This window comes from Shinella sp. GW821-FHT11G07 (assembly GCF_058808115.1).
The window spans coordinates 1-57671 of record NZ_JBXARJ010000025.1; the positions used below are offsets into that span (position 1 = coordinate 1).

The window sequence follows — 57671 nt, forward strand, 5'->3', positions numbered from 1 at the left end:
AACTCTCCTTTCAAACAAGAGGAAAATCCGCCGAAAACTAACATCAAAACCGGACCACTTTCGCCGTGTCACCTCAGTCGTCGGTGATTACCTGTTTGCGGACGGCAGCATCATTCTCGGCGCCGGCGCCATCGACCGGCTTTTCACGTGGCGGCCGCTATTTCGGGGACATTCAGCCCAAACAGGCCGAACGGCTGCTTTGGCGAAATTTGCGGTCCGCGTGAACGGCCGGAATTGAGGCGCAAAGCAGCCTCGGCCCCACGTGAGCATCGCTAATCGCCGCCGGATGAAAGTTCAGTGGCAGGTCAATTTCAACAGTTCATTTTTTCTGGCGTAAATGTCGCGTGCGAGGATGAACTCCCGGCTCCAGACATCAATGGCATGATAGCCGCGCTCCAGCATTTCCTGGATAGAAGTGTCTGAGTCTATCTTAGCGACTCGAACCCACTGATTGCGAGGGTATTCCGGCCCAAAAGCCTTGATAAGTTCCGCCATGATGGTCGCGTAATGGAGCACTTCCATTGCCTGCAACGCATCCCGAACGATAGGAGCCAAAGCGCCGGATGAGTTTTCGAAGAATTGAGGAAGGCCACCATTGGCGACTTCCCCGTCGAAAATAACCGTAGCGTAAAGATAGGCATAAGGCAGTCCCAATCGCTCGACCGTCCCCGGAATAAGCTCGTCTTCAATCGAAATTCCGCGCTCTGCCTGCTCAATCCCTTGTTTAAGGAGCCAGTCATCGAGCGAGCCAAGATCATCGTATGGCGCTGTCATGACGGCTCCCAACTATCCAACCCAGCTACGTGAGGTTGTTGATAGGTTCAAATCGCGAAGCCTGCAAACGGCTATAGTTACTGTGCCCATTAAGAGCGGCGACCGGATGTGAGGTTGTATAGGCCCGAGAACCGGGCCGGTAATTACTATGGGCTCAGACCGCGGATCCGCTACAAAGGAGAAATTCGATGCCATTCGGATGAACGATTGACAAAAAACCTGATGTGAAAGGATACGAGCCGCCGAGCCACGTTTCCTTATGACAAACCGCAGCAATCATTTCCAATTTCGGGCGCAAGCACCTTTTAAGCAGTCAGGTCGCAAGTTGCAGTTGGGATCGTCGGTGCGGCTGGTGCCTCTCGCCAGAATTAGTCGGGGTATGCGCTAGGCGAGGAGATGCAAATCAGCCGAGCCTCCCGTTGATCACAGCTTGAAATTTGAATCTGATGACCGGTGAAACATTCGAACGTATCACCCTCACCAAGGGGCAGACACTGGCGATCAGAGCAAATTTTAATTCGACCATTCGTAACAATTAGGTATCTTATGGCGTGCGAGGCGTGATCCCCACCGAGCAGAGTCCTCACTCCAGGGCGCAAAGCGATTGTGTCCACTTGCAGACTGCCGCGGGGAAACCTATCGAGAGAAACGCTGTAATTATCGCCAGCCACATGAACACCGTGAATTATGTCGTTCCGTATGATACTGTGCTGAAGCCTCCGCCCGGTGCTTACATTCGAGTAGCACAGACCCAGCCCGTCACAGATGCGAGCGATCGTCATTTCGTTTGCGCCGCACTTTCCGCGCTCAAACTGGCTGAGAAAACTTGGCGTTAATCCTGTGATCGCAGCGAGCGTTCTCAGCGACATGCGTCGGGCAGTCCGTGCGGCGCGGATCAAATGATGGATTTCGAGATCCCCGCTCATCAAGCATCTCCGGCCACACTACTCAGGTCACTGAGATGAACTTCGTCACGAGATAAGCGTCGATTGCCTCGGAACCACCTTCGTTGCCGTAGCCGGAATCCTTTATGCCACCGAAAGGCACTTCAGGCAGCGCGAGGCCGTTGTGATTGATCGTGGTCATCCCGGCTTCGACGCCTGTCGCAAGCGCCTGTGCACTTTCGATCGACGTGGTGAAGGCGTAGGAAGCCAAGCCGAACGTTAGGCGGTTGGCTTCTTCGATCGCCGCGTCGAGGTTCTTGACCGGATTGATGATCGCGAGCGGCCCGAAGGGCTCTTCGTTCATCACGCGGGCTTCCGTCGGCACGTTCGCCAGCACTGTCGCCTCGAAGAAGTTGCCCTTGTTGCCGACCCGACGCCCGCCAGTAACCAGCCTGCCGCCCCGTTCCACGGCATCGCTGATGAGTGACTCGAGAGCCGGGATTCGCCGTTCGTTGGCGAGCGGGCCCATCGTGACGTCCTTTTCCAATCCGTTGCCGATCTTGATGGCGCGTGCGGCTTCGACAAAGCCATCGAGGAACTGGTCGAACACCTTTTCCTGGACCAGAAAGCGCGTGGGCGAAACACAGACCTGGCCCGCATTGCGAAACTTCGAGACGGAAAGAACCTGCACTGCCTTGGCGACATCCGCATCGTCGAGGACGATTGCCGGGGCATGACCGCCGAGCTCCATCGTCGCCCGCTTCATGTGGAGGCCTGCAAGCGAGGCGAGTTGCTTGCCAACCGGCGTTGACCCCGTGAAGGAGATCTTGCGGATAACCGGATGCGCGATGAGATATTCGGATATCTCCGCCGGCACGCCGAAGACCAGACCAACGACACCAGCCGGCACACCGGCATCGACGAAGGCCCGGAGCAGTTCCGCGGGCGCAGCCGGCGTTTCCTCCGGCGCTTTGATGATGATCGAGCAACCGGCGGCAAGCGCCGCCGAAAGCTTGCGCACGATCTGGTTTATTGGGAAATTCCACGGCGTGAAGGCAGCGGCCGGGCCGACGGGAAGCTTGATCGTGCTCTGGGAAACGTTGGAACTGCGGCCCGGGATCACCTGGCCATAGGCGCGCCGGCCCTCCTCCGCAAACCATTCGATGAGATCGCTGGCCGCGCCGATTTCGCCAAGCGCTTCGTTCAGCGGCTTGCCCTGTTCACGGGTCATCAGAACGGCGATCCGCTCCTTGCGCTCCCTCAGAATATCGGCGGCCTTACGCATGATCTTCGATCGCTTGTAGGCAGATACGGAGCGCCATGCCTCGAAACCGGCAGAAGCGGCAGAAACGGCGGCCTCGAGATCGGCCCGGGTCGCCTTCGATACCTTGCCGATCGCTTCGCCGGTCGCCGGATCGAATACCGGCAACGTCGCGCCGTCCGTTGCATTTCGCCATTCACCGTTGATCAAAAGCTTGGTGTCGCAATAGGCCTGGTTTTCGATCGTCATTGAAATCTCCGTCTTCAAAGTTTCACGGGGTGCCGCCCTGGCGCGCAATCAGCGCGTCCAGCCAGCCACCATGCATCTGGGGAACGGACGCGATGAGGCATTCCGTGTAGTCGCTACTCGGATTTTGCAGCACCGCGTCCCGTTCGTTCTGCTCGACCACCTCGCCATCTTTCATGACGACCACCGTGTCGGCGATCGCGGCGACGATCTTCAGGTCATGCGTAATGAACAGATAGGTCTTTCCACTCTGCTTTTGCAGGGTGGAAAGCAAATCCAGTATTCCCTCCGCCACCAGCGGATCGAGTCCCGACGTCACCTCGTCGCAAATAATCAGGTCGGGATCGGCCGCAATCGCGCGGGCGATGCAGATGCGTTGTTTCTGTCCGCCGGAAAGCTCGCCGGGAAACCGCTCGGCAAGCGTCGGCGAGAGCTCGACCTGCTCCAGCAGCCGTGCCACCTGCCCCGCAACGGCTTCACTTTTCAGACCGCCGTAGAACCCCAGCGGACGCCCCAATATCTCGGAAATCTTCTGACGCGGGTTGAGCGCCGTGTCCGGAATCTGGTGGATCAGCTGAATGCGGCGCAGCGTTTCGCGGTCGCGCTGGTTGATCCCGCCCGAAAGCGTCGCGCCATCAAAGCGCAGGGTGCCGGTATCGGGCACAAGCAGGCCGGTGATGACCCGCGCCAGCGTCGACTTTCCGGATCCGGATTCTCCGACGATCGCCATCGTGCGGCCCTTCGGCACACGGATGGAAATGCTGTCAAGCACGCGCCGTGCGCCATAGGAGGCCGACAGACCGGCGATTTCGAGCAGAAGCGCATCTGCGGTGCGCTGAGGGCGAATGGCCGGATCGGCAGCCAGAAGACGGCGCGTATAGTCCTGGCCGGGTGTGTCGAGGAGCGCCCGTGTCCCGGCTTCCTCGACGGTCTCGCCGTGCCGAAGCACCATGATCCGGTCCGCGACCTGCGCCACCACCGCAAGATCATGCGTGATATAGAGCGCAGCCGTCTTCGACCATCGCACGGCACTGCGCACAGCCATGAGCACGCCGACCTGGGTGGTGACGTCAAGTGCTGTCGTCGGTTCGTCAAAGACGATGAGATCCGGATCGCCGGCCATCGCCATCGCAATCATCGCCCGTTGCAACTGTCCGCCCGAAACCTGGTGCGGATAGCGTTGCCCAAATTGCTCCGCATCGGGCAGGCCGAGGCGCCGATAGAGTTCGCGCGCCTTGGTCGCCGCGGCGGCACGATCGGAGAAACCATGCACCGCCAGCACTTCGATGAACTGGTCGATCAAGCGATGCGCCGGATTGAAATAGGCCGCAGCCGACTGTGCGACATAGGCGATCCGCATGCCCCGCAGCCGCCTCAGCTCCTTTTCGGACATGCGAAGGAGATCGCGCCCTTCGAACAGGACCTGCCCGCCGGAAAAGCGGCAGCCCGGTCGCGCATAGCCGAGCGCGGCCAGGCCTATGGTGGATTTCCCCGCGCCGGATTCGCCGATCAGGCCGAGCACCTCACCACGATCGAGCCGGAAGGAAACCCCTTTGACGATCTCCTGCCACCGGCCGCCGCTTTCGCCTTCGATCCTGAGATCGCGCACATCGAGAAGAATACCGGGCTTCGCCATATGAGCCTCACTGTCCATCGCGTAGGCCGCTGGATTTATCTAGGAACCAGTCGACGACATAGTTGATGCCGATCGTTAACACGGCGATCGCGGCGGCCGGCAGCAGCGGCGTGACGTCGCCATAGGTGATGAGGGTCGCATTGTCGCGCACCATCGAGCCCCAGTCCGCCGTGGGCGGCTGAATGCCGAGGCCGAGAAAACTCAAGGCGCTGATCATCAGGAAGACGAAGCAGAAGCGCAGGCCGAACTCGGCGACGAGCGGCGACAGGATATTCGGCAAGATCTCGCGGCGCATGATCCAGAGCCGGCTTTCGCCGCGCAGCCGCGCCACGTCGATGTAATCCATCACCGTCACGTTCATGGCGAGCGCGCGCGCCAGACGAAAGACACGGGTGGAGTCGACCAGCGCGATGACGACGATCAACACCGGAATGGACATGCCGAAGATCGTCAGAAGAAACATGGAAAAGATCAGCTGCGGTATCGCCATCAACACATCGACGGTGCGTGACAGCAAATGATCCGGCCACCCACCCGCCACCGCTGAAAAAATGCCCAGCGTTCCGCCGACTGCGAAAGCCAGCAGCGTCGCTGCAAAGGCGATCCCGACGGTGTTTCGTGCGCCAAAAATCAGCCGGCTCAGCATGTCGCGGCCGAGATTGTCGGTGCCGAGCAGAAATTCGCTGCTCCATGCCGAAAATTGCGGCCCGACGATTTCTGCCTCGCCATAGGGGCTGATCCAGGGCGCCAGAAGGGCGAGCCCGACATAGAAAATGACGATGAAGAGGCCCAGCTTTGCGCTCAGCGGGGCTGCCGCAAGTGCTTTCAGCCAGTTGGGGGAAAGCCGTCCGCCTGTTGCGGACGACACGGCGCTGCCGCGCGCAAGTGCAGTCATGGAAGGTTCCTTGGGAAGAAGCATGGTCTCTCGGCGTTTCATCGGCGATGCAACAGGCGTGGATTTGTCGCCGTTGCGAGAATATCGGCCGTCAGGTTGAGGAGGATGTAGGTTGCGGCGAAGATCAGGCTGCACGCCTGCACCACCGGAATGTCGCGCTTCTGGACGCTGTCGACCATCAGCTGGCCGAGACCGGGATAGACGAACACCACCTCGACGACGACCACGCCGACAATCAGATAGGCGAGGTTCAGCACCACGACGTTGATGATCGGGGCAAGCGCATTCGGCAGGGCATGGCGCGTGATGATGCCGAGGGGCGAAACGCCCTTCAGCTTCGCCATCTCGATATAGGGGCTGGCGAGCACTCCAATCAAAGCGGCGCGCGTCATGCGCATCATATGGGCCACGACCACCAGCGTCAGCGTCAAGGCCGGCAGGACCATGCCTTCGATGCGCCCGAGACCCGTGCCGTCGCTGGAACCGGCAAGGCTGGGCAGCAGACCGGCCTTCACCGAGAGGAACAGGATCAGCACATAGGCGACGAAGAATTCGGGAAAGGAGATCGATGTCAGCGTCAGCATGTTGATTGCGCGATCGAAGACACCGTTGCGGTAGAGCGCGGCAAGGATGCCGAGTGCGAGCGCAAGGGGCACAGCCATGACGGCGGCCAGAAGCGCCAGCTCCAGCGTGCTCGACAGGCGGCCGAAGACGAGATCGCCGATCGGTCGGTGGTTGGCGAGCGATGTGCCGAAATCGCCGTGCAGGATGCCGGAAAGCCAGGCGACATAGCGCTCATGCAGCGGCAGGTCGAGGCCAAGCTGGATGCGGAAGGCGGCGACCGTCTCGGGCGATGCCCCCTGGCCCAGTACTTCGGTCGCGATGTCGCCGGGCAAGGCGGACACGCCGAGAAAAATGATAACCGATACGATCCAGAGCGTGAGCACGCCGGTCGCCAACCGATTGGCGATGAGAACAAGAATGTTGCGCATGACCGATCCCGTTCACACTTGCCGCTGTTTGAAATAACTGCGCACGGCGATGCGCGCCGTGCGCAGTCCACGCCGATCAGGCGTGTTGTTGCAGGAAGGCCTTCATCGGTCGGCCAACCCGGTCAGAAGCTTCGATCAGGATGGCGTGCTTGAGGCCATCGAGGATGATCAGTTCGGAATTCGGCAGCGCTTCGGCGATCTGTTTGTTGAGCCGCGGATTGCAGCCGCCGTCGAGTTCGCCCGTAAGCACCAGCGTGGGCGCGCTCACCTCGTGCAGCCACGGGCTCATTTCCGTCTCGGCGTAGATGTCGAAGACGTTCAGGAACACGTCCCCGTCGGTATCGACAACCTGCTTCTTACGCCATTCGATGACATCCGGCCGAGCGGCTGCGAAATCGTCTGTGAACCAGCGCGCCGTCAGCGTATCGAGAACCTGGGGAATACCCTTCTCGCGCATCGCGGTGACGACGGCCTTCACCTTGGAACTGTCGTCTTCGGTGCGAAATGCTGCCGTCGACAGCAGGCCGAGCGACAGCACCCGCTCGGGATAACGGCGCGCATAGGCCGGGCCGATCATGCCGCCCAGCGAGTGTCCGGCGAAATGCGCCGTCTCGATGCCAAGCTTGGCGCGCAGCGCCTCCAGGTCGTCGACCAGATCGTCGAGACCGAAGCGGCCCTCGGGAAGCGGCGAACCACCATGGCCGCGCAGGTCATAGGAAATGCAGGTGAACTGATCTTTCAGCTGCTCGACGATCTTCGTCCAGCCTGTCTTGCGTGCACCGATACCATGGATCAGGAACAGCGCAGGCCCCTGCCCCTCGATCGCATAGGCGCAATCAATTGCCTTGCTCATCGTGGAAGGCCTCACTTCTTTTCGGCTAACGCGGCGGCAGCTGCAGCCCGATCCGAGCAAAGCTCTCCGGCAACAGCCCAATCGTCCTGCGCGATCTCGCTGAAGATGATGTGGACCGACTGCGGCGTTGCCTTGGCGGATTCAACGAAGCTGTCGGTGACTGCCTTCGCGATGGCGCGCTTCTGTTCGAGCGTACGGCCGGGAAACATTTCGATCTTGATTACGGGCATGGTCATTCCTCGATTGTTGGGTTGAGGTGTCGCATTCACGCGACGGATTTCTGGCGAATTCCGGAAAGCTGCGGCATGACCTCGGATGAAAACCGGGCCATCATGTCCAGCGTTTCGGATTGCTCCTGGCCGAAGTTCGAAGTGACGATCACCTCGTCGATACCGGCCTCCGAATAGGCCGCGAGACGGTCGATCATCTCGTTCGTCTCGCAAATGATCAGGCTGCGGCCGAGCTCCTCAATCGTCTGCTTGCGCGGCAACGGTCGGATGCAGCCGTTGTCCACGATGCCTGGACCGCTATAGACGTTGTCGAAACGCTGGTAGTAGGTGGAGGCGAGTTCGAGCTTGGCGCGCGCATCCGCCGCGTCACGCGCGAGATAGATGCCGCGCTGAAGTGCGAGGCGGTTGTCTTTGCCACTTTCGATCTGGCCGCGGCGGAAGGCGTTGACCTGCTCCAGCAGAACCGTATGAGAGGCCTGCAACGGTGTCGTCTGCACATGATAGCCCTTGCGCGCCGTATGGTAGATGCCTTCCGGCGCCATCACGGCCAGCATCAGCGGGATCACCCGCTCGGGGCGCGGCATTACGGTGATCGGATCGAACGTGTAGTAATCGCCATCCCAGGAAACCTCCTCCTGCGTCAGCAGCGCTTCCAACACCGCAAGCGATTCCTCGAATTTCTTCTTGGTCTCCTCGATCGGCGTGCCGAGGCGGCCGACCTCATACGCGAAGGCGCCACGGCCGACGCCGAGAACCAGGCGCCCATCACAGAGCATGTCGGCCTGCACCACCTCACCGGCGAAAACCCGCATGTCGCGGATCGGCAATACCGCAATCGAGGTGACGAGTTCGATGCGCGAGGTCGCCGAGGCAATCTTGACCGCAAGCTGCAACGGCGACGGCACGAGCAGGATGTTGATCAAGTGATGCTCCGGGATCGACACGCCGCGGTAGCCGCATTTTTCGGCCTGCACGGCCTGTTCGACCATGTCGCGATAGAGCCGGGTGCCCCCGTAACTGGGATCGGGCAGGTAGCTGGATAGGAAGTGGTTGAAATCCATCGTGATATGTCCTCGTTTCTTGCTGTCCTAGCGGGCAGTCGCCGGCATTGCGGACAGGTCGGGCCGCCATTCGGCCCAGGGGCGCGGCTTGCCATCGAGGGCCACAACGCGGCCTCCGTCAGCGGTGTCGTAATAGATGCCGAAGCAGCCGGCCTCGCGTTCCCGGAAGAAGCGCAGCAACATGCCCTGTTTCATCTCGCCGTCGATCAGCTCCCAAGGGCGTTCCTGAACGCCAAACAGGCGGGCCTCGATGCCGTTCGCGCTTTCCGGCTCGGCCTCGCCATTGCTTTCGACGGAAAACATCATCGTCGTACGCCGCTCGCCCACCTCCTGGAACAGGGAGTAGAGAAGCGAGGCTTCCGCCGGAATGCCGAAGCGGGCAAACAGCGAACGCAACACGCCGGTGTGCTGCTCGCCGGCTGAAAGTGCCGCACCCGGCAATTCCCAGCGATCGCTGCCCTGCCGCCGGCAGAGCAGAACTTTACCGTCGCGTTCAAGAAGGCCTCCGACGAAGAGAGGCGCGCCAAGCTGTTCCAGCTCGCGCACGGCAAGCCCGAAGCCGACATAACCGCCACGGAAGTAGCCTAGCGGCTGGCCGTTCTTCGACTGGAAACGATTCACTGCGCCGAGCAGGATGATGTGATCGCCTGCATCGATGACCCGGTCGCGCCGGCAGATCATGGTTGCCAGGCTTTCGTCCACGAAGGGCACATCCGCGCCGGCGAGCCTTGCCAGTGCCTCCGCCTTCATCGACGGATCGCGCGAGGCGAACGCATTCGACATCTGGCGCTGCCAATCGCCCAGCACGCTGATGCTGAAATTCTCGGCAGCGACGAAAGTCTCGTAGCTGCCGGAGGTTTTTGCGAGACACACCAGCACCAGCGGTGGATCGAGCGATACCGAGGTGAAGGAGTTGGCCGTAAAAGCGCGAACAGTCCTATCCTCACTGCGTGTCGACACCACGGTCACGCCGGTCATGAAGGAGCCGAGCATGTCGCGGAAGAGACGGCGATCGCAGTCGTTCGCATCCACCCAGGTGTGCGTCATCCCAAGTCCTCGATTTCAAGTTTGGCCGTGGCCGATTTCGCCGGCTGATAGCGCCCGCCCCGCTTCCGCCGTTTAGACGGCGGCGGGCGAAGCAGGAGATTGTGTCAGGCCGTAACCCACCAGCGTTCAATCGCCTTCATGCCATCCAGCGGCAAATCGGCGTTCTGGCGCTCGGGGGTCTGTACCGCCTCGCCCAGTCCATTGACGTAGTTCATGAACATCGGAACGATGGTGCCGCCGTCGCCGCTTACGATGGCCTGCATCTCGCCATACATGTCCTTGCGCTTCACCTCATCGAGTTCTGCACGCGCCTCGAGGAGAAGGCTATTGAAGCGCTCGTTGTCCCAATGCGTATCGCCGAAGGACGCGCCCTTGGCGTAGATCAGCGAGAAGATGGCGTCAGGGGTCGGGCGACCGGTCCAGTAGCAGGTGCAGAACGGCTTCTTCGCCCACACATTGCTCCAGTAGCCGTCGCTTGGCTCGCGCTTCACGTTGATGTCTATCCCAGCGGCGGAAGCGGATTCCTTGAACACGACGGCAGCATCGACAGCGGTCGCAAACGCTGCGTCGGAAGCACTGAGCTCGACCGACAGGCTATCGAGGCCCGACTGCTTCAGATAGTGCTTCGCCTTGTCCGGATCGTAGGCACGCTGCGGCAGTTCAGCATTGAAATAGCGTTGGTTGGCCGGGATCGGGTGGTCGTTTCCAACGACACCATGCCCTTGCAAAAGCGTCGCAACCCACTGTTCACGGTCGATTGCATGTTTCAGCGCCATGCGAACGTTCTTGTCGTCATAGGGCTTGATATCGACCAGCATCGGCATGGTGGCATGGCAATAGCCCTGCACCTCATCGACACGCACCTTGCCGGCGCGCTGCAGCAGGGCGATGGTCTTCAGATCAACGCGGTTCATCACGTTGATCTGGCCGGTGACCAGCGCGCTCTGGCGCGCGGTGACGTCGTTGATCGCGATCAACTCGACCGCATCGACGTGGGCGCGCCCCTGTTTCCAGTAATTGGCAAACCGTGTTGCGGTGGCCCGCACGCCCGCCTCGAAGCTTTCCAGCTTGTAGCCACCGCTACCCATGCCCGACTGCCAGTCGACGCTGCCGTCGGCATTCGCCGGCATGACGCCGAGATGATAGTCGGAAAGGAGAATGGCGAGGTCGGCATTGCCGGCAGCAAGCTCGATTCGGACGCTTGTGGCACCCTCTGCCTTTACGTCAGCAATCTGGGAAAAGATGCTCTTTGCAAGCGATGTGGTCTTCTCGCCACGATGATGGTTGATCGACGCGATCACGTCGTTGACGTCCAGCGACTTGCCGTTGTGGAACTCGACGCCCTTGCGCAGGCGGAAGATCCAGGTCTTGGCGTCCGCGCTCGATTCCCAGCTTTCTGCCAGCTCCCCGACCGCGTTGCCATCCGCATCGAGTTCGATGAGATTGTTGCGCAGGCCGCCATAGCTCAGCGCCATCATGAAATCGTCCCAGGCGAGAGCCGGATCGAGCGTGTCCGTGGTGTTGGCGCCGCCGAGACCCATGGTCAGCGTGCCACCGCGCACGGGCTCAGCCCGCGCCGTCCCCGGCAGGGAGAGCCCGCCGAGCATTGCCGCGCCACCAATGGCGGCCGCACCCTTCAGAACCCCTCGGCGGGAGAGGTTGCCATTGGAAAGACGTTCCCAGTTGAAATCGCTCATTTCTTTCTCCCCCAATGACGCCGCTTCAGTGCAGGGCCGCAACGTCGAATGTTTGTACATCCGTACGATTTCTATTTCGTACATCTGTACCATTCGTCTTGTCAATACGGAAAGTGTGGCTTAGGAGACGGTTGATTGAACGGGCCGCGAATGCGCGACGCCAAGCTCTTGCCTGGAGCGCGATGTGCGATGAATATGGCGAGACAGATGAAGAGGATGCAGCGTGACTGAAGCCAAGAAGAAGCAACGCACCTTTCGCTCCTCGGAGGATCGGCGGGCGGAAATCATCGAGGCGGCCTTTCAGTGCATCCAGGACGTCGGATATGCGAAGCTGACCGCGCGGAAAATCGCCGAGCACTCGAATATCTCGCTGGGCCACATCACCTACCACTTCAAGGATATGAACGAGGTGTTGGTCGAGACCTACCGCTATGCATCTCGAACCCTGCTGGACGCGACGTTTCAGGACGTCGACCGTTCCTCGAAAACGCCGATCGAGCAGCTGAAGGCCTTTCTTGGCACAGGCTTCAGTCCGGCTTTCCTGAAACACGAATATCTGCGTGTGCGTGTCGATCTCTGGTCGGCGGCACTTTCCCATGCGCAAATCGCAGAAACCGAGCGTGAACTTTACGACCGCTACCGACTGAATCTCTTGGACGTGCTTCAGAAGGTGCGAGAGGAAAGGCAGGGCAGCGAGGGCGACGTAACCCTTCTCGCCGACAGCATAATGGCAATGCTCGACGGCCTCTGGCTCGACTGGGAACGTCATCATAACGATGCATCCATTCGCAACGGGCTGGAAGGCTGTATACGACTGGTCAACGCAGTCCTCCCAGCTGCGGAACGCTCCGTTACTCAGCCGACGAACTGAACGGCACGGTGCTTTCCGGCTTCGGCCTGGACCCAGTCGCAGTCCTGTCAAAAGCGAGCGCGGCCGTATCGCAATCTCCGATCGGCAAAGGCACGAAAAGCGGCGACCAGCGACCACGACGAGACCTTGCCTCCGCAAGCGGGCGCGCTACCAATATCCGTTGCCACCAAGATAATTTCAGGCTCGACACGTTCATGGGATTCTCCGATCACGCGACTGCGTTCAGGTTGCTCTTGCTAAAATGCGGTGCGACCTCGGATGCGAAGCGGTGCATCATCTCAAGCATGTCCGCCTGGCTCTGGCCGAAGCCGCCACTGAGGATGACCTCGTCAATGCCGGCCTCTTCATACGCTCCCAGGCGATCGACCATCTCGGCCGGCGGACACACGAGAACGTTGCGTTCCAGCTCCTCCACCGTCTGCTTGCGGGGAAGCGGCTCAATCAGCCCCTTGTTGACGATGCCTGGGCCGGAAAAGACGTTGTCGAACCGCTTGTAGTACTCATGGATCAACGCGACGCAGCGTTTTGCATCGGCGTCATCCCGCGCGGCATAGGCAACACGCTGCAAGGACAGCCGGCTGTTCTTGCCTTTTTTCCCGGCCGCCGCCTTGCCTCGCTTGAACGCATCCACCTGTTCCAGCAGAACGGAATTCGATTCCTGGAGCGGCGTCGTCTGGACGCTCAGGCCGCGGCTTGCGGCGGCGTAGATCGCCTCCGGCGCCATGGCCGCGACCATCATCGGGATCGGCCGCGCCGGCCTTGGCATGATGGTAATCGGCTCGAAGCGATAGTATTCGCCGTCCCAGGAAACCTCTTCTCGCGACAGGAGGGCGCAGAGCACATCGAAGGATTCGTCGAATTTCTTCCGCGTTTCGCCGATCGGCGTGCCCAGTCGTTCAACCTCGTAGGCAAAGGCACCACGACCGACGCCAAGCACGAGGCGGCCATTGCACAGGATATCCGCCTGCACCACTTCGCCCGCAAATATGCGCATGTCACGGACCGGCAACACGACGATCGCCGTCGTGATCTCGATGCGGTTCGTCATGCTCGCGATCTTGACGGCCATTTGCAGCGGGGAAGGCACCAGGAGGACATTGACCAAGTGATGTTCGGGGATGGAAACGGAGCGGAACCCGAGGCGCTCCGCAAGAAGCGCTTGATCGATCATGTCGCTGTAGAGCCGTTCGCCGCCGAACTCCTTCGTCGGGAGATAGCTGGTCAGGAAATAATTGAAATCCACGGAGAAGTGCTCCCTTGCTGTTACTCGTTGGAACGCCTCACATGAACGACCTTGGCGTGCCGGGGAATCACCACCCGGCTTTCAAGCCGGGCGGCGCATGAAAAGGTCGTTGTGATAGCGCCTACTTGCCAGTCCAGGATTTGACGCGCTCCGGATTTGCCGAAACCCACTCCTTCCCTACGGTGGCAGGGTCTTTCTTGTCGATCGTCATGGCGTAGATCCACGCACCGACTTCGCTCGGCTCGATCGCAACTTTGTTCAGGAAGGCTGCAATTTCCGGCGCACGTTCCTCAAGAGAGGAGGAGTAGGCGATATAGATCGGCTGCGGCGGCGTCGCACAGGTAATGCGGCTCTGCTTCAACCAATCCGGCGACTCTTTCGGGTCGACATAGTTGTAGCAACCATCGGCCTTGAACTCCGGTGTGGCCTTCTTGCTTTCCATTGCAAAGCCATCGAAGGCCGGCTCTTCAAGCTGTGTCAGTTCATAGGCCTGATGCAGGGCTTCCGGTTTCCAATAATAGAACAGCAGGCCGTTCGTCTTCTTTGCCTCGACGCTGGCAAGCTGCGTCTTCATCAGGGCATCAGAGGCAACGATCGGGTCGTAGAACTCTTCCAATCCATAGCTCGCACCCTTGACCCGATAGATGTTCGTAACGCCCCAGCCCGGGGCACCCGGCCAATAGTCGCCGCGGCCGTCGCCATTGATATCGAATAGCGCGGCGATTTCCGGCTTCTTCAAATCCTCAATCGACTTGATGCCGTGCTGTTCGGCGAAGAATTTCGGGACATAGAATCCGTCAGTGGCATCGTAGGGCTTGGCATTCAACCTCACCTTACCCTCGCTGGTGACGAAACGGTCGATGTTGCTCTGCTGCGCGCCAGACCAGACCGCCGGATGCACATCCACCGAACCGTCGCCCTTTCCCATCGCAGCGAAGATCGCTGTCTGATCGGCCGCGATAAGACTGACCTCGGCCCCGTAGGTGTTGGTAAGGATTTCGGCGAGAACCGCGTTCACCGCTCTCGGCTCGTCCCAGGTGAGATCGGCCAGCACGATCTTTTCTCCGGCAACTGCCGCAAGCGGCTGAATGAGCGCAAGGACGCCGGTAAGAGCAAGCGCACGGATCCGGTTCTTCAACTGCATGTCATTGTTCCCCTTGTTGATTGGAATGGATTCAAAGATCTGTCTTGCGGCCGCTGCCCGCCAGGCGATCAAACAGCACGGCACAGAAGACGATTGCGAGGCCCGCGAGGATGCCTTCGCCGTATTGGACGTTCTGCAGTGCGAAGAGGACGTTATAGCCGAGCCCGCCACCGCCGATCAGCGCGGCAACGACCACCATCGACAAGCACATCATGATCGTCTGGTTGATGCCTGTGCGGATGGAGGGCAGCGCAAGGGGGAGTTCCGCCTTGAGCAGCATCTGCAAGGGCGTGGCCCCATGCGCCTGCATCGCTTCACGAACATGCAACGGAACCTGCTCGATGCCGAGGCAGGTGAGCCGGACGAGAGGGGGCAGCGCGAAGATCACCGTCGCGATCAGCGCCGGCGGCTTGCCAATGGAGAAAAATGCGACTGCCGGCAACAGATAGACAAAGCTCGGCATGGTCTGCATCAGGTCAAGGACCGGTGATGCTATGGCGCGGCTGGTCGGACTTTTCGCAAGAAGAATCCCGGCGGGGATACCGATGACGACACACACACAGAGCGACGCCAACACCAGTGCCGAAGTCTGCAGTGCCTCCGCCCAATATCCGAACAGCCCCAGATAACCGAGCGCCATCCAGACCAAGACGAGCAGCCCTGCCCCGCCCCGCTTCCAGGCGGCAAATCCGACGACGGCAAAAAGGACAGGCCAAGGCGCTAATGTCAGGACATTCTCCAATCCCTTCAGAAGCGCCAGAAGCCAGCGTGTCACGATGCGAAAGAAGACATCGCTTTGCACGGTGAGATACGTGACCGCCGCATCGATCGAGGCTGCGGCTGTGCCGCGCACAACCTGCGACGATGGAAATGTAGAAAGCTGCGCTGCGATCGGCCCGGTCATGTTGGCAATAGCGATAGTGGCTAGGCTGAAAACATAGAGCGACAGTTCGATCCACGGCTGCCACGCCGAGACCTCACGACGGAAGTTCGTCTCCGGCCCGGCAAACCGTGCCAACGCGATCGCCGCCGCGCGCGACAGGCCAAAGACGAGAAACATGTTGCCCAAAAGGCCCTGCATCGCGAACCACATCGCAGTGCCATCTGCGAGCAGATATAGCAGCAGGAAACGTCTTGGCCGCGCTGAAACGCAGAGAGGTCCGACCAGAAGATCGGCAAAATGGAGGATGACCGGTTTTCGGTTGCTTTGGCGTGCCGGCACTGCTGCGGTCAACGTTGCGGGATCGGCGGGCTGAAAGGCCATGGTCACATCTCCTTCTATCTCTTGCCGTGCCCGCCGACGGCGACCAGAATTTCACGCGGCCCGACAACACCGATCACCAAACCGCCATCGGTCACGGCGATCGGGCGATCAGTCTCGGTTTGCAGGGCGATGAGCCTGGCAAGCAGTGTGCTGCGTTCGCAGACCGGCCAACCTTCCGGAACGGCGGAGGCCAAAAGAGCTGCGGCATGCCCTGGATATCGCGTTGGAGGCACCATGATGCGCTCGGCGTCAACGAAATGGACCGGCGATATTCCCTCGACGAATTGCGCGACGTACTCATTGACGGGCGACAGCACGATCTCGGCGGGCGTTCCTGTTTGCACGATCTGCCCGTCACGCATGATCGCAATCCGGTCACCAATGCGGATCGCTTCCTCGAGGTCGTGGGTAATGAAAAGCGCCGTCTTGCCGAGTGTTTTGACAAGCCGTCGGAACTCGGTCTGCAACTGCTTGCGGATCAAAGGATCGAGCGCGCTGAACGGTTCGTCCATCAGCAGGATGTCGGCGTCCGCTGCAAGCGCCCGCGCCAATCCCACGCGCTGCTGCATACCGCCCGACAGTTCACTCGGGTAACGATCTCCCCACGCCGAAAGCCCAACGACGGACAAGGCCCGTTGGACCGCAGCATGTGCCGCGAGACCGGTTTCTCCGCGCAATTCAAGCGGAAGATAGGTATTCTCCTCCACAGTGCGGTGCGGGAGGAGAGCGACATTCTGGAAGACCATTCCAATCCTTCTCGCCCGCAGTTCCCGCAAGCCTCTGTTATCGAGAGCTGAAATTGAGCGCTCATTGACGAGGATATCCCCTGCCGTCGGCTCAATCAGGCGATTGACGTGCCGGATCAGGGTCGACTTTCCGGAACCTGAAAGCCCCATGATGCAGAAAACCTCGGACGGACGGACGTCGAAGCTGACGCCTTTCACCGCGACGACGCAGCCATGCTCCCGTCGCGCGCGCTCCACGTCCATCCTCTCGGCAAGAAGGTCGCCGAGAATCCCGTCAACGACCGGCTTGTGTCCAAAGACCTTCCAAACGTTCCGGCAGGAAACAACCGGCGCTCGAGCTTCGCCGGCATGCGACGTGTCGAACTGCATCTTAGGTACAGCGTTCATTTGACCTCATCGACGGATCGAAGCTGCAGAAGCCGGGTGATCGGCTTGCAAAGACATGATCGGAGCCTCGTCCAGCACATCAATGCCAGCCCGAGATGAAGACCGTCCTGAAGAATTTCCCCTCGCGGCCGGTGGATGAAGAAAAGTTGACAGAAAGCCATAATCCTGTAAATCAAATTATTATGGTAATTATATTCGTATTTCTCGAACTTTCTCATTCATTCCAAATGGGACGGGACACATGAATCTTTCTCACGTGCACACGTTTCTCGTGGTGATGGAAACGGGCAATCTCAATAAGGCTGCCGCCAAGCTGAACGTCACGCAGTCGACAGTGACGGCGCGCATCAACGCGCTCGAAGATGTGCTTGGTCAGAAGTTGCTGCGGCGGGTCAAGTCCGGCGCCGAGCTGACAGCCACTGGTTCCAAATTCGTCAAGCACGCCCAGATCCTCATGCAGGTCTGGAACCAGGCTCGTCACGATACCTCGCTGCCGAGCGGATTTGACGACGTGTGCAATCTTGGCTGTACCGACGCGCTGTGGAGCGGAGCGGGAGAACTGTGGCTCAATATCACCCGCTCGCGCTGCCCGACGGTCGCGGTGAACGTCGAGAGCGGGAGCGAGGCGGAGGTGCGTCCGTGGATCATCAACTCCATTGTCGACGTCGCTATCGCCTATGAGGCGCCACCGTCGACCGGCTTTTCCATTAGTCCGCTTTTCGAAGATATCGTCATCGAGGTGGCGACGGTCGAGCGCGGCCTGATGCGGTGGGACCCGATGTACGTCTATGTCGATCACGGCGAAGAGTTCCGCCGCTGGCACGCCGAGACGTTTCCGGTTGATGACACAGCTGTGGTGACGTTCACTAACGGCGTCTTCGCCTTGAACCATATTCTTAAATGGGGCGGATCGGCCTATTTGCCGTATCGGATCGCCAAGGACCGAATGGACGCCGGCCAGATTTTCGAAGTGAAGGATGCTCCTCGCTTTCGCCGCACCGCCTATCTCGCCCGTAACACGGCTCGAACCGAGAACTGGTCGTGGTTCGATGAAGTGCATTCGGGGTTCAGACAGGCTGCGGAAGAACTTGAGCTTTCCGCTCTGCGCTGATTTTGGCCTCGCGGGAAAGCTTGGGCCGGATAGGTACCTATCTGGGGGAAACAACAGCACCTCGTTTGGTACATACGTACAAAATACTTTCGTACATACGTACCAATTAGTCAAGTGCTCTTGGCTGGCGCCCTTCGGGCCGGAGTGCCCGCGACACAGAGGTTATGACGCCAACGATCGAATTGAGCAGCTAGCCAAACCTAAGTGCCGACCCATTGACAAGAACGTCATCAGACCCGTCAAGACAATGCTGATACGTATAGGCAGGACAGAATTTTTTGCGCTCTTGAAGGGAATCGAACCGCCGGCCTCGATCTAAGGATCTACAGGGCATTGAAATCATTGCATTTCACGGTAAGGCGAAAGGTAAGGTTGATCCTCTCTCCTGTCACCTGCTTTGTGCGAGCCACAGCATGTTGCCAATTACGTTGGGTCTCCGCAGAAGGCTGCCGCGTATACGCCGTCAACAGTGTGTCGGCCTAGGCGTCGCGTTCGCGATATTTTGGCATAACGACCGGTTAGGCACGGGTGCTCAATCTGGAAGTTCCGCTCCGGTTCTTTTTATGCTGGACATCCACACGATGATTTATTTATAACCATCTGGTTGGAAATAAATTGAGGTCACCATGGGCAGGAAACGTGTTATCGACCAGCAGTCGGTGCTTGATGCCGCTGAACGGGTTGTCGGGCGGGATGGCGCGGCCAGCTTGACCATTGATGCCGTAGCCAAGGAAGCAGGGATCAACAAGGCCAGCGTGCTCTATGATCACAAGTCGAAGCAGGCGCTGGTGGAAGCCGTCGTTGACCGAGCCTTTGAGCGAGACAATGCCCATCATGTCGGGATCGAGGAACAGCTCGCCGGCGCTGACGACAGGGCAATCCGTGGTCGTATCCTTGCCGCCGCGGCGCCACCCCCGGAAGAATTCAGGTCGGTTGCACTCAACCTCAGTGCCGCCCTTGCCCTCGATGCCACTCTGCGCACCAAGATGCAGGTTAACCAGGCCCGCACCATGGCGCGCATCGTGGAGAACTCCCCATCTCCGCGCGGCGCTCTTCTCGCATATCTGGCGCTTGAGGGACTGAAATTCCTCGAACATCTCGATTTCCATTACTTTCCCCGTGGGGAGCGCGACAGGCTTCTTCGCGAAATCAACTGGCTCGTGACAGTTCAACCGGGAGAGAGCGATCTTCCCGATGTTGCGGCGGGCTGGTCCTCAGAAAAATACATCAGGTGAAGGACATGATTGAAAGCAATGCCGCACAGGCCGTGGCCACGGATAAACTCGTCCCGTTTCAACGGATCTTTCTGACCGGAGGCAGCGGCTATCTGGGCCGTAATCTCGTCCGGCATTTCGTCGCCCGCGAGATCAACGTTACGGCTCTTGCGCGCAGTGATAAATCTGCGGAACTGGTGGGTTCCCTAGGTGCTACGGTCGTGGGTGGCGACTTGTTGGACGCTTCGCTTTCCGCGGCCATGGCAGGATGCGATGCGCTGATCCATGCCGCGGCAGACACCGGCCACGGACCCGCCACGGAAAGGCAGCGACGCGTTAATGAAGACGGCACCCGCGCCGTGATCGAGGCGGCGCGCCGGGCCGGCATTCGCAAGGTCATCCATCTGAGCACGGAATCCGTTCTTGCCACCGGCAGGCCTCTGGTCAATGTCGATGAGACCATGCCATTGCCGCAGAAGCCGGTTGGCGGATACTCGCGCACGAAGGCGGCAGCCGAGCGCATCGCGCTTGCCGCCAATGCAGACGATTTTGCGGTCGTCGTTCTGCGTCCGCGTTTCGTCTGGGGCCGGGATGACACGACGGCCCTTCCGGCACTCACTGAGGCGGTAATATCCGGCAAGTTCGCCTGGATCAGCGGCGGCACCTATCTCACCTCGACCACCCATATCGGCAATCTTTGCAACGCCGTCGAACTCGCTCTTGGCCGTGGTCGTGGCGGGGAAGTCTATTTCGTTTCGGATGGCGCGCCCGTTGCTTTCCGCACGATCGTGTCGGCGCTTCTCGAGACACAAGGGCTTCAAATTCCACAAAAGATCGTGCCGCGTGCCCTGGTCCGTACTGTCGCTGCCCTCGGTGACACTCTGGTAGCACTCTCCGGCGGCAGGATCGTTCCACCGCTGACAAGGCAGGGATATGCCACTTCTGCGGTGGAAGTCTCGTTCGATATCGGCAAGGCCAGGCGCGAGCTTGGATACGAACCGGTGATATCGAGGGATGAAGGGCTGGCCGAACTACGTGCCCTTCAGCACTGATAGTCTTCAAGGCGGGGCGCATCGTCAGGCTTGCCCGCCTTGACCCAGTCCACCTTGCCATGCAGGAAAGACAGGGCCGCATCCAACGCGGCCTTTCGTTCCTCCAGCCGGGCGATCTGCTTCTGCAGGACAGCGATCGTGCGTTCGGCCGACTGCTCGCCGGCACGATATTCTTCATTCAGCGCGAGAATCTCCCCCAGCGAGTAACCCAGTGTCTGCTGCAGTCGTATCATACGGGCGGTCGTCACATCTTCCCGGCGGAACGTCTGGTAAGGGTTCGAGCCTCCCTTGGCACTGCGTTCAGGCTTCAGAAGCCCTTTGGCAATGTAAAAGCGGATCGTATCAACGGGCAAATCGGTGGCTCTGGCAAATTCCGAAATCAGCATGCGTCAGCCCTTGACCATAGACTATACTCCATACTTATAAGGCATGCTTGTCAAAATGTGGAGACCCAATATGACAAGTGAAATCACCTCTATGCGGCAGGTACAGCTCGGACAGACAGGTCCCTTGATCGGCGTCCAGGGCCTTGGCTGCATGGGCATGAGCGAGTTCTACGGCGAAACGGACGAAGCTGAATCCCGTGCCACGCTGGAACGGGCGCTGGAACTGGGCGTGACGATGTACGACACGGCAGACATGTATGGCGTGGGTTCGAACGAAGAGTTTCTGGCGCCCTTCATCGCCGCCCATCGTGATCGGATCACTATCGCCACCAAGTTCGGCTATACGCGCACGCCTGAAGACCCCAACGACTGGAGCCTCGACAACCGTCCGGAATTTATCAGGACTGCGGTCGAACGCTCGCTGAAGCGTCTCGGCGTCGATGTGATCGACCTCTATTACATGCACCGTCGCGATGGTGTCACTCCTTTGGAAGAGTCGATCGGCGCCATGGCCGACCTGGTCAAGGAAGGCAAGGTGAAGTGGCTCGGCCTATCTGCCGTCAGCGCCGAAGAACTGCGGACAGCGCATGCCATCCACCCGATTGCCGCCTTGCAGTCGGAATGGTCAATCGTCACCCGCGATATCGAAAAAGACATCGTACCGGCCGCAGCCAGCCTGGGCGTCACCATCATCCCCTATTCGCCGCTCGGCCGAGGCATGCTGACAGGTCAGGCATTCGCCGGGGGCCTATCTGGAACCGATGCTCGCCAGCATTTCCCGCGCTTCTCCGAAGAGAACCGCGAGGCGAACCTTCGTCTGGTGGCAAAGATCGAAGAAATTGCGTCGGCCAAGGGCGTGACCGCGGCACAGCTTGCCCTGGCATGGCTCTATGCCCAGTCCAGCTCGCTGAATGCAAAGACCGTTCCGATCCCCGGCACACGCAAGCGCACAAGGCTTGTCGAAAACCTCGCGGCAGTTTCGATCGAACTTACCAACGACGAGGTCGTTATGCTGGAGCCGCTTGCTGCGGCAGTGCAAGGCATCGCCGTATAAGACACTGCGCGGCCGCTGGCCGCGCACCTTCTTTCACGCCTTTAAAGGACTCGAACTCGCCACCTACACATTTCTGATGAGCTCATCTCGTTGAACGCCCATGATAATGTTCTTTCGGCGCCGTGGCGGTCGGCCATCATGTCCTCTCGTCTTCATTCCGCAGCAATCACCAGTGGCAGCTCGGGCTCCTCGGCGTTTACGGTGGCGTGCACCTGATCTTCGGTCGGCTTGATCTGGAACCATGCTGCGTATAGCGCCGGCAGGAAGAGCAGGATCAGCACCGTGCCAACAGCCGTGCCGCCGATCAGGGTGTAGGCCATCGACCCCCAGAAGACCGAGTGGGTCAGCGGAATGAATGCGAGGACTGCGGCAAGCGCCGTGAGGATCACGGGCCGCGTCCGCTGAACAGTTGCCTCGATGATCGCGTGATAGTCATCAAGACCTGCGGCCCGATTGTCCTTGATCTGCTCGGTCAGGATGAGCGTGTTGCGCATCAGAATTCCGGCGAGCCCGATCAATCCAAGGATGGCGTTGAAGCCAAAGGGCTGATCGAACAGCAACAGTGCCGGCACGGCACCCGCCAGGCCAAGGGGCGCGGTCAGCATGACCATAGTCATGGTCGACAGGCTGCGAACCTGCAGAATGACAACGGTCAGCATTGCTGCAATCATCAAGGGGAACACCTTGACGAGGGCGACGTTCGCCTTGAGCGACTCTTCGATATTGCCACCCATTTCGATCCGGTAGCCGACGGGAAGTGATGCGATCAACGGCTGCAGGGCGCTCATGACAGCTTGCGAAACCTCAGGCGGCTGCGTTGCCTCGTTGATATCCGAGCGGATGGTGATGACCGACATGCGGTCACGGCGCTTCATGATAGGTTCTTCGAAAGTAACCTCGGAGTGTCCGATCTGATCGAGAGGCACGGCGCGGCCGTCCCTGCTGATCAGAGAGAAGTCCCCCAGCCGCGAGGGGTCTAGGCGGATTTCGCCGCCGCTGCGAGCGACCACTGGAACGTTCCGGATGTTCTCGCGGATCTGGGTGATCGGCACGCCCGAGAGAAGCAGTTGCATCTGCTGGGCCGCCTCGGCCGGTGAAAGGCCGATGAGGTTGAGCCTCTCCTGGTCGGGGATAAACCGGACGACGGGTGTGCGATTGCCCCAGTCGCGGTTGGCCTGGCGAATGTCAGGCACGGTTTTCATGATGGCGAGCGCCTGTTCGGAAATCTCATAGAGCTTTTTCGGATCAGGTCCCATGATGCGAAACTCGACCGGGAACGGTGTGTAGGGTCCGAACACAAGTTGGGTGACGCGCAAGGAGGCCTCAGGCGCAAGTCCTTCGGAGATGGCCGCACGCAGGCGATGCTTGAGGCCCTCACGGGCTTGCGCATTCGGCGTGAGCGCGACTATCTTGGCGAAGGCAGGGTCCGGCAATTCCGGCGCCATGGCAAAGAAGAAGCGCGGCGCGCCCTGGCCGATATAGCTGGTGACGATCTTGGATTCCGGCTGCTGCTTCAGCCACTTTTCCAGCTTTTCGACGGTTGCGGTGGTCGTTTCGATGCTGGTCCCTTCGGGCAAGCGTACTTCGACCAGAACTTCGGGACGGTCGGATGTCGGGAAGAACTGTTGCTTGACGCTACCCATTCCCACAACCGAGAGGCCCATGACGACCACAACGGCGGCGCAGGTCAGGAATTTGTGGCGGACCGCGAACTTGATGACGGACCGCAGGCGCTGGTAGTTCGGCGTGCCGTAGATCGCCTCGTGACCGCCGGTGACAGGCTTGATGTCGGGGAGCAACTTGACGCCGAGATAGGGTGTGAACACCACCGCGATGATCCAGGACACGATCAGGGCGAAGCCAACGACCCAGAAGATGTTGCCGGCATATTCGCCAGCGGTCGATTTGGCAAAGCCGACCGGCATCAGGCCGATAATGGTAACGAGCGTACCCGAGAGCATCGGTGCTGCCGTATGGCTCCAGGCATAGGCGGCTGCTTTGATACGGTCCATGCCTTCTTCCATCTTCACCACCATAACTTCAATGGCGATGATGGCGTCGTCGACAAGCAGACCGAGCGCGAGGATCAGGGCGCCGAGCGTGATGCGGTCGAAGAACCGTCCGGTTTCCAACATGATCAGAAACACGACGGCGAGCGTCAGCGGCACGGCGAGCGCCACGACGATACCCACGCGCCAGCCGAGCGCAATCAAGCTGACGAACAGTACGACGCCAAGCGCCATAGCAAATTTCAGCATGAACTCGCCGACCGCTTCCTGGATATTGACGGCCTGATCGCTGACCTTGGCAAGCGTCATGCCGAGCGGAAGCGACTGCGCGATAGCGGCCGATCTCTCCTCAAGCGCTTTGCCGAGCTCCAGGCCGTTCCACCCCGACTGCATGACAGCGCCGAGCATGATCGCGGGCTCGCCGTCATGGCGGATGATATAGGTTGCCGGGTCTTGGTAGCCGCGACGGATGTCGGCGATATCGGACAGCTTCAACGTACGCCCACCGGCGACGATCGGTGTGTCGGCGATGGCTTGGATATCGTTGTAGGCGCCGTCAAAGCGGATAAAGACCTGCGGTCCGCGTGTATCGATTGAGCCGGCCGGCGTGATATTGTTCTGGTTCTGGAGAGCCGAAGCGATGCTCTGGGTCGAGATGCCGAGCGTGGCGAGCTTGGCAAAAGAGAATTCGACGAAGATCTGTTCCGGACGTTCGCCGAGAATGTTGATCTTCTTGACGCCTGGAACGTGCAGGAGATCCTGACGGATGGTTTCGGCCTGGCGAACAAGATCGCGCATCGGCATGCCCTTGGCTTTCAGTGCATAAAGGCCGAAGCTGACATCCGAATATTCGTCGTTCACGAAAGGCCCGAAGACACCGGGGGGAAGGTGCCGCGCCTCGTCGCCCAGTTTCTTGCGCGCCTGATAGAACTCCTCCTCCACGGCAGTGGCCGGCGTATTGTCCCTTAGTGTCAGCGTCAAATAGGCGTAACCGGGACGGGTCGTCGTCTCGACACGGTCATACCAGGTCAGCTCCTGGAGTCGCTTTTCCAGCGGTTCGGCGACAAGGTCCTGCATTTCGCGGGCGGTCGCACCCGGCCAGACGGACGTCACCGTCATCGTCTTGATGGTGAAGGACGGATCTTCCGCGCGCCCGAGGCTCAAAAAGGCATAGACGCCCGCGGCCGCCAGAAGAACGATAAAAAACAGGGTGACGGCCCGCTCACCAACGGCGAGCGCGGAAAGATTGAAGCTCATTAGTTTGATGCCTCTTTCTTTTCGACGCTGGTGCGAATTTTCTCGCCCTCAGTCAGGAGATGGGCGCCTAGTGCGACGACCGTTTCTCCTGCCTTCAAGCCCGATACGATTGCGCTGTCCTCGCCCAATCGTTCGACGTTCAAGGGACGGAAGTGGACGCTGGAAGCCTTTTCATCGACGACCCAGGCGCCCGTGCGATTCCCATCGTCCAGGATGGACCCGACCGGTATCTCGGCATGAACGAGCGTCTCCGTGTTGGCGATCTTGATGGTGACGGTCGCGCCGAGCGGCGCATCCGCAACAGTTCCTTGCAATACCCAGCGCGCCTCGTATGTGCGTGTCTGCGGATCCGCGGAGGCGGAGATCTGACGCAGCACCGCGTTATCTTCAGCTGCCCTGCCGTAGATGCTCGCCCGTGCCGTCGCACCGGGCTCGGGTCTCATGTTTTCCGGCATCCAGACCAGTGCCTCGCGCGCCCCGGATTTTGCGAGCTTGACGATCGTCTGGCCGGCAGCAACCACCTGTCCCGGCTCGCCCAAGGTTTCGACAATCGTGCCGTCAACGTCGGCCAAGAGAACGGTGTAGGTCGCCTCGTTCTCGGCGACTGTCGCCTCGGCTTCTGCCGCAGCAAGCTGTGCTGCGGCAGTGTCCAGCACCGCTTTCGCTCTCTCGTACTGCTGCGTCGAGGCCGCACTGGTCTTCACTAGTGCCGCGAAGCGCCTTTCATCGCTAACGGCCTGGACATATGTTGCCTGTGCTGCAGCGACTGCGTTGCGCTTTGCCGTCAGGGCGAGACGCAGATCCGTTCCGTCGATCTTCATCAGCGGCTGTCCCGCCTTGACGTCCTCACCGAGATTGACAAGTCGCTCGACGATCTTGCCCGGAACGCGGAAACTGAGATCGCTTTGAACCCGTGCCGCGATCGTTCCGGTAAAGCTGCGTGAAACGCTGTCGGGTGTCCTGACCTTCACGACGCTGACAAGCGGAACCGCAATCCTCGGGTCGGCCGCTGCGGAAACTTTTTCCGTGGGCCAGAACACGACTGCCGCCGTTGCCGCGCCGGTCATGACCACCGCTGCGGAGAAGAGAAACTTGGTTTTCATGGACTGCCCCTTCTTCTATCAAGTCAACATGGACTGCTGTGCGGAGATCCCCGCCGTCGCGCCTTGCGAGATGGCCGTGGTAACAGAGGGCATGCCGGGGTTGGCTAGGTCGCCGGCGGAGTAGATGCCAGGCACGCTGGTTTCGCGGCGCTCGTCGACTTTGAGGGCAATACCGGTTGGCGTATTCACCGTGGCGAGGCCCAACGGTTCATGCAGAGTTGCGGACGGCGTGTTGCGTGGATGCGCGAACAGGATGTCGAGAGCAACATCAAGGCCGGCATCGAGCCTGATAGTGGCATTGTGGCCCTCATGACGGGCGACTTCAGTGATCCGGCCATCGACGAGAGGTGTGTTGCGACGCTCCAGATCGGCCCGAATATCCGGCGCGATGTCGTGACCATCGGCGAAGACCGTCAACATGTCGGTCCAATCGTGGAACAGCCTGACCTGATTCATCGACTGTGGGCCGGACCAGACGAGGCCCCAATGTTGGCCGGCGAATTCAAAGCCGTCGCAATAGGGGCAAGGCACGATGGCCGTGCCCCAGCTCTCGGCAAAGCCCGGGACATCGGGCATCTGGTCTACCACGCCATAGCTCAGGATCAGGCGCCGCGCATCCAGGCTTTCGCCATCACCGGTAATGACGGTGAAATTGTCGATGGCGCCGGAGATGCTGTCGGCACGGGCGTTGAGCAGATTGACCGTGGGATAACGCGCCAGTTGCTGTCTCGCCTCGGCAAGGATGTCCATCGGGGGCTTGTGATCGTGGCCGAGCAGACCATGCGAGTGGCCGGCAAAGCGATTGCGCTGCAGGCCGGTATCAAGAACGGTGACCTTGCGGCGGGCCCGGCCGAGTTGAAGGGCGGCGGCGAGACCGGCAAAGCTGCCGCCGATGATGATGACGTCGTTCATGATAGGCTCCGTGTCCACTCTGTGGCTTGCGCATTTATGATACTTTGTGGTATCGTAATTGATGAATTATGATACTGTCAAGGATCGAAATTGCCATGAATGAAAATACCCCGAACCGGCGCGGCCGGCCCGCCAACGAGGCGCTTGGCCAGACGATCATCGACGCTGCGTGCGAACTCTTTGTGGAATTAGGGTTTCAGGCGACCACCCTCGACAAGGTCGCCAGACGAGCAAAGATATCCAAGCTCAGCATCTACAGGCACTTCGAGAACAAGGAGGCGCTGTTCAGCGCGGCCATCGCTGCTCGCTGCCATCAGTTCGCACCACAAGCCCTTGTTGAAGGCACCGAGGGCTCGGCCCAAGAGCAGCTCATGGCGGCAGGATCATCCCTGCTTCACACGCTGTTGAGCCCGGACGTCCGCAGCGTCGAAGCCATGATCATGGCCGACAAGACGAACCAGAGGTCATTGAGCAAGCTCTTCTACGAAGCCGGGCCCGCCCACGTCATCGCCCAGATCGAGGACCTTTTACGTCAGTTGCATGCAAAGGCGGCTCTGAACGTACCCGATCCTCGCCAGTCCGCCCGCCTGTTTGGCGCGCTCATCAAAGGATCCGATCTTCTGCTCATCACCCGCTTCGATGAGGCGAGAGCAAAGGACGAAAACGAAATCGAATCCTATTGCCGTTCAGCCGTCGCCATGTTCATCGCCGCGCACCGCGGCGCCGGCGCGATTATGGATGGGAGGGTTAGCGCCGATCAGGCCAAGGATATCGTATGACAGTTGAGAAAGTTTTCCAGGTAGCCGACTGAAATGGCCAGTGCGGAGAGCGTTGGGTCGCTTAACCATGTCAGCCAGCCGGTCTTTGCACGCTATCTGAACTCGAGCCAATCGACGGTTCAAAAGTGGGAAACCGGTGCCAAGCGCCCAAGTGGGCCTGCGCTCAAGCTCCTCTCGCTTGTGAAAAAGCACGGACTGCAGATGCTCGCGTAGGCGGAACGCCATTGGATGGTGGGTAGCGTTCAACTTTGAGCGAGTGCGAGCAGGATGTGCTCCAGTCATCGCCTACATGGGTGAGCTCCGGCGGCTTCGGCGGCAATGGCAGGATGCTGATGTTTTCGGGCACGACGAGTTGTCGGGAATATACCATCTTGCCCGATCCATGATGAGGATGGCCTGGGCAGACGCGACCTGCGAGCGTATCCCTCTCTCCTTCCTCCCTAATTTTGCCTTCCCTTGAATGCCGCGATTTCTGACGCTATATTGCGTCATAATGATTGGTATCGACATTCGGAGATAAAAGCTATGGGAATTGCGCAATACGCCGACGACGGACTTTTTTCGCCGCGGAAGATTGCCGACGTACTGCGCACGACGAGCGAGGAAATCGCCCGCACGGCCGGACTCGGCAAGGATGCGATCCAACGGAAGGACCGGATCCGGTCCGACAGGACGCAGCGTCGTCTGCGCGAGATGACCGAGGTCGTCAACAAGGTGGAACCGCGCTTCGGGTCGGCGCTGATGGCCTATGCCTGGTATCGCTCCGAACCGTTGCCGGGCTTCTCAGGAATGACAGCGATGCAGTTGGTTCGGGAGGGCCGCGCCGACGAGGTTCTTGACTATATCGACGCGGTCGATGCCGGCGTCCACGCCTGACAAGACGATGCGGTATGAAGGCGCACTCTTTCGAGCACTGAACCCAATCTACGCACGCGAGCCAATGTCCGGGCGCGGGGCGGAATTGTATGGCGGCCGCTTCAACAAGAAGGGCACGCCAGCGCTCTACACCTGCCTGACGGTAGTGACCGCCCTTCGCGAGGCCAACCAGGTCGGGAGCCTGCAGCCGACGACGTTAATCTCCTACGACGCCGACATCGGTCGGGTATTCGACACCAGGGACGAGGCCGCGTTGCTGGCTGAAGGGATGACACCGTCATCTCTCGCAGACCCGACATGGCGAGACCAGATGAAGGCGAGTGGCGAGGCCAGCACCCAGACTTTCGCCCGACACCTCGCCGCCGCAGGCTATCACGGCCTGCTTGTCAGGAGCTTCGCGCCCGGCGCAAACGCGGACGATCTCAACCTGGTTCTGTGGCAATGGGGCGCGGCGGCCCCCGCGCGCTTGACGCTGATCGATGACGAGAAGCGACTGTCGCGATAGCGACCGCCGCCCTCGCCCTCGTCGACCACATGGAAAGAGCCAGCTGCAAAGTCGCAATGCTGGCTCAAAGTCAATCAGGAAGCCGTGCGCGAGGCGCTCTTCATTGGCCAGCCTTCGATGGGCTCGATGTAGCGCAACTCCGTCAAAACGGCCTCCTCCGCCCGTCAACGCTACTCCTCGTCAGAAACCTCCTCGTTCCCCAACGCTTCCGCCTGCACGCCTTTCCGGCTGTGGGCGAAAATCGCCCGGGCATGAGCGGTGCTTGCCGCTCGTGCAGTACCTTGGATTCTCAGCCGTTAAGTTTACGATGCCACCTCGACCCACCAGGATTTCGGCCGCCCGTCGCTTCCGTCCGACCATCGGTAACCACGGGCCTTCAGATGGTCCGTCATCTCGAAGGGACTGTGCTCGGCAAAGATGCGAACCCGCGAGCGCTGGCTTGCCGCGAAGAGCTCGGCGAATGGTGTGTTGCCCTGCTCCGGTCCGCCATGGGCCAGAACCTCGAGCAGCGCGAAGCAGTCGTCGACGGCGCGATGTCCATCATGGAAATACCCGGCCTGCCCGACAAGGTAACCAAGCTTCGCTCCCTCGAAACCGCGGGCGGACCAGTCGATTTCAGAGACCGAGCAAGCCCACGCCTTCGGCGCGAAAGCCGAGGAGAAGGTTTCACAGAAGGGGCGGTCGAAGCCGGCATTGTGAGCAATGATCAGATCGGCAGGTTCGATCAGGGCCTTCATCTGGGCCACGTCGATCTTCTGGCCGGCCACCATGGCGTCCGTGATGCCGGTCATCCAATGACTACTTATGGCGCATCTGCGCCAGAAGACCCATTGCCTAATGCGGCCATCAAACCGCCCACCCGATCGCCTCCCATGTCTCTCGACCGGTCGATCTCCAGCATAAACGAATTGAAGCTTGTGGCTGAGCCCCATAAACCCTGCTGGCGCTATTTTTTGATTGCGGCAGCCGATCCTATGTTCTTGGAGCGTGTATCGGTTTGAATGGAAGCTGACAAAGGAATGCAGATGTCGATCACTGTCCAGAAAACAATCCCCGCTGCGCGAATGCATCAGTTTCACCAGATGGTCGAGCGGTGGCTTCAGGAAGGTCCGATCAAGCTCGCGACCAATGCCACGATCACCGCGATGGACAATGCCGCAATCCCGAAGGAAGAACAGGCGGCGATCATCGAGGACCGGGACATCATCATGAAACACAATATGCGCCTTGGCCTGATCAGCGAAGTCTTCACAGCGGCCATCGAGAAGGCTGTGAAATCAGCCCGCTCAGGACATGAGGCGCAGGACGAGATCGCTCGATTGATCGTGACTGCGATCGGCATCCGTCAGGACGATGAGAGTGAGCTGGTCACGTTCACCTTTACTACTCAAAGCGAGGCCGATGCATTCAGCGGGTTCGCCTGACGGCCGCGATCAGCGCTTCGGCGCTATGACTGCAACCGGCCCTGAGCGGTCCTGCCTTCGATACTGACCGTCAGGTCCACGAGCGTTAAGCTTGCCGCCTGGAAGCGGATGTTCTCAGCAGACAAATCTGCGGAGAAAAGCAGAAATAATGTAGACGAGAGCAACCGTGAAGCGGTCGACTGGATCAGAACGGTCCAGAACGGCCACGTTGGTTCGGAGGACCTCGGCGTCGCTTTGACGGCATCAGAGGTTGAGAAAATTCTCAGCCGCATCAGAGGAGGCGGACGTCGCAATAGCAACAAGGGCATCGCGGTACTCGCTAAAGGCAGGAAGAAAAATATGGGGTATGGAGCGAGTGCCGGCGGTGTTTTCGGCCTCGCACAATTGCAAGGACCCAGCATTTCGATGAGGCGAGTTACCGGTCTTGCCGCTTTGCGGAAGTGATAAGCAGACTGGCTGCTCTCAGGCGTCCGCCCGAGTTGTCTCAACGGCCGAAATGACGGCGCAAAGCTGCCGTGGCCGGATTCTTATTTCGCCTTGAAAGGATCTGAACCGGCGACACGTCGCCTAAGCTTGCCTAACGCATTAAAAATGTTGGAGAATGTGGTTTGGAAGGCTGCAATCCCGCAGTAGTGGAAGGCATATTCCGCTCTGAACTGATCCAGCCCGCCAAACCAGTCATAAACCCGGCGCCATGCGCCCCCTTGGAAGTTGGCCGCCTGCATCTTGGTCAATCCAAGCAGTGCCGCCACGGCTATCCGTATAGGCCGCGGCGAGCAAAGCCATGAGGCGTGACGAGTGTTCCCGCCGGAACTTCGGCTCGCAGGAGATTGAGCAACTCAGCCCAACCTCTCTGGGCGCGCGCCTCAGATTCGATGGTCTCGGCGAAGATGGCGTTCTTCATTAACTCCTGCTTCAGGTCCATGGCGTCCATCGAACCGATCTGCGCCGCCTTGGAGTGGCGGTGGTGCGTCTCTACGCCAATAATGCGGCTGGCGATCGGGATATGTTCTTCGTTCATGGACAACATAACGCCGAAAAGCATCCGGTCGCCGGCAGCCGGAGCAGAGAAGACAAGGCTCTTTGGCCCACGATCGCCCGAATAGGTCAGAGGATCGTTGGCACCGATAGTAGCGTCCTCCATTCGCGAGCTGCCGTAACAGGTAATCGTCTTCCCGAGATGCAGGACGGCTCCGGCGGAGCGGCGGATTTTTCCGCTGTGGTTCTTGTAGAAGACTTTGAATGCAAAATGATTGCGGATGCCGCCGTCGCCACCACTCAGCCGCCCCGGCGACTGGAACACGAGGAAGCTCTTGACGACTTTCGGCTCGTCGCCAAGCGACGAGAAGCGGTAACAGATGAAGTGCCGCTCGAGCGACGTCCTGTCCTTGAAACAGTCGGCGGGGGTATGGTTGAAGAGTGAATGCCAAAGTGACACAGAATTAAAATCGCCGAGTTCGATCATTCCGCCCAGATCGTATTTCAGCTGGCTGCGTGCTTTGCGCCTCTTGTGGAACTCGCGCACCTTGTGGACGAGGTTTTCGAGGCTCGCGTGTTTTTCAACCAGATGGAAAAGCTCTGTCAGAAATTGCGCGAATTCGCCCGTTTCCATATGGATGTGATGGCCAAAAAACTTCTGCTCACCATCCCGGAACGCAACCGCCAAAAGGAAAAGAAGGTAGACCGTGTAGGCCTGGATCAGGTCGGGCTTGTTGCTCTGTCGCTGGATGAAGTATCGCACCGACAACGACGAAAATTTGACGCCGATCGGGCAGCTCTTCGACGATGGCTGACCGAACTGTCCCGCGAAGGCGCAAATCGCTTCGCTCAGTCCGTGAAGACTCAGCGCATCCGACTCGCCGTCCTCGTCCTTGTGGGCACGGGAGAGTAGGTAGTGAAGCGTGTGCGTGAGATCGCCCCGCAGCGACGCATCCCCGTCAAATAGGCCTCCGATAGCGTTGACGAAGTCGTTCCACGCAGCGTTGGCCTTGTTTTTGCGAAGCTTTTCGAGATAGTCGAGATTAACGGAGAGCGCGTTGTCGCTGTTCTTGGCCATGCAGCATCCGCAGGTTTATACATGAGGGGACATTTTTTATACAAGCTTTCCCAGTTGATATAAATTTTGGCCAACTTGGTAAAGAGGCTGCCTCTATCTAACGAAAGCGGCCTTCAAGCATACTTCGTCTATCATCAGCCGGAGTGTGATCATGTCCACCATTCGAAAGCTCCAAGACCAGCTGATGACGGCGCGGTTCGTCACCGTCATCAGCTTTGCCGCATTCGCATTCGCCTTATTCCTGACCGGGCTTGCCGATATCCCGGGTAGCGTGTTGCGCGACCATGGGCTCAGCCCCCTGCAGGTAACGGTGCTGCGGACCGTGACGGTGTCGATGTTCTTCTTCGCCCTGTTTACGGCCCGAATCCTTTTCTTCAAACCGCCGAAGCTCAACCGTCGCCAGCTCAAGACGATCCTTGCCTTCGCTGTCTTCGGCGTTGTCTGCGCCAATGGCGGCACGACGCTGTCGGTGTCGCTTGCGCCGGACTACATCGCGGTACCCGTCATTTTTGCGACCAGCATTGCGACGGCGCTGCTGATTGCGGCAAGGGCCAAAAACGGCGTCGATCGTTTCGACATCGGCGCCGCCCTGTTTCTCGTCGTTCTTGTGACGGGACTGATCGCCAGCGGCGCCGGGCTCACGGAGGATGTCGATTATACGCAACTGTGGGTGCCGGTCCTTACCGGCATTGCCCAGGGCATCGCGTATCATGCCGTCGGTGACAGCAATGATGTCGATCCTTTCACCTTCTACTTCCTGTCCTTCGGCATCGGCGGAGCGGTGATGATATCGGCCGCAAGCGCGGTAGGCGTCATCGATGTTGCGGCTCTCGCCAATGGCGGGCTGTCTCAGGCGGATTGGATGCCTCTTGCGGCGCTGGGCGGGCTGCTAACCGTACTTCCCTATGTCCTGATGCGGGTGGCGGGTGCCAAGCTGTCGATGACAGCCAAGGGCAGTGCTGGAGCAGCCGAACCGATCGGCGGCGTCTCGTCCGATGCCTATCAAGGCAGCCCACCGGAATTCATCGGTCTGATGATTGTCGCGACGATTATCGCCGTTGTCCTGTGGAACGAGATACGAAAGCGCGCAACCGATTGACGATGTTCGCCAAGGATCCGCCCTGGCGACGCGGGACCGGGCCGATCCAAACGACCGCGAGAGCGGAGACGAGCAAGGCAAACACGACCACATGAATGCTTCGCGGCAGTGGTAAAACGGCCCCTGTCAAGAAGATTGCATAAGCGAACCAGGACAGGAGAACGACGACGACCAGACTGCGCATCGGCTCTGCTCCAAGGGTTGAGCTACGACCTTATCAGCGCTACTGTATTGAGTCGAATCCGACTGATACCGATTCTGTGGAAGACATCATCATCCAAAATGATCGTGGCGCAGCGATAGTCCGCCAACATCCGCATCACGCGGGCTCTTTGCTGGCTACCGTGTTTGGATCCTCCATCGCTGCCAGGTCACGTTCGACTTTGCCAAGCAACCGGCGTTTCAGTTGAAGCCCCGCCTCGAAGGCAAAGCCGTCGCCGAGCCGTGGCCTGTAGGAGGCAACCCTTCGCTCCGCTTCGACCTGGCGCAGTTGATCGACCCGGAGACCGGCGAGGAAAAGCTGGTGCAGCTCGGCTCGACGCGCCGGCTGCGGACGGTCTACTCGGCGAACACGGCGACGGCGCATGCAGCCGGGGAATGGAAGCGGACGGAACGCAACAAGGCGTTTCTGCCCTTCCTGGTCTATCTACTTTCGACGGCCGAATGAAAACGGCCGGAACATGAGCGTTGGGTCGGCATCGTCGCGCCGGTGGAATATCCCATCTGGAAGCGGCTCTATCCGCCGAACGGCTGGGGCTGCCAGTGCCGGCATCGTAAACTTAACGGCCGCGGGCAATAGCGTAACGCCGATCGCATTTATGCGTCATGCCGGGGCGATCTTGGCCCACAGGTTCATCGCGTCTGAACGCAGTTCTCGGTAATGGCTTGAGGAGATATCGTGTCGGGGTATGTGGAACAGGTTGGCGATAGGATCGTGGTTGGAGACGAAGCGCTGTGCATGTCGCTGTGATTTGAAGCGCTTCATGATCCGCTCTCGTCGTCGGATTGGTTGGTGAGAATTCTCCGCTCGATTATTCAAGCCCTTATGCGAACGATGTTCTACTGTTGGCATAATCTCATCCTTTACGGCGCCGTAAGACCGAAGCTTGTCGGTGATCATCACCCTCGGCGCCCGGCATTGGCCTTTCAACAGCTTGTGCATCAGACGCTTGGCAGCTTTGGTATTGCGGCGGCTTTGCACCAGTACCTCCAGGACAAAGCCGTCCTGATCAACGGCACGCCATAGCCAGTGCTTTTTGCCACCGATCGATACGACGGCCTCATCGAGATGCCATTTGTCGCCGAGCCGACCGGATGAGCGGCAACGAATGTCGTTGGCGAAAAGCCGGCCGAACTTTTCCGACCACAAGCGTACCGTCTGGTGAGAGACAATGATCCCGCGAACCGCCAGCAGGTCCTCGACCATCCGCAAGCTCAAAGGAAACCGGAAATACAGCCAAACCGCGTGCGCGATGATTTCGGCGGGAAAACGATGGCGGCGGTAGAGCGAACCACGATCGGTCATCCCCCGTCGTCGCACATCAAGTTCCAAGTTCCGTTAACTTGACGATACCCCTCCTGGTGGTCCAAGTTTTCGTCCGCATCCCCGCCGGGGCAGTTCTCAGTGGCAATCAACAGTCCGGGACCTGGACCGGCCGCGCCTTCATCCGCGGCGGCCGGGCCAATGCCAGCTAGGCCCTCTACATGCCGGCACTCGTCGCCATCCGGTTCAATCCCGACCTCAAGGCAAAATACGACAAGCTCAAAGCCGCCGGAAAAGCGTCGAAAGTTGCCATCACGTCCATCATACGAAAGCTCGTCGTGCTCGGAAACGCACTGCTCAGGGAGGGCCGAACTTGGGCGCCACTCCCCACTTGACCAACACGGATACTCTAGCTCTCAAATATAGGGTCGCCCAATGCGATAACGTCAATAACGTCGTTAATGGTGGTAATTAAATAATGGACAAGCAAATCTTTGTTACGTATTTCGTACCCCTGTAAAACAAACCATTCAACCAAATCAGAATTTTTTACAATGTAAAATGAGCACCCAAGTTGAGATAAATCGGATATTTCCGACATTAATTTCAGAGAGTCACCCTCATCCATTTTCCTGTACATAAAGTACTCAAAAAAAGACAATCGAAGGGTGCCCATATCGTCATCGATCAGGTTCAGCGTTAGAACGCCCTGCCGATCAACCAAACTCTCAAGTTCATATTTCTTTCCGCTTGCATGCTCCTGAAAAATTTTAACGTATGCCTTCATTGTCCATACCTTACTTTCGTTCTGTTTCTGCCATCTTGAATTTCCAAGGTTGGCCGACCATCCGTACTATCTGGTCGAACAACGGCAGTACGTCCGCCAGGCAATGTTCCAACCCTCCCGCCATTTGGCAGGTTACGAACATTCTCAGGATTTAGATTATCAAAATCCTCATCCGCTTCGTTAATTCCTCCCGGCTTTTCCCACAAGGTCGAAGGCCCCCTAGTCTTACGTCCAGGTACAGCATCAGGAACCGGTGCTTCTTCGCTGTTGAATAGAGGTCCGGTAATCGTAGAACTAGTACAAAAATTACTTTCGGGCTGAGCGTAGGGGAAGCCCCACAACATCATCCAATTCATGTTAGCAGCTAACTGATAACTGCTACCGAACGAGTTGTGGTCATTTCGACTATCCCGATCATTCCGATAATTGTCATTAAAATCATTCCAGTGATCGCGTTCACTTTCAACACGAATTTCACGAAGCATCGTCGCGTCATCATCTACGGCATGCCCATTCGGATCGGATTTGTTAATTGGATCGTTATCGGCATAGGCATATCGGTTTGTGCCGACGCCTTGCATCGTGGGGTCCCAGTCATCGGGCGAGATGAAGCGTCCGAGGATCGGGTCCATATAGCGGGCATTGAGGTAGAGCAGGCCGGTCTCGACGTCGAAGCGCTCGCCGATATAGGCCTTCTGCGTCGACGCGCTGGGATAGACCGGCTGGCCATAGGCATAGTACGGCGTGTGCTCCGTTCTGACGCCCGCGACGTTGGTGACGGCCCTGACCGAGGCCACGTTGTCGCGGTGCAGGAAGAACTTGGCTACGCCGACGATCTTGATGTCGGGATGCGGATAGCGCGTGTAAACGTCGTTGACCGTGTCGTGCTCGACCTCGGCATCCGGATAGTAGGTGACGCCGGAGGTGGAGGATTTCTTCACCCGGGCGCCATCGGGGCCGTAGGAGAAGTTGACCGGCACATCCGCCGCCGTGCCGTTCAGCATGGTTACCCGCGACAGCCGGTTGGCGTCGTCCCAGAGGAATGTGCGTTCGCCGTCGCTCGTCATGTTGCCGTTGGCATCATAGCCGATCGCCTGCCCGCCGATGGTCAGCGGCGTGTGCGGCCGCAAAGCCGTGGCTTCCGGATAGGTCAGCGTGCCGAGCACCGAATTGCTCGTCATGTTGCCGTTCATCGCGTAGGTGTAGCTGCGGCTCTGGCTCGTACCCGCAGACGTGGACGTCAGCCGGCCGAAGGCATCGTAGGTATAGCCAACATCATTGCCCGGATCGGTGGGCTGGCGGGTGATACGCCCCGTCTTGTCACGGGTGAACGTGGTCCAGACGATGTTGGTGCCGTCTTGGGCCTTGGTATCGACCCGGGTCAGCCAGCGCCGTGTCGGCGAATAGGTGAAGGTGGTCGTGACCTTGTTGGCATAGGTGATCGACGCCGTCTGGCCATCGGGCTCATAGGTCGTCGCGTTGATGTATCCCGGGATTTTCGTCAGTTGGCCCTTGACGTTATAGATCCAGGGCGATGTGCCGACGGTGAGGTCGGGCGCGGCAACGCCGGCGCGTCCATAGGTCTTGGAGAGCGGCTGCCTGCCTTCGTCGTATCCAATCTCCTCGACATGGGCGACTTCTGCGCCGATCTTGTTCGACTTGTAGGCAAGCAGGCCGTCGGCATTGTAGGCATATTCGATCGTCGCGTGCGCATTGACGGACTTCGTCAACTGACCCCGGTTGTAATAGCCGGTCCGCGCGCCGCCATAGGTGTTGGTGGCCAGCACGGTCCCATTGACCTCACGGGTCAGCACCTGATCCAGCGCGTTGTAGGTGATGGTCGTGATCTTGCCACGCGCGTCTTTTTGCGTGACCAGACGGTTCGCGTCGTCATAGGCGTAGGTCCAGGTGCCGAGGTCCGGATCCTTCGCGCTCAGGCGATTGCCCACCATGTCATAGTCATAGGTCCAGACAGATGCGTTGTGATCCTGGACCTCCGTCAGGCGATGGAAGGCATCATAGGTGGCGCCATAAAGCGTGCGTGTCGTGTCGTCCGGTGCGCGCTGCATCACCGTGATCGTATCACCCCATGTCGATACGAAAGTGAGCGTCTCAAGGCCTTCCTCATCGGTGACAGATGTCCTCAGCAGGACGGGATTGTCGGAACGGCTGACGCTGGCAGATGCGTAATAGGCATAGGCCCTCCGGCTGGGGCTCTCGGAGGTATGGTCGGGATTGTAAACCGTCAGCGGCCGGTTGTCCCAGTCATAGGTGGTCTTCGTCCAGTAGACGGGGTCACCGACCACATAGGGCAGGCTGACCTGCCGGATGTTGCCGCGGGCGTCGAAATCGGTGTCGACCTGCGCGGTCGGCGAGGTCGCATCGCCCTTCTCCACGACACTGCGCACACGCCCGAGCCCGTCAAAGTATTGTGTCTTTTCTGCTATCTTCGAATCGGGAAGGCTGATGGTCGTGACGACATTCTGGGCCAGCGGGTCGCCAAAATTGACGTAAGCAGTCTTGACGTAGGAGCTTGTCACCGCGTTGGTCGCAGAGACCGGGCGGCAAAGCACGTCGTATTCGTAGTTCGTCGCCACCGCACTGATCGGCTTGACCCAGGCCGGTGCCTCGCACGTGCCGTCATAAGCCGCCGTCGAGACGACGTAGCCATTGACCGCCTTGCTTACAGGATAAAGGTAGTAGGTCGTGTCGTAGGTCCAGGTGGTCGTGATACCTTCGGCGGCGTTCTCCTCCGTCAGGCGGTTGCCGGAAGGGCTGTAGGTGTAGGTCGTTGTGAGCCACTTGGCGGTCGAGCCTGACCCGGACACCAGCTCATAAACCGTCGTCAGGTTACCCTTGGACGGTGCGGTTGCGTAGTCCTGCCCGTCGTACACGTAACGGGTCATCTTGATCGCAGGCGCGGTATTAGCAGTGCCGCTGTAGACATACTCCATGCGTGGGGCAGACACGACATAGGTGGAAAGATTGAGGTCGTAGTAGTACTGCGTGAACACCTCGTCGTTGTCGACGTCCACACGGCCCAGGGCCTTTTTGGTGACTATGTTGCCATAATCGTCGTAGGTCCGGATTGTCGTGAGGGTGCGCGCCGTGCCCGTCTCAAAACGCTCGGTCGTTGTCGAGATGTTCTGCGCACGGTAGGGTATCTTGGCGGTGACGACCGAATAGGCCTCCGTCGTATCGATGCGCGTCACCCCGGCGCCGTCCTTGGTGACGATCCGAGAGGGCAGTCCGACACTGGCAAAATCCTGACGATAGGTCGTCGTCACCGTCGGCGACGCAGCCTCCCCGGTGATCCTCGGCAGCGATTTGACCACCGTTCCGAAGCCCAGGAACTTACGCCGTGTCGGGTGATAATATCCCTTGGCATAGGCATAGCCGGTGGTCGACACCGCGCCGCGCCCGTCGTTCACCTTTACCGCCGTCACCGTTGGAAGCGAGAGCGGCATGTAGGTATTGGCCCAGGTCGTTGACGGCTTGTAATCGACGACGATCTGCGCGCCTTCCTGCGTCGTGATCGTGTCGAGAAGATGAGCAATGCTCGTCGTGGAACTACCGTAACGGATCAGATACGGCGTCGTCCGATGCTTCTCTTCGATTAAATCGATCCTCTTCTTGATGTACACCCAGTCCCAAAACATGACCGGGTCCGAGTAATTGGTGTTATCGCTATCACCAATTTCCTGGTCGGTAACCGTTATGATGGGTGCATAGAGCAGATCTGTCTGGCCATCTCCGTTGAAGTCGCCGGGGCGAATCCAGGGGGTTTTTGCACCTGTCGACGCCCCCCCGAGCGACAGTCCCGCAGCGGACTTTTTCAGCCTGAAGGAATAGTAGGTTTCCGACTCCCCTGCTTTGGGCACCCCCATAACCAGTTCGCTTTTGCCGTCACCATCCTGATCGACCGCAAATCCAGCTCCCGTTGGCTTCACGGGGTTACTGTCCAGAATTTTTGCTCCCGCTACCTCGATAAAACTGTCGCCGGTGGCGAGGAGGACTTGGAAGACGGGATGATAGAAAACGTTGTCTCCGCTTTGGGTAGGCGCGCTCGCGTCCCTGCGGGAAACGATATCGTTCAAACCATCGCCGTTGAGATCGACCAGGGTGCAATAGCCTGAACAAGGGCGGGTGGCTGGAAAATCACGACGAACAGATGCACCGTCTTTCCACTCGTAGCCGTAGAACCCGTCGGCTTTCCAATAGATTTTTTGTTGAGCTCCGTCGCCGTACAGGGAGGTAACGCCGATAAACTCATCCGAGATGCTGGACAGACCATCGCGCCCGTTCCCATCCGGGTCGGTGGCGATAACATTCGGATACTGCTTGCCGCAGTTTCCGGCGACCACTTCATCGGAAATCGCGACGGAATCGCTTGCCCCGCATCGATTGGTCTCGACCTCGAATGTTGCGCCCGTCTTGGTAAGGATGACCTCCGCATCAACTTGCGGCGCCGTGCCTCCCTTTCGAAACAGCAACTGCGTCTTCTTGACGTCCGCACCGAAATGCCCGGGCGTAAAAACCGGTAGAAGTTTCGAGGAGCCATGAACCAGCGCGCCGGTGCACGGGAGCGTAATGTCCGTCCTCGTAAGGCTGGTGTTGCGATCCGGGCTGTGGAGCAAAAACGAGCTGCAGGCAGCTTCTGCAGGGGTTTTCAGCTTGTGGTACAAAATCTCCGACACGCCGTCAGAGTCCACATCCATGACAGAGAGGAGGTCATTCGATTTAACCTTCCCACTCCCCGGTTGGTCGACATTCGCTGCTAGCTTGGGAACAGTCTTCAAGGCCTCGACTTCAACCGCCGCCGTCGCGCTTGCGCCTGCGTTGTAGGCAAAAACCGTCGCCGGCAGGCCCGTCCCAGAGACGATCTTCTGCTCACCATCAAGAGCCAGGTCATTGCCGAAGCGGCGCACAGATATCAGGCGAGAAGCGCCACTAACCGGCTCCACATTGTAGCGTAGCTGATAGCCGGACGTTATCACGGCGCCGGTTTTGACGATGACCGTATCCAGACGGCGCGTGATCGTCGATATAGAGTGGCCGTTGGCCATCAGCAGATAGTCAGGACGTACCTCATAATAAAATTGAACCGTGCGGTTGTTGTAGCTGATTGTCGAAACGTAGCAAACGGGCAGTGTCGTGCAGCTGTAGTTGTACGTAACCTCATTGCCATTGGTGTCCTTGAACGAGGTAACCACAAAGCGCGCCTTGTACGCTAGATCATGCGCATCACTGCCCGCAGCCGGGATCGTGGATGGCGGCGCAATGTCGCCGACCGCGCTGAATGTCGTCACAGTACCGTCGCGCCCGGTAACCTTCCAGATGCGGGTCGATGCATTGAAGCTTATTTTGAGATAGTCCTCGACCTCGGAAACGTAGTTCCCTCCGGCGAGGCACGACGCGCCGTTTTCTACCCGGTCGTCCGAGCATTTGTACAAGGCTTGGCCGTTGAGAACGTATATATCCTGCTCGGCCGCGTTCTTGCTGTCATCGAAAGACGGCACTCCCATTTTGGGCCGCATCCGCTCGATGACGGAAACGCCATTCAGGCCCCAGCCGTAGCCGAGCCAGCCCTGATAGGTGCCGCTCACCTTCGTCTTGCGACTGGAATTGTAGTTCAGGGCAAGTTTGGGCTCCAGACCGCGGAAAGCCGGAACCTCGATCGGGAAATTGTAGCTCAAACCACCCGTACTCTGGACGTCGGGCAAGGACGCCGATACCGGCACGGGATTTTCGCTCGAACCGGTGGTCTCAAGTTCTTCGGGTGGGACAGTCGCCGAGGCTGATGTCGCCGCTGCTGCCGCCCGCGCCGACGACTTCTCCGGCGCGGCGAGATCTAGGTGAGGTTGCAGGCTTTCCAGATCGTCCGGGCTAAGCACCTGCTCTTCGAGCGGGCCTTCGTAAGCGTTCGGCTCAACCGGTATTTTCGTCAGGTTGTCATCAGTACCACCAGTGCTTTCAATCAGCTGCGGAAGATTCTCGATTGGAATCTCATCGGCCAAGGCGGGGGAAATCGAAAGAGAGGAAAGGACGACAAATAAGCTGCTGACAACACAACGAAAGTGACGAAGCATGAACACGCACCTAGCCAAAGATTACACAGCGCTATCGAAGCGCGATGCCACAATCAAGCCGCAATTCACTAAATCATGACTTTTCTACACAACTTAAAAGATTTCAGCCTCTGAGCGATTATAGGCTGCTCGATTTAAACCTGTGGATTGTCGCTGCGCGCCGTAGCGGATTGCAGCAAACGCCTCATACCCTAGCGCTCACACAACCGAGGGGACGCGGTGGACAAGTTGAGAATGTGCGCCGGAGCAATGGCTTTGGTGCTTTGCGGCTGCGCCGCCGATGGGGATGGAGGCGATCAATGGGTCAAAGCGCTCGATAGCGTCGACAACCGCTCGTCCGTCCGTGGTTACAGCACTCAAAACCTTAAATCGCTCGACCGGCAACAGACCGCTGGCACACCGAACGGATTTGGAGAGGTCGGCTCAGGCAGCTTCGTCAATGGATACGCGTCCACCGTTGAACCGGCACAGATGGCCGACGGCAAGGATGGATATACCCTCAATCTGGTCAATGCCCCTATCGCTCAAGCGGCACAGAAAATCCTTGGCGACCTCCTGGGGCGCTCTTTCCTCGTCGATCCGCGTGTAAAGGGAACCGTTACCCTACAGACCAACGGCCCCGCATCTCAGGAAACAATCTTTGATATCTTGGAATCCGCCTTGGCGGTAAACGATGCCGCGATCATAAAGAAGAACGATCGTTACGACATTGTGCCAGCATCAGAAGCCTTGTCTTCGGCGACAGTCACAGGATCGTCAGACCCGGTCCCGCGCGGCCCAGGTACGCGGGTCCAAGTGCTTCAGCTCAAGCATATCTCGGCAGACGAGATGGCCAATATTCTGGAGCCGATTACCCGAAAGGGCGCGATCCTGCGGATCGACAGCACACGGAATTACATCGTGCTCGCGGGCAATTCGACGGAAATCAGCGCAGCAAAAGAGTCCGTTTCGGTGTTCGACGTCGATTGGATGAAGGGCATGTCGGTTGCGATCCTGCCGCTCAAATCCGTCCAGCCCAAAGACGTCGTGAGCGAACTTAATTCCATTTTTGGCGTGCAAGACGGACCGAACGCTAAATCCATCAAGTTCGTCCCCAACGCCCGCCTGAATGCCGTTCTCGTGATCACGTCCAAGCCTGCCTATCTGCAGAAGGCTGCCTCCTGGATCAAGAAACTCGACAATCTGGCTGAAGCAAGCAGCGACCAGATGTTCGTCTATGAAATCCAAAACCGGCCGGCCGCCGAGTTGGCGAAGGTCTTGCAAGGTGCACTTGCCGCTGGATTTGCGGGATCGAGTGCGGGCGTCGGCTCCTCGGATACTTCCGTCGCACCGGACCTTATCGCCGAAACAATCAGCTCGAACGGTGATGCATCGGTTGCCGTTGATCAGGTGCCGCAGGGCGTTTCGGATAGTTCTCCTACTGCGAGCAGTGTTCCGACCGTTGTCGCAGACATCGACAATAATGCCCTTTTGATTTCCGCCTCGCCACAGGACTATAAGCGCATCGAGAAAATCCTGCGGCAGCTCGACGTGCTGCCGACGCAGGTTTTTCTTGAAGCCATTATCGCGGAGATCACCCTCAACGACGATCTCAAGTTCGGCCTTCGCTGGTATCTCGAAGAAGGCAATTCAGGCTTTGCGCTTTCCGACCTCGCCAATGGTGCGATCGACGCCTCGTTCCCTGGCTTTTCCTGGACACGAGCGACGCAGAACTCGCAGTTGGCCTTGAACGCCCTATCCGGGGTGACGAACGTCAAGGTCATTTCGTCGCCGACTCTGATGGTGATCAACAATCAGAAGGCGACGCTGCAAGTCGGCGATCAGGTCCCGATCGTGACACGAAACTCCACGAGCACCGATACGGATTCGGTCATTGTGAACTCGGTGGAATTGCGAGACACCGGCATCATTCTGGCGGTCACCCCTCGGATCAACAGTTCCGGCCGTGTCATGCTGGATATCGAGCAGGAAGTCAGCAATGTCGTGGAGACCACGACGTCGGGGATCGACTCGCCAACAATCCAGCAGCGGAAGATTTCGACACGCGTCGTCGTGAACGACGGCGAGAGCCTGGCGCTCGGTGGCCTGATCCAGGAGAAGAAGAGCCGCAACGAGAAGAAGGTGCCCCTGCTTGGAGACGTTCCGCTCTTAGGAAACGCGTTCAAGGCGAAAACGGACAGCATCAACCGTACCGAGCTTGTCATCTTCATACGGCCGAAGATCGTGCGCGATGTGCAAGAGGCACGGGATGTCACGGCGGAGTTTCGGGCGCAATTCGACACCGGAGCGTCCCAGACCAACGAGCAGCGTTTCAAACGCGATATGAAGCGGTTGGCGTTCTAATGGCCCTGTATCTCGCAGCGACCGGCGGGCTGGCGATCATCCTCGTGATTGTGACCGTCGTCGACATCAAACGCATGGTAATCCCCGACTGGGCGAATGCTTGCCTTTTGCTGTTGGGCTTAGTTTCGCAGACCGTGCTGTTCGAAGCCGATCTTGTCTGGGTCGCGTCGAGCGTCTTGGCCCTCGGCGGCCTTTTCTGGACTGTCCGATATCTTCACCGTCAAGCGACCGGCCGGATTGGTTTGGGAATGGGAGACGTGAAGATGGCGGCGGCGGCTGGCGCCTGGATCGGACTGGGTGCCATCCCATCATTTCTCTTGTTCTCCAGCGTATCCGCCCTCCTGGCAGCCTTGGGTCTTAGGGTATTTAAACGGGCGACTGCGCGGGACCGGCTTCCCTTTGGGCCGTTTCTCGCCGCTGGACTGCTGGCCTGCTGGCTTACCAACACATTCCCAAACGCGGCCATTTCGCTATGAAGACAACAGATTGCACGCGCCAAACGCAGACGGCTTCAGGAAAAGAAAAACACGCATCCCGGTCATCCGATGACGGGTTCACCTTGGTCGAACTGCTCGTGGTACTCGTCATCATCGGGCTGCTGGCAGGCCTCGTGGCGCCACGCGTTCTTGGCTACCTGGGAGAGGCGAAGCACGATAGCGCCGCCGTGCAGATCAAGAATATCGAAAGTGCACTCGAGCTCTATTTCATCGACAACGGTCAATACCCGACGACCGAGCAGGGGCTTGCAGCCCTTTCCGCAGCACCGGAATCGTCACCAGCCTGGTCAGGTCCGTATTTGAAAAACGCCGACACGATGAAGGACCCCTGGGGCAATGCATTCGTCTATGCCCCGGATTCGGACAGTACGAGTTTCAGCGTGCGATCTCTTGGGCGAGACGCGCGAGAGGGTGGCGAGGGAGAGGACCGTGATCTCCCTTAGAACATTGGCCGGCGATCAGAGGGGTGGTGTACTTGCCGATTTCTGGAATTGGTGGTGCACTGAGCTTCATAGCCTGCGCGAGGGGCCAGAGAGCGAGAATAACACGCGTTCATCTGAACCTGTCATCCATGTCGGCAGAGATGGCTATAAGCTGCGACCAAGCGGGGAAACAGGCAATCTTGATGACGTGATGGCAGCGCTCATGCGCTTGAAAACCAGCGGCCGGGCAAAGCCCCCATCGATTGGTATCGTTCTCGGCATTGATCGATCGGTCGAACGCTCTCTATCCCGGCTCCAGTTACCGCGCTCGACGGCGATAGCCATGGCCAAACTGGATATTGAAGCCGCGACACCCTTCAAGCCAGAAGACGTGTTGACGTGTCTCGAAACCAAGGCACGCGGTGCAGGTGCAAGGCGTTACTTCCTGATCAAACGGAATGTTGTTGAGCCCTTGCGGGATGCGCTTCGGACTGGCGGCTTTCGAATTTCCAGCACCCATGTCGACACGGCAAGTGGATCAGTACAGATCGACCTGCCGAATGCCACCAACGGGTTAAACTGGCGCCGGGTTGCAACAACCTCACTCGCCGTAGGAGCAGCCTGCCTACTGATTGTCTCGGTTACGAATGTCTGGCTGAGAGCACATGCAGCCAACCGCAGTTTGCAGGAACAAGCGGCGCTTGTGTCCGAACGCCTTTCGAAACTCAAACCGGAGTTTCAAAAGCAGCGCCAGGCCGAGGCACTTCTCAAAGAGGTGCAAGCACGAGATCGGGACACCGCGCCGACAACAGAAATTTTGCAGACCCTGACAGTTGGTCTACCGGACGGAACATACCTCGAAAACATCGCGATCGATGGGAAGTCCCTGACGATCGCAGGCTATTCGAGCGATGCCCCCCCTCTCATCGCTTTGCTGGAGAAAGATGCCCTGTTTTCCGGCGTCAGTTTTTCGGCGCCAACGAACAAGATCCCCGGAAAGCAAGGCGATCGGTTTGAAATCGGCATGAGGCTGGGCCGATGAATAGCGTGCTCGTGCGCATCCTAAACCTTACCCAGCGTACCAGGCGCATCTTAGCGGCTTCGATCCTCGCCGTGGTCGTTCTAACTTGCCTGGGATTGGCCGTTCAACTTGTCGCCTTGCTGCGGGCCGAAGTATCCGAACTGACGGCGCAGCGGGAACGGATCGGTGAGCAAGAGCTCGCCCTTCGGGCCATGCGAGCGGCGGTTGAGAACAAAAAGAATATCGGCGCTTCGCTGCAAAACACGTTTCTGCAAGGCGACAGCGAAGCCGTTGCGGAAGCATCCCTGCAATCCTGGTTGGGCGAGGCCGCTCAAAATGCCGGCGTTGATATGAACTCGATCAGCGGTGCTCAGCCGGTGGATGAGGGGGCGCTGCGCATGATCGGCGTCAGAACCAGCGTAACGGGCACGTATGATCGCATCGTCCAACTTCTCGCGATGATCGAAGCTTCCACGCCCCGGTTGACCGTGGTGAAGGGAGAGCTTCTATCCTCCTCCGACGATATGTTCGAGGAAGGCCAAGCCGAGCTGCGCATTACCGCCAACCTCACCATCATGGGGATCTCGGGACCTGAGACAAAGGGAACGGAGCAGACGCCGTGAAATATTCGGGTCTCCCCTTCTCGGGTGCTGTCTTCCTGGCAAGCGGCATTCTGGCGATTCTAGCATTGACTGTGCACTTCGACACGACGCCGTTGGCTTCAGCCAAAAACATGACCAACGCGTCATCGGTCCTGGGAGGAGATGATGAGCGAACGTCGTTATCATCATCCACTCTCCTTGAGAGGCCACTGTTCAACGTAACCCGCCGGCCGTTCGAGAAACCCGCACAGGTGCCAGAACCCGAGCCGGCGGTTGAGCAAGAGATGGGGATGGAACTTGTCGAGGAAGAACCCGCCCCTCAACCGGTCTTTCGACTTCTCGGCGTGGCGAAGATCAATGCTGGATCAATCGCTCTCGTTGCAGAAGGTGATCAGGGCCAAGCGCGCTGGCTCGCGATAGGCGACGTGATCGGCGATTGGACGGTCTCTGCTGTCGATCGCAGCACAATTATCCTGGCCCATCACTCCAAAAATGTTGCACCGATGACCGTTCCCATGTTTGCCGGGCCGCCGGAAGATGGGGGTCTCGAGATTGAGTGATCAAGGCACCACACGCAATCCCGGTGAGCAGGGCTTCGTCCTCGTATGGGTCCTGGGTTCCATCATGCTGTTGGCGTCGATCCTGACACCCTTTGCGATATTTGCTCGCATTCAATTCATGCTGGCCGCGAATGTCGAGGAAAGCTTCCGCTTCGATCTTCTCGCTGACGGCTTCTCCACACTTGCGCTAGCCACGTTGTCCGGTCGCGGAGAGAGTGGCTATCCACTTCTTAACGGAGATCAGCAAGCATGCAGCATCGATGGATATATCGTTCTTGTGTCATTGCAGGACCATTCAGGCCTCATAGATTTGAACGGGGCGCCTCCAGAATTGCTGGCGCTTGGCTTCCAGGCTGTCGGCGTCGACGCCCAGGATGCAGGTGGGCTTGCCCAGACTGCGTTGGAATTCCGCCAAGTTCGTTCCCGAAGCGAGCGAACTGAAACTACTGCGGTCAATCTTAAACACGCACCCTTTGAGGCCGTCGTCGAATTGAGGGAGTTTCCAAGACTGAGGGAGATCCCTACGAGAGGTCTCCTGGATATTTTTACCGTCCATGCACGGCAGGCTACAGTTTCGCGCCCTTTGGCTCGACCCGCTCTCCACCGAACGCTCGTCAATCACCGTGGAGGCGAACAGCTCGACAGCGATTCGCTTTTCCTCTCCGGCACGATAACGGCCCGAGTGGAAATTTGGTCCAGCAATGGAAAACTGCTCGGCTTTTCGGAGAGAGTTGTTTCTCTGAATTTCGAATCCGGACGCGTCGCCGAGCTCGAGCGCCGGGGGAAAGGTACCCAACCCGACAGGCCGAATACACGCACGAATTTGTCAGAGTGCGGCACGTTGTTGGGGATTAGCACACTTGGCTGAAGCGTCCCCCTCCCCCTTGAACGGGATTTCCGAGTTCCTCGACTATCTCGTAAGTCAAAACGCGATCACTTCCGAGGCACGTCTTCGGTACACCGCGGCAGCGCGCGCTAGCCGATTGCAGTTCGACGAAATTCTCCTCGAGCTCGGTCTTTTGCGTGAAGCAGACCTGGTCCGGTGGCTCAACCGCTATTTCTCGCGCGAGCCTCAGCCGCTGGCGCTCTCGGATGAGACAGAGGAGCTGGTTGCCGCACTGGGGTGGGAGTTTTGCTTCGAGCACGCCATCATGCCTATAGGGACGGGAGCCGGCATCACGCTTGTAGTGGCCAACCCCTTCGATCGGGCAAGCCTTGATCTGGTCGCCTACTTCTTCGACCTGCCGCTTGTTCTCGAAGCACATACAAGGGTTGAGATAAGAACTGCATTGAACACAATGCAAACAAGCAGACCTTCTTTTCCGGGCGAAACGACACCGGATGATATCGATCTTCTTGAAAACGATGCGGAACGACTGCGTGATATCGCTCTCGATGCGCCTGTCGTAAGTCTCGTCACGCGAGTGGCCCAAAAAGCCTTTGAGCTCGGCGCGTCAGACATTCACCTGGAACCACTGGAAGATCGGCTTAACATTCGATTTCGGCGCGATGGCATGCTTTCGCTCGAAGAGACGGCCTCTCGCGCCCTCCATACCGGCGTTGTCACGCGCATCAAGATCCTCTCGAGACTCGACATCGTCGAACGCAGACGCCCGCAGGACGGGCGCATGCGGCTTTCGATCCGGGGAGAAGAGGTCGATTTCCGCGTATCGGTGATGCCGAGTGTTCACGGCGAGACAATCGTTATGCGTCTCCTCGTGGGCAGCAATGCCAACTCGGACCTTGCCTCCCTCGGTTATGACGAGGAAGCCGCACAAACACTTCGACGTCTCGCCTCCGTCGCCAACGGCATTGTCGTGATGACAGGGCCGACAGGAAGCGGAAAGACGACGACACTTTATTCCCTCGTGCGGCAGCTCGACCGGGCACATGTCAAGATCTTCACGATTGAGGATCCCGTCGAATATCGAATGGAAGGGATCACGCAACTACAGATCGACAACGCCATAGGGTTGGACTTCCCAACGGCTCTGCGCTCGGTCCTCCGGCAAGATCCTGACGTCATTCTTGTCGGAGAAATTCGTGATCGCGAGACGGCGCAGATCGCGATCCAGGCAGCGCTCACCGGGCATCTCGTGCTGACCACGCTGCACACCAACAGCGCGGCCGGAGCTCTCACGCGAATGAGAGACATGGGCATAGAGCCATTTCTGATTGGCGCGACGATGCGTGGTGTCGTCGCACAACGACTTGCCCGCCAAAGCTGCCAGGAATGCCGCGACACACAGGATCCGTCATGCAGCGCCTGTGGAGGCACGGAAACGTCCGGCCGGACCGTGGTCTATGAAATCCTCCAGGTCACCCAGGGCATCGGCAAATTGATCAACAACGGCGCTGACGAACGCGAACTCGAGTCCTTGGCCATCAAGGAAGGTATGAGGCCCATGTCCGATTGCGGCGCACGGCTTGTCGAGAACGGTCGCGTAACCGACAAGGAAATCGCCCGAATTCTGAGTGTCGGCGGCGAACATGGCTAGCTTCCATTACAAGGCCTATGGACCGAATGGCGATCCAATCGATGGACTAATTGAGGCCGCAGACCGGGACATGGCGCTGAAAGCTGTTCGTCGACTGGGGCATAACCCTTTTCACCTGGCTGAAAGCAGTTCCGCAAACCGATCATTCGGCTTCACCGACCTCAAGACAGCCTTTGTTCGCAAGATTGACTATAGCCGTTTGTTTGCCGATCTGGAGGTTTTGCTGACTGCGAGCTTCACCATCGATCGAGCGGTCCACACGCTGCTTTTGGAGGCACGTGCCTCTCACGAGCGCGCGGCGCTCAAAGAGGTTCATGAGAAGCTTCTTTCAGGCAAGCCACTGGCAATAGCCTTTGCAGCAATCCAAGGCTTGGCTCCGAGTGTGCTCGCACTCCTTGAGAGCGCCGAAAGCAGCGGCCGTATCGATAAAGTCATGGCGTCACTCGCAAAGACCTATCGCGAAGTCGCGGAAAGTCGTGGTGCGGTGCTTCAGGCCGTTGCCTATCCAGTGTTCTTGCTCTGCTCGATGATCGCGGCGTTTCTGGTCATTCTGTTTTCCTTGGTTCCAGCTATCGCCCCGGTTTTTGAAAACACGAATGTTGAGAAAAATGATGTCGTATCCGCGCTGGTTTGGTTGCATGGAATGGTGTCGTCCAACGCCGATATTATCGCCGCAACGGTGGCTCTCTTCCTTGCTGCAGGCGTATGGCTGGCTTGGTCGCAGAAAGGCCGTGCGGTCGCCTTGGCGGCTGCATTGCGACTTCCGGGGATTGGAAGTGTGATCAAGGATAGAGCCAATGCCCGCTATATCGAGACATTGGCGATGCTGCTGGGCAACGGCGTTGGAATGCGAAAGGCGATGCATCTGTCGGTTGACGCCTGTCCAATACCGTCGTTCCGGACAAGCCTTGAGGAGATGAGCAATCGCGTCGTATCCGGCGGTACGTTCAAAGACGCTGCGAACACATCACAGCTGTTCGATGCCACCACGCTTGCCCTTATTGCCGTTGGCGACGACGCAAGCCGTCTCCCCCAGACACTCGAGCGCGCCGCCGAATTGCTGTTTGCACGATCAAATCAGAAGCTGGAACGGGCAGTCGCGACGCTTTCCCCGATCATGACCATTGCGATGGGTGTGATGATTGGCGGCCTCGTCCTTTCGATCATGTCCGCCCTTATCGGCATTAACGACATGGCATTCCAATGAGGCTCGAGGACGCTGGTGACAAAGGAAGGGATGCTGGCTTCAGCTTGCTGGAAACGCTGGCGGTGTTTGTCATTCTGGGGCTTGCTCTGAGCACTCTCGCCGTCGCCATGCGTCAAGGCCGCGCTACGTCCATGACTGCGATGCGGACTGAAGTGCTCACACTTCTCGCAACGGCGCGCAGCAAGGCGATCTTGGAATCTCGTCCAGCCTCCGTAGAGATCGACGTTCGCAGCAAAACACTCGGATTGAAGGGGGCCGAGAAAAACCTTCAACTGCCTCCTGCCTTCGAATTATCCGCGACAGTGGGCCAGGAAACAATCCGACATGGCGCGCTTGGGGCAATCCTTTTCCTGCCGGATGGGTCTTCGTCGGGGGGCCAAATCGTGCTCCAAGATACCGCACGAAATCAGCGCGTGACCATCGTTACGAATTGGCTGACAGGCATTTCCACGGAATCCGCCAATGCGGAATGATCTGCTCGACGATGATGGCTTCACGCTTCTCGAGGTGATTGTCGCATTCGCCATCCTCGCTCTCGCGCTCATCGCAACAAACCAGTCCGTCGCAATGGCCACGTCCCAGATACGACGATCGGAAGAAATCCAACAAGCCGAGATGCTCGCACAGGATGTCCTTGTTGAGATCATGCTTGGCACGACGGTTCCGAGGTCGGCAAGCGGTGATGGCCCCTCAGAACTCAGGTGGAAACTCTCGAGTGAGGAAATGCGCATCGCCATGGGTTCCCCACTTACACGCGTAACCCTCGAAATCTCCACGGACAGTGGACGCAAGGTACGGGACTACGTGACCTTTCTGCCACGGGAGATTGAGAGAGAATGACCGATCACAGTGATGACGGCTACACCCTCATCGAAATTCTGGTTGCGCTTGTCCTGTTGGGGCTGATGGCCACGATGACGATCAATGTTTTCCAGCAACTGAGGGTCGTTCGGTCGATCCAGACCCGTTATGAGGCAAGGAGCAATGCGGGAAGCGTCGTCGAGTATATAGGATCCGAGATCAGCCGGGCGCTGGCCATATCGCTGAGTACCGATGCAAATGGAGTGATGCGCCCGTTCGAAGGCACCGCGACGTCGGTCCGTTTCGTGGCTTCCACCCGAAGCGGCTTCAAGGAAGACGCGCTGCGTGAAATTTCGTTTTCTATCGAACCCAGGAATGGCGTGGCCAACGTCCTACGCCACACTCTCTCCAGGTTAGGAGGCGGTTCATCCTCAGACAACCGAGTTGATGAACTGCTGAAAGGAGTGACCAATCTTAAGTTCTCTTATCGATCAGAACGAAGCACTGACCAATGGGCTGAGACTTGGCACGAGAAGGCTGACCTGCCAGCGGCCGTTCGGATCCAAATGGCCGATACGAAAAGTGGTGTGTTGTTCTCCAGAACCGTGCTGCTTGTCGTTCGCGCGCGAGACAACTAGCCGCTAAGGTGATTGACGTGCAAGGTACCTGCGGTTCAGCGCCTCTTCATACGAACAGTAGATCAAAAATGCTGGCCAAAATATTCTTCGGAATGATAACTGAGTACCCCGAGAGCCGAGAAGTATTTTTACGCTGTCTCCTCAATAAATTTCGTCAATTCACCTTTAGGGAAAGTTGTTTTACCCATCTGTTTTCAACGCCTCGCCTGGCATCATACAAGCGCTCTTCTGCGTGTTCAGGATCCCAAACCGCTGCGCGCTCCAAACCGATACACTCTTCGACGCTTGCTGGCTTTTCACCGTGTCCAGTAACTACAAATAATTTTCCGGAGATATCATCTTGGCGAAAAGTCTGAATAGGTTTCTGCAATTCAGCAGGTAGAGGGATATTTCCAATAACCTTCCATCGACCTTTCGTAATCGCGCTATTCATTACGGCTATAGTAAATATTATTTTCCGCTTTTCAAGTTCCTCGAAATCAGAACAAAGATCACCATATTCATAGAACGCAACGAAAGGCTCTTCAAGAACCCTCGCATAGTGCTTCTCTCCGTTTATATCAATAAGCAGAACGTCTCCGGCTTTTCTACGAACTCTCACTCCCCAAACTCCTTGTGGCGCAACCAGCCCTTCATCGTGAGAAGAGCCGGAAAACTCCAGCTCCCGGCGGTCCAAGGTTTGGGCTCAGAGCAGATTACAATCATTTCCGGTCGCACTCATCGCTCGGTTTTAGACCGGGCAGGCTACGCCGGGATCATCACCGTAACCCGCTCCAACGCTGCGTAAATTGAAGACTCCGCGTTTCCGCCGGTTACTACCAACGCGCCAATTGGCGTATTCAAGGCCGCCGAGGCTCCGACGCAGTATTAAACACATCTCGCTTTAAATGCGGCAGCAATATTTTACTTAATGTAATTTGAAATAAAATATTTTAACCACCTCATTCATAAAATTTCGCCGCCAACAAAACATCCCCAAGAAACTTCCAGTTTAAGTTTTCAGGTACACGCTTTCCTTCGTTGAAGTAATAACCCTCCATATCTTCCACCCACGCCCCCATGGCACTCAGAAAGCGATCTAGACTCGCATTTTCCCAAGAATCGGGATCGTTCCTTAGATCATCAGTCAAGGCTTTTATAAAATTGACGAAATCCTCACGCGATTGGATAGATTGATTACTTTCATTCAGCGTCATATTCTACTCCCCTCGCACACGAACTGATGTTCCATTGTTTCTGGTTGTAAATTTCCATGCCTCTGCCGCAATCTCACTCGGGGTTGCCATCCGATATGGTACCGCAATTTCTGCTCGCCGGAACGCCTCAAGACGACGGTTATCCAAAGTGAAGAGATTTCGTTGTTTCTCCACTAGACGAATAGCTGGAATTTGCCCTGGCTGTACCTTACCGCTTCGAAGACCGGCGGCAAGGTCATCAACGGAACCACCTGTACTAAAATTTCGGCTAATACTGCTTTGACTGAAGCGAACCGCTGCCGGGTCTATTGTTCTCGTCGCTTGAGTCTCCCCGAGAAGCATAGAATTCGTCGATTTCGTTGCCCCTAAAAGCGGAGCAACACCTAATAGAGCTGCGCCATGGTTCATCCCAACCTGTTCGCTCGGATTTTCCGACGCGTAGAGTCCAAGTGAGGACGAGCCTGCTCCCGTCAAGGCGTTCATAGCGGAAGCTAAAGAATTATAGACACCCTTAGGAATACCTTTCAGCGCACTTTTCCAGCGAATTGGCCCATCAAGTTGTGGACCCGCCAACGAGGCTTTGAATTCAGAGTCAATTTTGTTGAGTTCGGCGCGGTCGGCGCGCTCCGTATCACGATCTGAAAGCTCACCATTGATACCATCGACGGGGCCACCTGGCGTATCCGAACCATAGCTATGCCCATTGGGATCGCTGTTGTTGACGGGATCGTTGTCGGCGTATGCATACCTATTCGTGCCGACGCCTTGCATCGTGGGGTCCCAGTCATCGGGCGAGATGAAGCGTCCGAGGATCGGGTCCATATAGCGGGCATTGAGGTAGAGCAGGCCGGTCTCGACGTCGAAGCGCTCGCCGATATAGGCCTTCTGCGTCGACGCGCTGGGATAGACCGGCTGGCCATAGGCATAGTACGGCGTGTGCTCCGTTCTGACGCCCGCGACGTTGGTGACGGCCCTGACCGAGGCCACGTTGTCGCGGTGCAGGAAGAACTTGGCTACGCCGACGATCTTGATGTCGGGATGCGGATAGCGCGTGTAAACGTCGTTGACCGTGTCGTGCTCGACCTCGGCATCCGGATAGTAGGTGACGCCGGAGGTGGAGGATTTCTTCACCCGGGCGCCATCGGGGCCGTAGGAGAAGTTGACCGGCACATCCGCCGCCGTGCCGTTCAGCATGGTTACCCGCGACAGCCGGTTGGCGTCGTCCCAGAGGAATGTGCGTTCGCCGTCGCTCGTCATGTTGCCGTTGGCATCATAGCCGATCGCCTGCCCGCCGATGGTCAGCGGCGTGTGCGGCCGCAAAGCCGTGGCTTCCGGATAGGTCAGCGTGCCGAGCACCGAATTGCTCGTCATGTTGCCGTTCATCGCGTAGGTGTAGCTGCGGCTCTGGCTCGTACCCGCAGACGTGGACGTCAGCCGGCCGAAGGCATCGTAGGTATAGCCAACATCATTGCCCGGATCGGTGGGCTGGCGGGTGATACGCCCCGTCTTGTCACGGGTGAACGTGGTCCAGACGATGTTGGTGCCGTCTTGGGCCTTGGTATCGACCCGGGTCAGCCAGCGCCGTGTCGGCGAATAGGTGAAGGTGGTCGTGACCTTGTTGGCATAGGTGATCGACGCCGTCTGGCCATCGGGCTCATAGGTCGTCGCGTTGATGTATCCCGGGATTTTCGTCAGTTGGCCCTTGACGTTATAGATCCAGGGCGATGTGCCGACGGTGAGGTCGGGCGCGGCAACGCCGGCGCGTCCATAGGTCTTGGAGAGCGGCTGCCTGCCTTCGTCGTATCCAATCTCCTCGACATGGGCGACTTCTGCGCCGATCTTGTTCGACTTGTAGGCAAGCAGGCCGTCGGCATTGTAGGCATATTCGATCGTCGCGTGCGCATTGACGGACTTCGTCAACTGACCCCGGTTGTAATAGCCGGTCCGCGCGCCGCCATAGGTGTTGGTGGCCAGCACGGTCCCATTGACCTCACGGGTCAGCACCTGATCCAGCGCGTTGTAGGTGATGGTCGTGATCTTGCCACGCGCGTCTTTTTGCGTGACCAGACGGTTCGCGTCGTCATAGGCGTAGGTCCAGGTGCCGAGGTCCGGATCCTTCGCGCTCAGGCGATTGCCCACCATGTCATAGTCATAGGTCCAGACAGATGCGTTGTGATCCTGGACCTCCGTCAGGCGATGGAAGGCATCATAGGTGGCGCCATAAAGCGTGCGTGTCGTGTCGTCCGGTGCGCGCTGCATCACCGTGATCGTATCACCCCATGTCGATACGAAAGTGAGCGTCTCAAGGCCTTCCTCATCGGTGACAGATGTCCTCAGCAGGACGGGATTGTCGGAACGGCTGACGCTGGCAGATGCGTAATAGGCATAGGCCCTCCGGCTGGGGCTCTCGGAGGTATGGTCGGGATTGTAAACCGTCAGCGGCCGGTTGTCCCAGTCATAGGTGGTCTTCGTCCAGTAGACGGGGTCACCGACCACATAGGGCAGGCTGACCTGCCGGATGTTGCCGCGGGCGTCGAAATCGGTGTCGACCTGCGCGGTCGGCGAGGTCGCATCGCCCTTCTCCACGACACTGCGCACACGCCCGAGCCCGTCAAAGTATTGTGTCTTTTCTGCTATCTTCGAATCGGGAAGGCTGATGGTCGTGACGACATTCTGGGCCAGCGGGTCGCCAAAATTGACGTAAGCAGTCTTGACGTAGGAGCTTGTCACCGCGTTGGTCGCAGAGACCGGGCGGCAAAGCACGTCGTATTCGTAGTTCGTCGCCACCGCACTGATCGGCTTGACCCAGGCCGGTGCCTCGCACGTGCCGTCATAAGCCGCCGTCGAGACGACGTAGCCATTGACCGCCTTGCTTACAGGATAAAGGTAGTAGGTCGTGTCGTAGGTCCAGGTGGTCGTGATACCTTCGGCGGCGTTCTCCTCCGTCAGGCGGTTGCCGGAAGGGCTGTAGGTGTAGGTCGTTGTGAGCCACTTGGCGGTCGAGCCTGACCCGGACACCAGCTCATAAACCGTCGTCAGGTTACCCTTGGACGGTGCGGTTGCGTAGTCCTGCCCGTCGTATTTGTAACGGGTCATCTTGATCACAGGCGCGGTGCTATCCGTGCCAAGGTAGACGTACTCCGTACGAGGAGCGGACACGATGTAGTCGGAGAGATTGTGATCGTAATAGTTCCATGTGAACACTTCATCGTCCTCAACATCCGTCCTCCCGAGAGACGTCTGTGTCGTCACGTTCCCGTAATCGTCATAGGTCCGGGTCGTATTGAGGGTATGCGCTGCTCCGGTTTCGAAGCGCTGGATCGTCGTCGAGACGTTCTGCGCACGATAGGGGATCGTCGTCTTTTGGACCGTATAGCCCTCACTGGTTTCCACACGCGTCACCCCGGTAGCATCCTTGGTGACGATCTTTGCCGGCAGTCCGATGCTGGCCAGATCCTG

52 protein-coding genes and 3 pseudogenes (1 of these 55 running past the window's edge) are annotated in these 57671 nt (G+C 58.5%); 27 read left to right on the forward strand and 28 right to left on the reverse strand.

Annotated features, from left to right (window positions below; all coding sequences use genetic code 11):
• The coding region (locus AC1RT2_RS30510) for a hypothetical protein (protein WP_493108061.1) at window positions 1–238 on the forward strand (238 nt) is incomplete at its 5' end.
• Between the two features lie 56 nt (window positions 239–294).
• Here AC1RT2_RS30510 and AC1RT2_RS30515 read toward each other — a convergent pair.
• From AC1RT2_RS30515 to AC1RT2_RS30565, 11 genes are all read right to left on the reverse strand, one after another.
• Window positions 295–774, reverse strand: coding sequence for a DMP19 family protein (locus tag AC1RT2_RS30515; protein WP_493108062.1), 480 nt, complete (start codon window positions 772–774; stop codon window positions 295–297).
• Window positions 775–1142: 368 nt separating this feature from the next.
• Window positions 1143–1700 (reverse strand): helix-turn-helix domain-containing protein, encoded by a 558-nt coding sequence (locus AC1RT2_RS30520; protein ID WP_493108064.1) that lies wholly within the window; start codon window positions 1698–1700, stop codon window positions 1143–1145.
• Between the two features lie 22 nt (window positions 1701–1722).
• A complete protein-coding gene (locus tag AC1RT2_RS30525; RefSeq protein WP_493108066.1) occupies window positions 1723–3168 on the reverse strand; it encodes an NAD-dependent succinate-semialdehyde dehydrogenase in 1446 nt (481 codons plus the stop codon).
• A 22-nt stretch (window positions 3169–3190) separates the two neighbouring features.
• A complete protein-coding gene (locus tag AC1RT2_RS30530) occupies window positions 3191–4801 on the reverse strand; it encodes an ABC transporter ATP-binding protein (RefSeq protein WP_493108068.1) in 1611 nt (536 codons plus the stop codon).
• Between the two features lie 7 nt (window positions 4802–4808).
• Complete coding sequence (locus AC1RT2_RS30535) at window positions 4809–5696, reverse strand: ABC transporter permease (RefSeq protein ID WP_493108070.1); 888 nt, start codon at window positions 5694–5696, stop codon at window positions 4809–4811.
• A 38-nt stretch (window positions 5697–5734) separates the two neighbouring features.
• Entirely contained in the window at window positions 5735–6688 is a 954-nt protein-coding gene (locus AC1RT2_RS30540) for an ABC transporter permease (protein ID WP_493108071.1), read from the reverse strand.
• A gap of 76 nt (window positions 6689–6764) precedes the next feature.
• Window positions 6765–7541 (reverse strand): alpha/beta fold hydrolase, encoded by a 777-nt coding sequence (locus AC1RT2_RS30545; protein ID WP_493108073.1) that lies wholly within the window; start codon window positions 7539–7541, stop codon window positions 6765–6767.
• Between the two features lie 11 nt (window positions 7542–7552).
• The gene (thmT, locus tag AC1RT2_RS30550; protein WP_493108075.1) at window positions 7553–7777 is read right to left on the reverse strand and encodes a 2-hydroxymuconate tautomerase; all 225 of its coding nucleotides are present in this window, start codon (window positions 7775–7777) and stop codon (window positions 7553–7555) included.
• A gap of 29 nt (window positions 7778–7806) precedes the next feature.
• Window positions 7807–8832 (reverse strand): LLM class flavin-dependent oxidoreductase, encoded by a 1026-nt coding sequence (locus AC1RT2_RS30555; RefSeq protein WP_493108077.1) that lies wholly within the window; start codon window positions 8830–8832, stop codon window positions 7807–7809.
• Between the two features lie 27 nt (window positions 8833–8859).
• Complete coding sequence (locus AC1RT2_RS30560; RefSeq protein ID WP_493108079.1) at window positions 8860–9879, reverse strand: flavin reductase; 1020 nt, start codon at window positions 9877–9879, stop codon at window positions 8860–8862.
• 104 nt (window positions 9880–9983) lie between these two features.
• Window positions 9984–11576, reverse strand: a complete 1593-nt coding sequence (locus tag AC1RT2_RS30565; protein WP_493108081.1) for an ABC transporter substrate-binding protein — start codon at window positions 11574–11576, stop codon at window positions 9984–9986.
• Window positions 11577–11799: 223 nt separating this feature from the next.
• On the opposite strand from AC1RT2_RS30565, the gene AC1RT2_RS30570 reads away from it, so the two are divergent.
• On the forward strand, window positions 11800–12447 hold the full coding sequence (locus AC1RT2_RS30570) for a TetR/AcrR family transcriptional regulator (RefSeq protein ID WP_493108083.1): 648 nt from the start codon (window positions 11800–11802) through the stop codon (window positions 12445–12447).
• A 208-nt stretch (window positions 12448–12655) separates the two neighbouring features.
• On the opposite strand, the gene AC1RT2_RS30575 is transcribed toward AC1RT2_RS30570, so the two are convergent.
• The 4 genes from AC1RT2_RS30575 to AC1RT2_RS30590 form a co-directional block, all read right to left on the reverse strand.
• A complete protein-coding gene (locus AC1RT2_RS30575) occupies window positions 12656–13690 on the reverse strand; it encodes an LLM class flavin-dependent oxidoreductase (RefSeq protein ID WP_493108085.1) in 1035 nt (344 codons plus the stop codon).
• Window positions 13691–13811: 121 nt separating this feature from the next.
• The gene (locus AC1RT2_RS30580; protein WP_493108087.1) at window positions 13812–14834 is read right to left on the reverse strand and encodes an ABC transporter substrate-binding protein; all 1023 of its coding nucleotides are present in this window, start codon (window positions 14832–14834) and stop codon (window positions 13812–13814) included.
• A gap of 31 nt (window positions 14835–14865) precedes the next feature.
• Window positions 14866–16098 carry an ABC transporter permease gene (locus AC1RT2_RS30585; RefSeq protein WP_493108088.1) on the reverse strand — a complete coding sequence of 411 codons (1233 nt, stop codon included), beginning with the start codon at window positions 16096–16098 and terminating at the stop codon, window positions 14866–14868.
• A gap of 14 nt (window positions 16099–16112) precedes the next feature.
• Window positions 16113–17231: an ATP-binding cassette domain-containing protein gene (locus tag AC1RT2_RS30590; RefSeq protein WP_493108090.1), complete on the reverse strand. Its 1119-nt coding sequence runs from the start codon at window positions 17229–17231 to the stop codon at window positions 16113–16115.
• Between the two features lie 241 nt (window positions 17232–17472).
• Here AC1RT2_RS30590 and AC1RT2_RS30595 point away from each other — a divergent pair, with 241 nt between their 5' ends.
• From AC1RT2_RS30595 to AC1RT2_RS30605, 3 genes are all read left to right on the forward strand, one after another.
• A complete protein-coding gene (locus tag AC1RT2_RS30595) occupies window positions 17473–18342 on the forward strand; it encodes a LysR family transcriptional regulator (protein ID WP_493108092.1) in 870 nt (289 codons plus the stop codon).
• 626 nt (window positions 18343–18968) lie between these two features.
• Entirely contained in the window at window positions 18969–19577 is a 609-nt protein-coding gene (locus AC1RT2_RS30600) for a TetR family transcriptional regulator (protein ID WP_493108094.1), read from the forward strand.
• A 5-nt stretch (window positions 19578–19582) separates the two neighbouring features.
• Window positions 19583–20608, forward strand: coding sequence for an NAD-dependent epimerase/dehydratase family protein (locus AC1RT2_RS30605; protein ID WP_493108095.1), 1026 nt, complete (start codon window positions 19583–19585; stop codon window positions 20606–20608).
• Here the strand turns inward: AC1RT2_RS30605 and AC1RT2_RS30610 are convergent.
• On the reverse strand, window positions 20599–20994 hold the full coding sequence (locus tag AC1RT2_RS30610) for a MerR family transcriptional regulator (RefSeq protein WP_493108097.1): 396 nt from the start codon (window positions 20992–20994) through the stop codon (window positions 20599–20601). The two genes, AC1RT2_RS30605 and AC1RT2_RS30610, sit on opposite strands and share 10 nt — an antisense overlap.
• Before the next feature lie 70 nt (window positions 20995–21064).
• Here AC1RT2_RS30610 and AC1RT2_RS30615 point away from each other — a divergent pair, with 70 nt between their 5' ends.
• Entirely contained in the window at window positions 21065–22048 is a 984-nt protein-coding gene (locus tag AC1RT2_RS30615; RefSeq protein WP_493108098.1) for an aldo/keto reductase, read from the forward strand.
• Between the two features lie 152 nt (window positions 22049–22200).
• On the opposite strand, the gene AC1RT2_RS30620 is transcribed toward AC1RT2_RS30615, so the two are convergent.
• Genes AC1RT2_RS30620 through AC1RT2_RS30630 form a run of 3 tightly spaced genes read right to left on the reverse strand, consistent with a single transcriptional unit; the run spans window position 22201 to window position 27329 of the window.
• Window positions 22201–25314: an efflux RND transporter permease subunit gene (locus tag AC1RT2_RS30620; RefSeq protein ID WP_493108100.1), complete on the reverse strand. Its 3114-nt coding sequence runs from the start codon at window positions 25312–25314 to the stop codon at window positions 22201–22203.
• The gene (locus AC1RT2_RS30625) at window positions 25314–26417 is read right to left on the reverse strand and encodes an efflux RND transporter periplasmic adaptor subunit (RefSeq protein WP_493108101.1); all 1104 of its coding nucleotides are present in this window, start codon (window positions 26415–26417) and stop codon (window positions 25314–25316) included. Before AC1RT2_RS30625 ends, AC1RT2_RS30620 begins: the two co-directional genes overlap by 1 nt.
• Before the next feature lie 18 nt (window positions 26418–26435).
• Window positions 26436–27329: an NAD(P)/FAD-dependent oxidoreductase gene (locus AC1RT2_RS30630; RefSeq protein ID WP_493108102.1), complete on the reverse strand. Its 894-nt coding sequence runs from the start codon at window positions 27327–27329 to the stop codon at window positions 26436–26438.
• Window positions 27330–27424: 95 nt separating this feature from the next.
• Between AC1RT2_RS30630 and AC1RT2_RS30635 the strand changes: the two genes are divergently transcribed.
• The 4 genes and pseudogenes from AC1RT2_RS30635 to AC1RT2_RS30650 all read left to right on the forward strand — a co-directional run bounded on the left by AC1RT2_RS30635 (window position 27425) and on the right by AC1RT2_RS30650 (window position 29489).
• The gene (locus tag AC1RT2_RS30635; RefSeq protein WP_493108104.1) at window positions 27425–28108 is read left to right on the forward strand and encodes a TetR/AcrR family transcriptional regulator; all 684 of its coding nucleotides are present in this window, start codon (window positions 27425–27427) and stop codon (window positions 28106–28108) included.
• A gap of 60 nt (window positions 28109–28168) precedes the next feature.
• Window positions 28169–28321, forward strand: a pseudogene (locus AC1RT2_RS30640) (helix-turn-helix domain-containing protein); the annotation flags it as partial.
• A gap of 312 nt (window positions 28322–28633) precedes the next feature.
• A complete protein-coding gene (locus AC1RT2_RS30645) occupies window positions 28634–28984 on the forward strand; it encodes an MbcA/ParS/Xre antitoxin family protein (RefSeq protein ID WP_493108106.1) in 351 nt (116 codons plus the stop codon).
• 7 nt (window positions 28985–28991) lie between these two features.
• Window positions 28992–29489, forward strand: a complete 498-nt coding sequence (locus AC1RT2_RS30650) for an RES family NAD+ phosphorylase (protein WP_493108158.1) — start codon at window positions 28992–28994, stop codon at window positions 29487–29489.
• Between the two features lie 311 nt (window positions 29490–29800).
• On the opposite strand, the pseudogene AC1RT2_RS30655 reads toward AC1RT2_RS30650, so the two are convergent.
• Window positions 29801–30280: pseudogene (locus AC1RT2_RS30655) on the reverse strand (3'-5' exonuclease); the annotation flags it as partial.
• Between the two features lie 234 nt (window positions 30281–30514).
• On the opposite strand from AC1RT2_RS30655, the gene AC1RT2_RS30660 reads away from it, so the two are divergent.
• Window positions 30515–30913, forward strand: coding sequence for a hypothetical protein (locus tag AC1RT2_RS30660; RefSeq protein WP_421590576.1), 399 nt, complete (start codon window positions 30515–30517; stop codon window positions 30911–30913).
• A gap of 108 nt (window positions 30914–31021) precedes the next feature.
• Window positions 31022–31357, forward strand: a complete 336-nt coding sequence (locus AC1RT2_RS30665) for a hypothetical protein (protein WP_493108108.1) — start codon at window positions 31022–31024, stop codon at window positions 31355–31357.
• Between the two features lie 83 nt (window positions 31358–31440).
• Here the strand turns inward: AC1RT2_RS30665 and AC1RT2_RS30670 are convergent, their stop codons facing one another.
• Together AC1RT2_RS30670 and AC1RT2_RS30675 are read right to left on the reverse strand one after the other, a co-directional pair.
• The gene (locus AC1RT2_RS30670; RefSeq protein WP_493108110.1) at window positions 31441–31665 is read right to left on the reverse strand and encodes a hypothetical protein; all 225 of its coding nucleotides are present in this window, start codon (window positions 31663–31665) and stop codon (window positions 31441–31443) included.
• A 2-nt stretch (window positions 31666–31667) separates the two neighbouring features.
• Window positions 31668–32969, reverse strand: coding sequence for a hypothetical protein (locus AC1RT2_RS30675; protein WP_493108112.1), 1302 nt, complete (start codon window positions 32967–32969; stop codon window positions 31668–31670).
• Window positions 32970–33120: 151 nt separating this feature from the next.
• On the opposite strand from AC1RT2_RS30675, the gene AC1RT2_RS30680 reads away from it, so the two are divergent.
• Both AC1RT2_RS30680 and AC1RT2_RS30685 read left to right on the forward strand, forming a co-directional pair.
• Entirely contained in the window at window positions 33121–34068 is a 948-nt protein-coding gene (locus tag AC1RT2_RS30680; RefSeq protein ID WP_493108114.1) for a DMT family transporter, read from the forward strand.
• A 406-nt stretch (window positions 34069–34474) separates the two neighbouring features.
• Window positions 34475–34735 (forward strand): hypothetical protein, encoded by a 261-nt coding sequence (locus AC1RT2_RS30685; RefSeq protein ID WP_493108115.1) that lies wholly within the window; start codon window positions 34475–34477, stop codon window positions 34733–34735.
• Window positions 34736–34891: 156 nt separating this feature from the next.
• On the opposite strand, the gene AC1RT2_RS30690 is transcribed toward AC1RT2_RS30685, so the two are convergent.
• Complete coding sequence (locus AC1RT2_RS30690; RefSeq protein ID WP_493108118.1) at window positions 34892–35593, reverse strand: IS6 family transposase; 702 nt, start codon at window positions 35591–35593, stop codon at window positions 34892–34894.
• Between the two features lie 107 nt (window positions 35594–35700).
• Between AC1RT2_RS30690 and AC1RT2_RS30695 the strand changes: the two are divergent.
• Window positions 35701–35946 (forward strand): annotated as a pseudogene (locus AC1RT2_RS30695) (IS110 family transposase); the annotation flags it as partial.
• 14 nt (window positions 35947–35960) lie between these two features.
• Here AC1RT2_RS30695 and AC1RT2_RS30700 read toward each other — a convergent pair.
• Both AC1RT2_RS30700 and AC1RT2_RS30705 read right to left on the reverse strand, forming a co-directional pair.
• Entirely contained in the window at window positions 35961–36338 is a 378-nt protein-coding gene (locus AC1RT2_RS30700) for a hypothetical protein (RefSeq protein WP_493108120.1), read from the reverse strand.
• Window positions 36335–42427 (reverse strand): RHS repeat-associated core domain-containing protein, encoded by a 6093-nt coding sequence (locus AC1RT2_RS30705; RefSeq protein ID WP_493108122.1) that lies wholly within the window; start codon window positions 42425–42427, stop codon window positions 36335–36337. Before AC1RT2_RS30705 ends, AC1RT2_RS30700 begins: the two co-directional genes overlap by 4 nt.
• A gap of 219 nt (window positions 42428–42646) precedes the next feature.
• Between AC1RT2_RS30705 and gspD the strand changes: the two genes are divergently transcribed.
• From gspD to AC1RT2_RS30765, 12 genes are read left to right on the forward strand one after another with little or no spacing between them, the layout of a single operon-like run.
• Window positions 42647–44770: a type II secretion system secretin GspD gene (gspD, locus tag AC1RT2_RS30710; protein WP_493108124.1), complete on the forward strand. Its 2124-nt coding sequence runs from the start codon at window positions 42647–42649 to the stop codon at window positions 44768–44770.
• On the forward strand, window positions 44770–45246 hold the full coding sequence (locus AC1RT2_RS30715) for a prepilin peptidase (RefSeq protein WP_493108126.1): 477 nt from the start codon (window positions 44770–44772) through the stop codon (window positions 45244–45246). The genes gspD and AC1RT2_RS30715 overlap by 1 nt, the downstream gene beginning before the upstream one ends.
• Complete coding sequence (gene gspG, locus AC1RT2_RS30720) at window positions 45243–45710, forward strand: type II secretion system major pseudopilin GspG (RefSeq protein ID WP_493108128.1); 468 nt, start codon at window positions 45243–45245, stop codon at window positions 45708–45710. The genes AC1RT2_RS30715 and gspG overlap by 4 nt, the downstream gene beginning before the upstream one ends.
• Window positions 45697–46731 (forward strand): PilN domain-containing protein, encoded by a 1035-nt coding sequence (locus tag AC1RT2_RS30725; RefSeq protein ID WP_493108130.1) that lies wholly within the window; start codon window positions 45697–45699, stop codon window positions 46729–46731. Before gspG ends, AC1RT2_RS30725 begins: the two co-directional genes overlap by 14 nt.
• Window positions 46728–47333 carry a type II secretion system protein GspM gene (gene gspM / locus AC1RT2_RS30730; RefSeq protein ID WP_493108132.1) on the forward strand — a complete coding sequence of 202 codons (606 nt, stop codon included), beginning with the start codon at window positions 46728–46730 and terminating at the stop codon, window positions 47331–47333. Before AC1RT2_RS30725 ends, gspM begins: the two co-directional genes overlap by 4 nt.
• Entirely contained in the window at window positions 47330–47872 is a 543-nt protein-coding gene (locus AC1RT2_RS30735; RefSeq protein WP_493108134.1) for a hypothetical protein, read from the forward strand. The genes gspM and AC1RT2_RS30735 overlap by 4 nt, the downstream gene beginning before the upstream one ends.
• Entirely contained in the window at window positions 47865–48740 is an 876-nt protein-coding gene (locus AC1RT2_RS30740) for a hypothetical protein (protein WP_493108136.1), read from the forward strand. Before AC1RT2_RS30735 ends, AC1RT2_RS30740 begins: the two co-directional genes overlap by 8 nt.
• A complete protein-coding gene (locus AC1RT2_RS30745; RefSeq protein WP_493108138.1) occupies window positions 48733–50370 on the forward strand; it encodes a GspE/PulE family protein in 1638 nt (545 codons plus the stop codon). The genes AC1RT2_RS30740 and AC1RT2_RS30745 overlap by 8 nt, the downstream gene beginning before the upstream one ends.
• Window positions 50363–51577 carry a type II secretion system F family protein gene (locus AC1RT2_RS30750; RefSeq protein WP_493108140.1) on the forward strand — a complete coding sequence of 405 codons (1215 nt, stop codon included), beginning with the start codon at window positions 50363–50365 and terminating at the stop codon, window positions 51575–51577. Before AC1RT2_RS30745 ends, AC1RT2_RS30750 begins: the two co-directional genes overlap by 8 nt.
• On the forward strand, window positions 51574–52050 hold the full coding sequence (locus tag AC1RT2_RS30755) for a GspH/FimT family pseudopilin (protein ID WP_493108142.1): 477 nt from the start codon (window positions 51574–51576) through the stop codon (window positions 52048–52050). The genes AC1RT2_RS30750 and AC1RT2_RS30755 overlap by 4 nt, the downstream gene beginning before the upstream one ends.
• Window positions 52040–52417: a prepilin-type N-terminal cleavage/methylation domain-containing protein gene (locus AC1RT2_RS30760; RefSeq protein WP_493108144.1), complete on the forward strand. Its 378-nt coding sequence runs from the start codon at window positions 52040–52042 to the stop codon at window positions 52415–52417. The genes AC1RT2_RS30755 and AC1RT2_RS30760 overlap by 11 nt, the downstream gene beginning before the upstream one ends.
• A complete protein-coding gene (locus AC1RT2_RS30765) occupies window positions 52414–53016 on the forward strand; it encodes a type II secretion system protein GspJ (RefSeq protein ID WP_493108146.1) in 603 nt (200 codons plus the stop codon). The genes AC1RT2_RS30760 and AC1RT2_RS30765 overlap by 4 nt, the downstream gene beginning before the upstream one ends.
• Window positions 53017–53170: 154 nt before the next feature.
• Here the strand turns inward: AC1RT2_RS30765 and AC1RT2_RS30770 are convergent, their stop codons facing one another.
• The 3 genes from AC1RT2_RS30770 to AC1RT2_RS30780 form a co-directional block, all read right to left on the reverse strand.
• The gene (locus tag AC1RT2_RS30770; RefSeq protein WP_493108148.1) at window positions 53171–53692 is read right to left on the reverse strand and encodes an Imm26 family immunity protein; all 522 of its coding nucleotides are present in this window, start codon (window positions 53690–53692) and stop codon (window positions 53171–53173) included.
• Between the two features lie 265 nt (window positions 53693–53957).
• The gene (locus AC1RT2_RS30775; protein WP_493108150.1) at window positions 53958–54212 is read right to left on the reverse strand and encodes a DUF7660 family protein; all 255 of its coding nucleotides are present in this window, start codon (window positions 54210–54212) and stop codon (window positions 53958–53960) included.
• Window positions 54213–54215: 3 nt separating this feature from the next.
• Window positions 54216–57671, reverse strand: partial view of an RHS repeat-associated core domain-containing protein gene (locus AC1RT2_RS30780; RefSeq protein ID WP_493108152.1) — the 3' portion only. The gene runs 2856 nt beyond the window's last position; 3456 of the gene's 6312 nt are visible here — the last part of the coding sequence; the start codon falls outside the window, past its right edge; its stop codon occupies window positions 54216–54218.

Bases quoted from the DNA above. Each gene is read 5' to 3' on its own strand.
- AC1RT2_RS30650 (WP_493108158.1), top strand. From the start codon at position 28,992: ATGCGGTATGAAGGCGCACTCTTTCGAGCACTGAACCCAATCTACGCA.
- AC1RT2_RS30615 (WP_493108098.1), top strand. From the start codon at position 21,065: ATGACAAGTGAAATCACCTCTATGCGGCAGGTACAGCTCGGACAGACA.
- AC1RT2_RS30560 (WP_493108079.1), bottom strand. From the start codon at position 9,879: ATGACGCACACCTGGGTGGATGCGAACGACTGCGATCGCCGTCTCTTC.
- AC1RT2_RS30750 (WP_493108140.1), top strand. From the start codon at position 50,363: ATGGCTAGCTTCCATTACAAGGCCTATGGACCGAATGGCGATCCAATC.
- AC1RT2_RS30515 (WP_493108062.1), bottom strand. From the start codon at position 774: ATGACAGCGCCATACGATGATCTTGGCTCGCTCGATGACTGGCTCCTT.
- AC1RT2_RS30630 (WP_493108102.1), bottom strand. From the start codon at position 27,329: ATGAACGACGTCATCATCATCGGCGGCAGCTTTGCCGGTCTCGCCGCC.
- AC1RT2_RS30760 (WP_493108144.1), top strand. From the start codon at position 52,040: ATGCGGAATGATCTGCTCGACGATGATGGCTTCACGCTTCTCGAGGTG.
- AC1RT2_RS30540 (WP_493108071.1), bottom strand. From the start codon at position 6,688: ATGCGCAACATTCTTGTTCTCATCGCCAATCGGTTGGCGACCGGCGTG.
- AC1RT2_RS30590 (WP_493108090.1), bottom strand. From the start codon at position 17,231: ATGAACGCTGTACCTAAGATGCAGTTCGACACGTCGCATGCCGGCGAA.
- AC1RT2_RS30660 (WP_421590576.1), top strand. From the start codon at position 30,515: ATGTCGATCACTGTCCAGAAAACAATCCCCGCTGCGCGAATGCATCAG.
- AC1RT2_RS30705 (WP_493108122.1), bottom strand. From the start codon at position 42,427: ATGCTTCGTCACTTTCGTTGTGTTGTCAGCAGCTTATTTGTCGTCCTT.
- AC1RT2_RS30775 (WP_493108150.1), bottom strand. From the start codon at position 54,212: ATGACGCTGAATGAAAGTAATCAATCTATCCAATCGCGTGAGGATTTC.
- AC1RT2_RS30645 (WP_493108106.1), top strand. From the start codon at position 28,634: ATGGGAATTGCGCAATACGCCGACGACGGACTTTTTTCGCCGCGGAAG.
- AC1RT2_RS30765 (WP_493108146.1), top strand. From the start codon at position 52,414: ATGACCGATCACAGTGATGACGGCTACACCCTCATCGAAATTCTGGTT.
- AC1RT2_RS30605 (WP_493108095.1), top strand. From the start codon at position 19,583: ATGATTGAAAGCAATGCCGCACAGGCCGTGGCCACGGATAAACTCGTC.
- AC1RT2_RS30595 (WP_493108092.1), top strand. From the start codon at position 17,473: ATGAATCTTTCTCACGTGCACACGTTTCTCGTGGTGATGGAAACGGGC.
- AC1RT2_RS30700 (WP_493108120.1), bottom strand. From the start codon at position 36,338: ATGAAGGCATACGTTAAAATTTTTCAGGAGCATGCAAGCGGAAAGAAA.
- AC1RT2_RS30525 (WP_493108066.1), bottom strand. From the start codon at position 3,168: ATGACGATCGAAAACCAGGCCTATTGCGACACCAAGCTTTTGATCAAC.
- AC1RT2_RS30625 (WP_493108101.1), bottom strand. From the start codon at position 26,417: ATGAAAACCAAGTTTCTCTTCTCCGCAGCGGTGGTCATGACCGGCGCG.
- gspG (WP_493108128.1), top strand. From the start codon at position 45,243: ATGAAGACAACAGATTGCACGCGCCAAACGCAGACGGCTTCAGGAAAA.
- AC1RT2_RS30755 (WP_493108142.1), top strand. From the start codon at position 51,574: ATGAGGCTCGAGGACGCTGGTGACAAAGGAAGGGATGCTGGCTTCAGC.
- AC1RT2_RS30535 (WP_493108070.1), bottom strand. From the start codon at position 5,696: ATGACTGCACTTGCGCGCGGCAGCGCCGTGTCGTCCGCAACAGGCGGA.
- thmT (WP_493108075.1), bottom strand. From the start codon at position 7,777: ATGACCATGCCCGTAATCAAGATCGAAATGTTTCCCGGCCGTACGCTC.
- AC1RT2_RS30520 (WP_493108064.1), bottom strand. From the start codon at position 1,700: ATGAGCGGGGATCTCGAAATCCATCATTTGATCCGCGCCGCACGGACT.
- AC1RT2_RS30675 (WP_493108112.1), bottom strand. From the start codon at position 32,969: ATGGCCAAGAACAGCGACAACGCGCTCTCCGTTAATCTCGACTATCTC.
- AC1RT2_RS30530 (WP_493108068.1), bottom strand. From the start codon at position 4,801: ATGGCGAAGCCCGGTATTCTTCTCGATGTGCGCGATCTCAGGATCGAA.
- AC1RT2_RS30580 (WP_493108087.1), bottom strand. From the start codon at position 14,834: ATGCAGTTGAAGAACCGGATCCGTGCGCTTGCTCTTACCGGCGTCCTT.
- AC1RT2_RS30680 (WP_493108114.1), top strand. From the start codon at position 33,121: ATGTCCACCATTCGAAAGCTCCAAGACCAGCTGATGACGGCGCGGTTC.
- AC1RT2_RS30545 (WP_493108073.1), bottom strand. From the start codon at position 7,541: ATGAGCAAGGCAATTGATTGCGCCTATGCGATCGAGGGGCAGGGGCCT.
- AC1RT2_RS30610 (WP_493108097.1), bottom strand. From the start codon at position 20,994: ATGCTGATTTCGGAATTTGCCAGAGCCACCGATTTGCCCGTTGATACG.
- AC1RT2_RS30715 (WP_493108126.1), top strand. From the start codon at position 44,770: ATGGCCCTGTATCTCGCAGCGACCGGCGGGCTGGCGATCATCCTCGTG.
- gspM (WP_493108132.1), top strand. From the start codon at position 46,728: ATGAATAGCGTGCTCGTGCGCATCCTAAACCTTACCCAGCGTACCAGG.
- AC1RT2_RS30665 (WP_493108108.1), top strand. From the start codon at position 31,022: ATGTTCTCAGCAGACAAATCTGCGGAGAAAAGCAGAAATAATGTAGAC.
- AC1RT2_RS30635 (WP_493108104.1), top strand. From the start codon at position 27,425: ATGAATGAAAATACCCCGAACCGGCGCGGCCGGCCCGCCAACGAGGCG.
- AC1RT2_RS30620 (WP_493108100.1), bottom strand. From the start codon at position 25,314: ATGAGCTTCAATCTTTCCGCGCTCGCCGTTGGTGAGCGGGCCGTCACC.
- AC1RT2_RS30585 (WP_493108088.1), bottom strand. From the start codon at position 16,098: ATGGCCTTTCAGCCCGCCGATCCCGCAACGTTGACCGCAGCAGTGCCG.
- AC1RT2_RS30555 (WP_493108077.1), bottom strand. From the start codon at position 8,832: ATGGATTTCAACCACTTCCTATCCAGCTACCTGCCCGATCCCAGTTAC.
- AC1RT2_RS30690 (WP_493108118.1), bottom strand. From the start codon at position 35,593: ATGACCGATCGTGGTTCGCTCTACCGCCGCCATCGTTTTCCCGCCGAA.
- AC1RT2_RS30600 (WP_493108094.1), top strand. From the start codon at position 18,969: ATGGGCAGGAAACGTGTTATCGACCAGCAGTCGGTGCTTGATGCCGCT.
- AC1RT2_RS30565 (WP_493108081.1), bottom strand. From the start codon at position 11,576: ATGAGCGATTTCAACTGGGAACGTCTTTCCAATGGCAACCTCTCCCGC.